The organism is Pseudomonas alkylphenolica, from assembly GCF_004025535.1.
GTDB classification, from domain to species: Bacteria; Pseudomonadota; Gammaproteobacteria; order Pseudomonadales; family Pseudomonadaceae; genus Aquipseudomonas; species Aquipseudomonas alkylphenolica_A.
This window is the reverse complement of the sequence record NZ_QJRG01000044.1, coordinates 1-55,319: the sequence shown is the minus strand read 5'-3', so window position 1 is coordinate 55,319 and position 55,319 is coordinate 1. Positions and strand designations below refer to the sequence as shown.

55 protein-coding genes, 5 tRNA genes and 1 rRNA gene (1 of these 61 running past the window's edge) are annotated in these 55,319 nt (G+C 62.0%); 22 read left to right on the top strand and 39 right to left on the bottom strand.

Translation table 11 applies throughout. The features are described from left to right. The 6 genes from DM813_RS13015 to DM813_RS12990 form a co-directional block, all read left to right on the top strand. Positions 1-867 carry the 3' end of a multidrug efflux RND transporter permease subunit gene (locus DM813_RS13015; protein WP_128323805.1) on the top strand. 2,235 nt of this gene lie to the left of the window's left edge, so 867 of the gene's 3,102 nt are visible here — the last part of the coding sequence; its start codon lies beyond the left edge, outside the window; the stop codon is at positions 865-867. 9 nt (positions 868-876) lie between these two features. Beyond that, complete coding sequence (locus DM813_RS13010; RefSeq protein WP_128323804.1) at positions 877-1,551, top strand: heavy metal response regulator transcription factor; 675 nt, start codon at positions 877-879, stop codon at positions 1,549-1,551. Beyond that, a complete protein-coding gene (locus tag DM813_RS13005) occupies positions 1,526-2,905 on the top strand; it encodes a heavy metal sensor histidine kinase (RefSeq protein WP_128323803.1) in 1,380 nt (459 codons plus the stop codon). The genes DM813_RS13010 and DM813_RS13005 overlap by 26 nt, the downstream gene beginning before the upstream one ends. A gap of 195 nt (positions 2,906-3,100) precedes the next feature. Continuing rightward, entirely contained in the window at positions 3,101-3,325 is a 225-nt protein-coding gene (locus tag DM813_RS13000; RefSeq protein WP_128323802.1) for a hypothetical protein, read from the top strand. 205 nt (positions 3,326-3,530) lie between these two features. Then, positions 3,531-4,865: an OprD family porin gene (locus tag DM813_RS12995; protein WP_128323801.1), complete on the top strand. Its 1,335-nt coding sequence runs from the start codon at positions 3,531-3,533 to the stop codon at positions 4,863-4,865. A 157-nt stretch (positions 4,866-5,022) separates the two neighbouring features. Then, positions 5,023-6,516 carry a GGDEF domain-containing protein gene (locus DM813_RS12990; protein ID WP_128324158.1) on the top strand — a complete coding sequence of 498 codons (1,494 nt, stop codon included), beginning with the start codon at positions 5,023-5,025 and terminating at the stop codon, positions 6,514-6,516. Here DM813_RS12990 and DM813_RS12985 read toward each other — a convergent pair. Further along, positions 6,513-6,989, bottom strand: a complete 477-nt coding sequence (locus tag DM813_RS12985) for a PA2169 family four-helix-bundle protein (RefSeq protein ID WP_128323800.1) — start codon at positions 6,987-6,989, stop codon at positions 6,513-6,515. The two genes, DM813_RS12990 and DM813_RS12985, sit on opposite strands and share 4 nt — an antisense overlap. 206 nt (positions 6,990-7,195) lie before the next feature. Between DM813_RS12985 and DM813_RS12980 the strand changes: the two genes are divergently transcribed. After that, positions 7,196-7,426, top strand: coding sequence for a DUF3820 family protein (locus DM813_RS12980; RefSeq protein WP_128323799.1), 231 nt, complete (start codon positions 7,196-7,198; stop codon positions 7,424-7,426). Here DM813_RS12980 and DM813_RS12975 read toward each other — a convergent pair whose 3' ends face one another. Genes DM813_RS12975 through ptsP form a run of 3 tightly spaced genes read right to left on the bottom strand, consistent with a single transcriptional unit; the run spans position 7,427 to position 12,966 of the window. After that, complete coding sequence (locus DM813_RS12975) at positions 7,427-9,160, bottom strand: PTS fructose transporter subunit EIIBC (RefSeq protein ID WP_128323798.1); 1,734 nt, start codon at positions 9,158-9,160, stop codon at positions 7,427-7,429. Next, positions 9,157-10,107: a 1-phosphofructokinase gene (pfkB, locus tag DM813_RS12970; protein WP_128323797.1), complete on the bottom strand. Its 951-nt coding sequence runs from the start codon at positions 10,105-10,107 to the stop codon at positions 9,157-9,159. The genes DM813_RS12975 and pfkB overlap by 4 nt, the downstream gene beginning before the upstream one ends. Beyond that, positions 10,108-12,966, bottom strand: coding sequence for a phosphoenolpyruvate--protein phosphotransferase (ptsP, locus tag DM813_RS12965; protein ID WP_128323796.1), 2,859 nt, complete (start codon positions 12,964-12,966; stop codon positions 10,108-10,110). A gap of 283 nt (positions 12,967-13,249) precedes the next feature. Here ptsP and cra point away from each other — a divergent pair, with 283 nt between their 5' ends. Next, complete coding sequence (cra, locus tag DM813_RS12960) at positions 13,250-14,245, top strand: catabolite repressor/activator (protein WP_128323795.1); 996 nt, start codon at positions 13,250-13,252, stop codon at positions 14,243-14,245. A 2-nt stretch (positions 14,246-14,247) separates the two neighbouring features. After that, entirely contained in the window at positions 14,248-15,036 is a 789-nt protein-coding gene (locus DM813_RS12955; RefSeq protein WP_128323794.1) for a TatD family hydrolase, read from the top strand. A gap of 140 nt (positions 15,037-15,176) precedes the next feature. On the opposite strand, the gene DM813_RS12950 is transcribed toward DM813_RS12955, so the two are convergent. The 3 genes from DM813_RS12950 to DM813_RS12940 all read right to left on the bottom strand — a co-directional run bounded on the left by DM813_RS12950 (position 15,177) and on the right by DM813_RS12940 (position 17,815). Next, complete coding sequence (locus DM813_RS12950; RefSeq protein ID WP_128323793.1) at positions 15,177-15,818, bottom strand: c-type cytochrome; 642 nt, start codon at positions 15,816-15,818, stop codon at positions 15,177-15,179. Between the two features lie 10 nt (positions 15,819-15,828). Next, complete coding sequence (locus DM813_RS12945) at positions 15,829-17,067, bottom strand: molybdopterin-dependent oxidoreductase (RefSeq protein WP_128323792.1); 1,239 nt, start codon at positions 17,065-17,067, stop codon at positions 15,829-15,831. Positions 17,068-17,212: 145 nt separating this feature from the next. Continuing rightward, a complete protein-coding gene (locus tag DM813_RS12940; RefSeq protein ID WP_128323791.1) occupies positions 17,213-17,815 on the bottom strand; it encodes a hypothetical protein in 603 nt (200 codons plus the stop codon). A gap of 499 nt (positions 17,816-18,314) precedes the next feature. Here DM813_RS12940 and DM813_RS12935 point away from each other — a divergent pair, with 499 nt between their 5' ends. Together DM813_RS12935 and DM813_RS12930 are read left to right on the top strand one after the other, a co-directional pair. After that, a complete protein-coding gene (locus DM813_RS12935) occupies positions 18,315-18,542 on the top strand; it encodes a hypothetical protein (protein WP_128323790.1) in 228 nt (75 codons plus the stop codon). 76 nt (positions 18,543-18,618) lie between these two features. Continuing rightward, positions 18,619-18,927 (top strand): DUF3077 domain-containing protein, encoded by a 309-nt coding sequence (locus DM813_RS12930; RefSeq protein ID WP_164897244.1) that lies wholly within the window; start codon positions 18,619-18,621, stop codon positions 18,925-18,927. A 389-nt stretch (positions 18,928-19,316) separates the two neighbouring features. Here DM813_RS12930 and DM813_RS12925 read toward each other — a convergent pair. Then, positions 19,317-19,392: transfer RNA gene (locus tag DM813_RS12925), tRNA-Thr, on the bottom strand. A 63-nt stretch (positions 19,393-19,455) separates the two neighbouring features. Next, entirely contained in the window at positions 19,456-19,884 is a 429-nt protein-coding gene (locus DM813_RS12920; RefSeq protein WP_128323788.1) for a pilin, read from the bottom strand. A 220-nt stretch (positions 19,885-20,104) separates the two neighbouring features. Between DM813_RS12920 and DM813_RS12915 the strand changes: the two genes are divergently transcribed. The 4 genes from DM813_RS12915 to yacG are packed head-to-tail and all read left to right on the top strand — an operon-like array spanning position 20,105 to position 23,011. Then, on the top strand, positions 20,105-21,313 hold the full coding sequence (locus DM813_RS12915) for a type II secretion system F family protein (protein ID WP_128323787.1): 1,209 nt from the start codon (positions 20,105-20,107) through the stop codon (positions 21,311-21,313). A gap of 2 nt (positions 21,314-21,315) precedes the next feature. Next, entirely contained in the window at positions 21,316-22,185 is an 870-nt protein-coding gene (locus tag DM813_RS12910; protein ID WP_128323786.1) for a prepilin peptidase, read from the top strand. Further along, on the top strand, positions 22,185-22,808 hold the full coding sequence (gene coaE, locus DM813_RS12905) for a dephospho-CoA kinase (RefSeq protein WP_128323785.1): 624 nt from the start codon (positions 22,185-22,187) through the stop codon (positions 22,806-22,808). The genes DM813_RS12910 and coaE overlap by 1 nt, the downstream gene beginning before the upstream one ends. Next, complete coding sequence (yacG, locus tag DM813_RS12900) at positions 22,805-23,011, top strand: DNA gyrase inhibitor YacG (protein ID WP_128323784.1); 207 nt, start codon at positions 22,805-22,807, stop codon at positions 23,009-23,011. The genes coaE and yacG overlap by 4 nt, the downstream gene beginning before the upstream one ends. A 3-nt stretch (positions 23,012-23,014) precedes the next feature. Here yacG and DM813_RS12895 read toward each other — a convergent pair whose 3' ends face one another. From DM813_RS12895 to DM813_RS12860, 8 genes are all read right to left on the bottom strand, one after another. Next, positions 23,015-23,704, bottom strand: coding sequence for an energy-coupling factor ABC transporter permease (locus DM813_RS12895; RefSeq protein WP_128323783.1), 690 nt, complete (start codon positions 23,702-23,704; stop codon positions 23,015-23,017). Between the two features lie 73 nt (positions 23,705-23,777). Beyond that, positions 23,778-24,434 (bottom strand): TetR/AcrR family transcriptional regulator, encoded by a 657-nt coding sequence (locus tag DM813_RS12890; RefSeq protein WP_128323782.1) that lies wholly within the window; start codon positions 24,432-24,434, stop codon positions 23,778-23,780. 88 nt (positions 24,435-24,522) lie between these two features. Further along, positions 24,523-25,713 (bottom strand): OmpP1/FadL family transporter, encoded by a 1,191-nt coding sequence (locus DM813_RS12885; RefSeq protein ID WP_128323781.1) that lies wholly within the window; start codon positions 25,711-25,713, stop codon positions 24,523-24,525. 86 nt (positions 25,714-25,799) lie between these two features. After that, positions 25,800-26,735: a 3-keto-5-aminohexanoate cleavage protein gene (locus DM813_RS12880; protein WP_128323780.1), complete on the bottom strand. Its 936-nt coding sequence runs from the start codon at positions 26,733-26,735 to the stop codon at positions 25,800-25,802. Positions 26,736-26,791: 56 nt separating this feature from the next. Continuing rightward, on the bottom strand, positions 26,792-27,658 hold the full coding sequence (locus tag DM813_RS12875) for a fumarylacetoacetate hydrolase family protein (protein WP_128323779.1): 867 nt from the start codon (positions 27,656-27,658) through the stop codon (positions 26,792-26,794). A gap of 37 nt (positions 27,659-27,695) precedes the next feature. Further along, positions 27,696-28,625: a VOC family protein gene (locus tag DM813_RS12870; RefSeq protein ID WP_128323778.1), complete on the bottom strand. Its 930-nt coding sequence runs from the start codon at positions 28,623-28,625 to the stop codon at positions 27,696-27,698. 104 nt (positions 28,626-28,729) lie between these two features. Next, positions 28,730-29,263 carry a flavin reductase family protein gene (locus tag DM813_RS12865; protein ID WP_241653174.1) on the bottom strand — a complete coding sequence of 178 codons (534 nt, stop codon included), beginning with the start codon at positions 29,261-29,263 and terminating at the stop codon, positions 28,730-28,732. A gap of 15 nt (positions 29,264-29,278) precedes the next feature. Continuing rightward, a complete protein-coding gene (locus tag DM813_RS12860) occupies positions 29,279-30,508 on the bottom strand; it encodes an acyl-CoA dehydrogenase family protein (protein ID WP_128323777.1) in 1,230 nt (409 codons plus the stop codon). Positions 30,509-30,713: 205 nt separating this feature from the next. Between DM813_RS12860 and DM813_RS12855 the strand changes: the two genes are divergently transcribed. The 3 genes from DM813_RS12855 to DM813_RS12845 all read left to right on the top strand — a co-directional run bounded on the left by DM813_RS12855 (position 30,714) and on the right by DM813_RS12845 (position 33,064). Beyond that, entirely contained in the window at positions 30,714-31,343 is a 630-nt protein-coding gene (locus tag DM813_RS12855; protein ID WP_038606917.1) for a DUF1780 domain-containing protein, read from the top strand. 167 nt (positions 31,344-31,510) lie between these two features. Further along, the gene (locus DM813_RS12850) at positions 31,511-31,684 is read left to right on the top strand and encodes a DUF3094 family protein (RefSeq protein ID WP_128323776.1); all 174 of its coding nucleotides are present in this window, start codon (positions 31,511-31,513) and stop codon (positions 31,682-31,684) included. An 84-nt stretch (positions 31,685-31,768) separates the two neighbouring features. Next, complete coding sequence (locus DM813_RS12845) at positions 31,769-33,064, top strand: NAD(P)/FAD-dependent oxidoreductase (protein WP_128323775.1); 1,296 nt, start codon at positions 31,769-31,771, stop codon at positions 33,062-33,064. A 162-nt stretch (positions 33,065-33,226) separates the two neighbouring features. On the opposite strand, the gene DM813_RS12840 is transcribed toward DM813_RS12845, so the two are convergent. The 7 genes from DM813_RS12840 to rluD all read right to left on the bottom strand — a co-directional run bounded on the left by DM813_RS12840 (position 33,227) and on the right by rluD (position 38,332). Next, positions 33,227-33,303, bottom strand: a tRNA-Pro gene (locus DM813_RS12840). A 99-nt stretch (positions 33,304-33,402) separates the two neighbouring features. Beyond that, a tRNA-Lys gene (locus tag DM813_RS12835) sits at positions 33,403-33,478 on the bottom strand. A gap of 6 nt (positions 33,479-33,484) precedes the next feature. Beyond that, positions 33,485-33,561 (bottom strand) — tRNA-Pro (locus tag DM813_RS12830). Positions 33,562-33,571: 10 nt separating this feature from the next. After that, a tRNA-Asn gene (locus DM813_RS12825) sits at positions 33,572-33,647 on the bottom strand. 295 nt (positions 33,648-33,942) lie between these two features. Next, complete coding sequence (gene clpB, locus DM813_RS12820) at positions 33,943-36,507, bottom strand: ATP-dependent chaperone ClpB (RefSeq protein ID WP_128323774.1); 2,565 nt, start codon at positions 36,505-36,507, stop codon at positions 33,943-33,945. A gap of 125 nt (positions 36,508-36,632) precedes the next feature. After that, positions 36,633-37,373, bottom strand: coding sequence for a peptidoglycan editing factor PgeF (pgeF, locus tag DM813_RS12815; RefSeq protein WP_128323773.1), 741 nt, complete (start codon positions 37,371-37,373; stop codon positions 36,633-36,635). Then, the gene (rluD, locus tag DM813_RS12810) at positions 37,370-38,332 is read right to left on the bottom strand and encodes a 23S rRNA pseudouridine(1911/1915/1917) synthase RluD (protein ID WP_038606900.1); all 963 of its coding nucleotides are present in this window, start codon (positions 38,330-38,332) and stop codon (positions 37,370-37,372) included. Before rluD ends, pgeF begins: the two co-directional genes overlap by 4 nt. A 150-nt stretch (positions 38,333-38,482) precedes the next feature. Between rluD and DM813_RS12805 the strand changes: the two genes are divergently transcribed. Continuing rightward, entirely contained in the window at positions 38,483-39,499 is a 1,017-nt protein-coding gene (locus DM813_RS12805; RefSeq protein WP_128323772.1) for an outer membrane protein assembly factor BamD, read from the top strand. A 107-nt stretch (positions 39,500-39,606) separates the two neighbouring features. Continuing rightward, complete coding sequence (locus tag DM813_RS12800) at positions 39,607-39,834, top strand: PP0621 family protein (RefSeq protein WP_128323771.1); 228 nt, start codon at positions 39,607-39,609, stop codon at positions 39,832-39,834. A 15-nt stretch (positions 39,835-39,849) separates the two neighbouring features. Here the strand turns inward: DM813_RS12800 and thiO are convergent, their stop codons facing one another. The 5 genes from thiO to DM813_RS12775 are packed head-to-tail and all read right to left on the bottom strand — an operon-like array spanning position 39,850 to position 42,736. Then, positions 39,850-40,959: a glycine oxidase ThiO gene (gene thiO / locus DM813_RS12795; RefSeq protein WP_128323770.1), complete on the bottom strand. Its 1,110-nt coding sequence runs from the start codon at positions 40,957-40,959 to the stop codon at positions 39,850-39,852. 37 nt (positions 40,960-40,996) lie between these two features. Continuing rightward, positions 40,997-41,404: a type IV pilin protein gene (locus tag DM813_RS12790; protein WP_277750107.1), complete on the bottom strand. Its 408-nt coding sequence runs from the start codon at positions 41,402-41,404 to the stop codon at positions 40,997-40,999. Between the two features lie 11 nt (positions 41,405-41,415). After that, entirely contained in the window at positions 41,416-41,922 is a 507-nt protein-coding gene (locus tag DM813_RS12785; RefSeq protein ID WP_128323769.1) for a pilus assembly PilX family protein, read from the bottom strand. After that, positions 41,919-42,572, bottom strand: coding sequence for a prepilin-type N-terminal cleavage/methylation domain-containing protein (locus tag DM813_RS12780; RefSeq protein ID WP_128323768.1), 654 nt, complete (start codon positions 42,570-42,572; stop codon positions 41,919-41,921). Before DM813_RS12780 ends, DM813_RS12785 begins: the two co-directional genes overlap by 4 nt. Continuing rightward, positions 42,569-42,736: a type IV pilus modification PilV family protein gene (locus DM813_RS12775; protein WP_277750106.1), complete on the bottom strand. Its 168-nt coding sequence runs from the start codon at positions 42,734-42,736 to the stop codon at positions 42,569-42,571. Before DM813_RS12775 ends, DM813_RS12780 begins: the two co-directional genes overlap by 4 nt. Positions 42,737-42,874: 138 nt before the next feature. On the opposite strand from DM813_RS12775, the gene DM813_RS12770 reads away from it, so the two are divergent. After that, on the top strand, positions 42,875-43,357 hold the full coding sequence (locus DM813_RS12770) for a GspH/FimT family protein (protein WP_128323766.1): 483 nt from the start codon (positions 42,875-42,877) through the stop codon (positions 43,355-43,357). On the opposite strand, the gene ispH is transcribed toward DM813_RS12770, so the two are convergent. The 6 genes from ispH to murJ form a co-directional block, all read right to left on the bottom strand. Then, the gene (gene ispH, locus DM813_RS12765; RefSeq protein ID WP_128323765.1) at positions 43,346-44,293 is read right to left on the bottom strand and encodes a 4-hydroxy-3-methylbut-2-enyl diphosphate reductase; all 948 of its coding nucleotides are present in this window, start codon (positions 44,291-44,293) and stop codon (positions 43,346-43,348) included. The genes DM813_RS12770 and ispH overlap by 12 nt on opposite strands. A gap of 14 nt (positions 44,294-44,307) precedes the next feature. Next, positions 44,308-44,745: an FKBP-type peptidyl-prolyl cis-trans isomerase gene (gene fkpB, locus DM813_RS12760; protein ID WP_128323764.1), complete on the bottom strand. Its 438-nt coding sequence runs from the start codon at positions 44,743-44,745 to the stop codon at positions 44,308-44,310. Beyond that, positions 44,738-45,253 (bottom strand): signal peptidase II, encoded by a 516-nt coding sequence (gene lspA / locus DM813_RS12755; protein ID WP_128323763.1) that lies wholly within the window; start codon positions 45,251-45,253, stop codon positions 44,738-44,740. The genes fkpB and lspA overlap by 8 nt, the downstream gene beginning before the upstream one ends. Continuing rightward, positions 45,246-48,077 carry an isoleucine--tRNA ligase gene (gene ileS / locus DM813_RS12750; RefSeq protein WP_128323762.1) on the bottom strand — a complete coding sequence of 944 codons (2,832 nt, stop codon included), beginning with the start codon at positions 48,075-48,077 and terminating at the stop codon, positions 45,246-45,248. Before ileS ends, lspA begins: the two co-directional genes overlap by 8 nt. After that, a complete protein-coding gene (gene ribF / locus DM813_RS12745; protein ID WP_128323761.1) occupies positions 48,074-49,024 on the bottom strand; it encodes a bifunctional riboflavin kinase/FAD synthetase in 951 nt (316 codons plus the stop codon). Before ribF ends, ileS begins: the two co-directional genes overlap by 4 nt. Positions 49,025-49,142: 118 nt before the next feature. After that, on the bottom strand, positions 49,143-50,681 hold the full coding sequence (gene murJ, locus DM813_RS12740; RefSeq protein WP_128323760.1) for a murein biosynthesis integral membrane protein MurJ: 1,539 nt from the start codon (positions 50,679-50,681) through the stop codon (positions 49,143-49,145). A gap of 251 nt (positions 50,682-50,932) precedes the next feature. Between murJ and rpsT the strand changes: the two genes are divergently transcribed. Beyond that, complete coding sequence (rpsT, locus tag DM813_RS12730) at positions 50,933-51,205, top strand: 30S ribosomal protein S20 (RefSeq protein ID WP_128323759.1); 273 nt, start codon at positions 50,933-50,935, stop codon at positions 51,203-51,205. Positions 51,206-51,366: 161 nt separating this feature from the next. Here the strand turns inward: rpsT and DM813_RS12725 are convergent, their stop codons facing one another. From DM813_RS12725 to rrf, 4 genes are all read right to left on the bottom strand, one after another. Further along, on the bottom strand, positions 51,367-53,667 hold the full coding sequence (locus DM813_RS12725) for a PqiB family protein (protein ID WP_128323758.1): 2,301 nt from the start codon (positions 53,665-53,667) through the stop codon (positions 51,367-51,369). Beyond that, positions 53,660-54,283: a paraquat-inducible protein A gene (locus DM813_RS12720; protein WP_128323757.1), complete on the bottom strand. Its 624-nt coding sequence runs from the start codon at positions 54,281-54,283 to the stop codon at positions 53,660-53,662. Before DM813_RS12720 ends, DM813_RS12725 begins: the two co-directional genes overlap by 8 nt. Continuing rightward, positions 54,270-54,929, bottom strand: coding sequence for a paraquat-inducible protein A (locus DM813_RS12715; protein WP_128323756.1), 660 nt, complete (start codon positions 54,927-54,929; stop codon positions 54,270-54,272). Before DM813_RS12715 ends, DM813_RS12720 begins: the two co-directional genes overlap by 14 nt. A gap of 221 nt (positions 54,930-55,150) precedes the next feature. After that, a 5S ribosomal RNA gene (rrf, locus tag DM813_RS12710) occupies positions 55,151-55,266 on the bottom strand. Positions 55,267-55,319: the final 53 nt, after the last annotated feature.

Sequence of the window (55,319 nt, the reverse complement as noted above, 5' to 3'; positions counted from 1 at the left end):
GAGACCAACCAGTACAAGGTGATCCTCGAACTCGACGCCCGCCAGCGTGGCAAGGCCGAAAGCCTCAACTACTTCTACCTGCGCTCACCGCTCAGTGGCGAGATGGTGCCACTGTCGGTGCTGGCCCACGTCGCGCCGCCCAGCACCGGGCCGCTGTCGATCAGCCACGACGGCCTGTTCCCGGCGGCCAACCTGTCGTTCAACCTGGCTTCGGGCGTGGCCCTGGGCGACGCCGTGCAGATCCTCGAGCGCACCCAGCGCGAACTGGGCATGCCCGACTCGATCATCGGCAACTTCCAGGGCGCAGCCCAGGCCTTCCAGAGTTCGCTGTCGAGCCAGCCGTGGCTGATCCTCGCCGCGCTGGTGGCGGTGTACATCATTCTCGGCGTGCTCTACGAGAGCTTCGTCCATCCGCTGACCATCATCTCCACCCTGCCCTCGGCCGGGCTTGGCGCCCTGGCGCTGCTGTGGCTGACCGGCCAGGACTTCAGCATCATGGGCCTGATCGGTATCGTGCTGTTGATCGGTATCGTCAAGAAAAACGGCATCCTGCTCATCGACTTCGCCCTCGATGCCCAGCGCACCCAGGGCATGAGCCCCGAGCAGGCGATCCACCAGGCCTGCCTGACCCGTTTCCGGCCGATCATGATGACCACCCTTGCCGCCCTGCTGGGCGCGGTGCCGCTGATGTTCGGGATGGGCGCCGGCGCCGAACTGCGCCAACCCCTGGGTATTGCCGTGGTCGGCGGCCTGCTGGTCAGCCAGGCGCTGACACTGTTCACCACGCCGATCATATACTTGGCCCTGGAGCGCTTGTTCCATCGGCGCCAGGCATCGCAACGCGTGGCGCAGTCCCCTGCCAGTTGAGAGCCGATCATGCGCGTGCTGATTATCGAAGATGAAGAAAAGACCGCCGACTACCTGCACCGCGGTCTCACCGAACAGGGTTTTACCGTGGACCTCGCCCGCGACGGCATCGACGGCCTGCACCTGGCCCTTGAAGGCGACTATGCGGTGATCGTCCTCGACGTCATGCTCCCGGGCCTGGACGGCTACGGCGTACTGCGCGCCCTGCGTGCGCGCAAGCAGACGCCGGTGATCATGCTCACCGCCCGTGAGCGGGTCGAAGACCGTATTCATGGCCTGCGCGAAGGCGCTGACGACTACCTTGGCAAACCGTTTTCCTTCCTCGAACTGGTGGCCCGCCTGCAGGCCCTGACCCGCCGCAGCGGCAGCCACGAGCCGGTGCAGATCCAGGTTGCCGACCTTTGGGTCGACCTGATCAGCCGCAAGGCCAGCCGCGCCGGGCAACGCCTGGACCTGACCGCCAAGGAGTTCTCGCTGCTCAGCGTACTGGCCCGGCGCCAGGGCGAGATCCTCTCGAAAACGGCCATTGCCGAACTGGTCTGGGACATCAACTTCGACAGCGACGCCAACGTCGTCGAAGTGGCGATAAAGCGCCTGCGGGCCAAGCTCGACGGCCCCTTCGACACCAAGCTGCTGCACACCATCCGAGGCATGGGCTATGTTCTGGAAAACCGTGCCGACTAACTCCATCGCCCTGCGCCTGAGCGCGCTGTTCACCCTGGTGGCGCTGGGCGTGTTCCTGGTGATCGGCAGCGCCCTGTACAAACAGGTCGACCGCAGCCTCGACCTGCTGCCGGCGGCAGAACTGGAAGCGCGTTTCAGCGTGCTGGAGTCATCGCTGACCCGCTACGACACCCTCGAACACTGGGCCAAGATCACCAACAAACTCAACCTGCTCGGCGAAGAAGACCGGCGCATCCGCTTCTGGGTGGTCAGTGGCAACAGCACCTTCGAATATGGTCAGCCGGACGCTGCCATCCGTGCCTTTGCCAATGGCGCGCTGGGTATGCGCGACCTGCGCCTGGCCGACAGCCCTTACCCGTTCAAAGTGCTGGTCAGCGAGCTGCCGGCCATGGGGGCGCGACCACCGTTGCGCTTCTTGATCGCCATCGACACCGAAACCTTCTGGCAAACCCAGCAGACATTGCTGGTGGCGATCATCAGCCTGTCGGTGTTCGGCGTGCTGCTGGCTTCCTTGCTCGGCTACTGGGTGGCGCGGATCGGTTTGCGTCCGTTGGGTTCGCTCTCGGCCGAAGCACAAAAACTGGCGCCGCCGCGCTTGAGCGGGCGCCTGCAGCAATCGGCGCTGGCCCCGGAGCTGGCGCAGTTTGCCAGCGCCTTCAACTCCACCCTGGAGCGGGTCGACCAGGCTTACTCGCGCCTTGAAGCGTTCAACGCCGACGTGGCCCACGAACTGCGCTCACCGCTGACCAACCTGATCGGCCAGACCCAGGTGGCCCTTACCCGCGGGCGCAGTGCCGAGCATTACTTCGAGGTGCTGCAATCGAACCTGGAAGAGCTCGAACGCCTGCGCACCATCATCAACGACATGCTCTTTCTGGCCAGTGCCGACCAGGGCAGCAAGGCCACGGCGCTGACCTGCAGCTCGCTGGCCGAAGAAGTCGCGGCAACCCTGGACTACCTGGACTACATCCTTGAAGACGCCCAGGTGCGTGTCGAGGTCAGTGGTGATGCCCAGGCCCATATCGAAAAGGCCCAGTTGCGTCGGGCGCTGATCAACCTGCTGAACAACGCCGTGCAGCACACCGCTGCCCATTCGGTGATTCAGGTGAGCATCGAGCAGCGCGACGGGCAGATCAGCATCGCCGTGAGCAACCCCGGCCCGGCGATTGACGAAGCGCACCTGCCGATGCTGTTCGAGCGCTTCTACCGCGTCGATGCCGCGCGCACCAGCGGCGGCGGCAACCACGGCCTGGGCCTGGCCATCGTCAAGGCGATTGCCTTGATGCACGGCGGCAGCGTGTTCGTGCGCAGCCAGGCAGGTGCCAATACCTTTGGCATGCTGCTGCCGGCTTAACAGCTTCGCGGGTAAACCCGCTCCCACAATTAGCGGTTCATGGGAGCGGGTTTACCCGCGAAGGGACCCCGCGCCACCACGACTATTACCTTTGACGCAATAGTACTTCTCGAAAAAGTCACTGTTTCTCGCCGGCAATTCCGACTAATTTAATCAAACCTACTTAACACTTGCATCGCAAGAAGGCTGTATCAAATGTCCAACAGTATGGGTGTTGCCAGCGTATTCGTCCTGTCTTCCCTGTTCTTGTCTCCCCTGGCCATGGCCGAGGAATCTCAGGCGTTCGTCGCTCGTAATGCCGAACTGGCCGCTGTCCACGAACAGGCTCGCGACGCCGTTGCCGCGAAGGCTGAGCAATCGTCGAAACCCGCAGAACAGACTGCCGCCAAGGGTTTTTCGAGTGACGCAAGCGACAGCTGATAGCCACACCGCAAAACTTTTCGACTCCCCCGGCGACAGCACAGGTGACTTAAGCGCCTGTGCGGTTGTCTTCCAAAACCGCTGCCTATCAGCGGTTTTTTTTGGCGTGTCGAAAAGTGCCAGTCCGCTGGCCCGTTCAATCATAAAAAGATCGTGTTTCGCACAATAAAAACTGCCCCACCTTTACAGCAAGGAGTCCACCCCGGTGAACACAGCTTTACGTTTCACCCCGCTATTCGTTGCATTGTCTGCAACGATCCCCTTCAACGCCCACGCCGAGGACGAAAAGGCCGAGGGTTTTATCGAAGGGTCCAGCCTGAACGTGCACGCGCGCAACTATTACCTCAACCGCAATCAGCTCGACCGCGGGGTGCGTGACAACAGGGAATGGGGACAGGGCTTTATCGGCAAGTTCGAATCGGGCTACACCCAGGGCACCGTCGGCTTCGGCCTCGACGCCCACGCCATGCTCGGCCTGAAACTCGACGGGGGTGGCGGTACCGCAGGCTCGAGCATCCTGCCGATCAACACCAAGGGCGACGGTGAGCTGGGCAAGGCACCGGATTCGTTTTCGACCGCGGGTGCGGCCGTCAAGCTCAAGGCCTTCGACACCGAACTGAAGGCCGGTGACCTGTTCCTAACCAACCCGGTGATCGCCGGTGGCGAAACACGCATGCTGCCGCAGACCTTCCGCGGCGTCAGCCTGACCAACAACAGCATCGAGGGGCTGATGCTCGAAGGCGGCCAGGCCAGCTTTACCAAGCCTTACAACCAGAGCGGCCATCGCCGCATCGACACCTTCTACGGCGCCCTGCCCGATGACCGCGAAAGCCGTCACCTGAACTGGGCCGGCATGGCCTGGAGCGGCGTACCGAACCTGACCTCGAGCCTGTACGCCTCCGAGCTCAAGGACATCTGGAACCAGTACTACTTCGACCTCGACTACACCTACCAGGTGAACGAGCTGGTCAGCCTCAACCCGGGCCTGCACTACTACCACACCCAGGACACCGGCCAGTCGCTGCTCGGGCACATCGACAACAACACCTACAGCCTGCACTTCACCGTCAACGTCGGCTACAACAGCCTCACTGCGGTGTACCAGCGGGTCAACGGCAACACCCCGTTCGACTACATCAACCAGGGCGACAGCGTGTACCTGGACAACTCGCAGATGTACTCGGACTTCAACGGCCCCAACGAGCGCTCGTGGAAACTCAAGTACGCCTACGACTTCGCCGGCGTCGGCGTGCCGGGCCTGACTTCGGTGGTGTCGTACTCGAGCGGCAAGATGGACCTGACCAAGGTCGACCCGAACAGCGTCGGCTATGGCGAACACTGGTACAACGCCGAAGGCAACGACGCCCGCCACTGGGAGCGCGACTTCGACCTGCAGTACGTGTTCCAGGAAGGCAGCCTGAAAGACCTGTCGGTGCTGTTGCGCTGGGCCAGCCACCGCGGTAACCAGGACTACGCGCAAATCGATGCCGATGTCGACGAGTACCGCGTGATCGTTGACTACCCGCTGAACATCTTCTGATCACAGCGCCCCTGGCAGGGCTGGCGTTCGCGCCAGCCCTGTCCGTCGGCTGACAGCCATTAAGTTCTTGTCCGACAATCAGCTGCCCCCTAGAATACGGCCGCCACGTAACCAGGCCGCGACTTTTGCAGAGTCATCGGCAACAGCGACCATGACTTTGCCCACCCGATCCAAGCGATCCGCCCTGTATAAGTCTCACCCTGAGCTGATCCTTAACCTGGGCAGTTGCCTTGCGGTGCTCGCCATTGTTGCCATCGTCAGCTTCCTGCTGATGCGCGAGCGCACCAGCGTCGAACAGGCGGCAGCGCGTTCCGCCAGCAACATTGTGCAGCTGATCGAAAGCGACATCGTGCGCAACGTCGAACTCTATGACCACTCCCTGCAAGGGCTGATCTGGGCGATCCAGCGTCCGGAGATCCAGGCCATACCTGCACAACTGCGCCAACCGATTCTGTTCAACCAGGCGGTTACCGCCCCCGAGCGCGGCGACATTCTCTGGCTCAATGCCCAGGGCGACATCGTCGCCGACTCCACCAGCGCCATCCCGCGCCAGGCCAACTTCGCCGACCGCGCGGACTTTCAGGCGCACCGCGACAACCCCAACCTTGGCCTGTTGATCGGCCAGCCGTTCAAGGCGCGCCTGGGTGACCTGGACTGGTGCATCAGTTTCAGCCGGCGTATTTCCGGGCCCAACGGCGAGTTCGACGGCGTGGCCGCCGGCGCTTTGCGCCTGTCATATTTCAATGCCCTGTTCGAACGCCTGGATATCGGCAGTGAGAGCAGCATCAACCTGATGAACACCGAAGGCGCCCTGCTGGCCCGACAGCCCGCCGCGCCCGATGAGCCGACAATCGGCACCAACTACAGCGACCGGCCCAACTTCCAGCGCATCCGTTCACAAATCAGCGGCACCTTTGCCGGCAACTCCGGCCGCACCGGCAAGCAGCGGCTGTTCACCTTTGCGCGGGTGGGCGAGTTGCCCCTGATCGTGATCGTCGCCCGCTCGGCTGACGAAGTGTTCGAGTCGTGGCGGCGCACCGCGCTGTTCGTCAGCGCCGCCACCAGCGTGCTGTGCATCGGCATCCTCTGGCTGACGCTGTTGCTGGGCCGCGAACTGCGCCGCCGCCAGGGCGCCGAACAGAGCCTCGCCGCCCTGGCCGCCACCGACAGCCTGACGGGCCTGGCCAACCGTCGGCGCCTGGACCAGGTGCTGCGCCAGGAATGGGCGCGCACGCAACGCACGGCCAGCCCGATGGCGGTACTGATGATCGATGTGGATCACTTCAAGGCGTTCAACGAACGCCACGGCCACGCCGGCGGCGATGAAGCCCTGCGCCAGGTGGCGGCGGCGATTGAATGCAGTATCCGCCGCCCGGCAGACCTGGCGGCGCGCTACGGCGGTGAGGAGTTTTTGGTGGTGTTGCCGGAAACCGACCGTCACGGCGCGCAACTGCTGGCCGAGCGCATTCGCCGCAATGTCGAGGCGCTGCCGCCGTTTGGCGGCGACACGCAACCGGTCACCGTGAGTATCGGCATCGGCTGCCACACGCCAAGCGCCCAGCACGATCTGGCGACCTTGCTGGGCAACGCGGACGAAGCGCTCTACAGTGCCAAGCGCAATGGCCGCAACCGGGTGGAAACGGCGGCTTAAGCCTGGGCCCGGGCCTGATTGCGCAGGGCTTTGACCTGGTCGTGATTGCGTTGCACACCATGGTACTGACGCTCGACCAGGGCAATCACCTCACTGCCCGGTGCGAGGGTCAGCTTGGCGAGTTTCTCCAGCGCATCTTTGTAGGCTTTCAGGGCGTGGTCTTCACCGCGCTCGACTTCATTGAGCACGGCCACCTCATCCTTGCCGGTGAGCATCGACTTGAGGTTGACCCAGCCACGGTGCAGGTCACCGCTGACGCTGGTCGAGGTTTCCGGGTCGCCGCCCAGGGCACGCACCTGATGCTGCAGTTCGGAGACTGCGGTGCTGCACTCGCCGATGCGCTGCATGAAGTAGGTTTTCAGCCCAGGATTCTTCACGTCTTCAGCGGCGGTTTTGAAACCTTTCTCGCCGTCTTTGCTGAATTCGATCAGGTCGTTGAGTACCGAGATTACGTCTTTGTTGGGATTGCTCATGACACGTCTCCTTTGCATGAATAAATAACCATGCAGTACTACCGAGCAGTGTTCGTGCCAGCCCTCAAACTAAAAATATAGATATATTTTTCAAATACTTAAGAAATATTGAACGATCAGGTTTACCGTGTTCTGCATGAACTGTCCTTTGGCCTTCATGCAGTTTGCATGTATGTTCATGCCTTTCCCGCCCAGATCCACGCCTCATGAATCCGGAACTGCTTGTACTGCTGGTCACCCGCGAAATGCCCTTCGGCAAATATCAGGGCCGACTGATCGCCGACCTGCCCGGCCACTACCTGGCCTGGTTCGCCCGCCAGGGCTTTCCCAAGGGCGAGCTCGGCGGCCTGCTGGCGCTGATGCACGAGATTGACCATAACGGCCTCGGCGAACTGCTGGTGCCCCTGCGCAAGAAGCACCCGCGACGCCACCCCTGATCAGGCCTTGACCGGCTGCACCGCCAGCTCCACCGCTTCGCTGCGCTTGAGCACGGCGTAGACCAAGGCGGTCAGCAGGCTGCCGGCAACGATCGCCAGCAGGTACAGCGCGGCATGGTTGATGGCATTGGGGATAAGCATGACGAACAGCCCGCCATGCGGCGCCATCAGCTTGCAGCCGAAATACATCGACAGTGCGCCGGTCAAGGCGCCACCGGCGATGCTTGCCGGAATCACCCGTAGCGGGTCTTTGGCGGCAAACGGAATCGCCCCCTCCGAGATGAAGCACAGCCCCAGCACGAACGCCGCCTTGCCGGCCTCGCGCTCGCTCTGGGCGAACTTGCGCCGGGCGATGAAGCTGGCGATGCCCAGGCCAATCGGCGGCACCATGCCGGCGGCCATGGTCGCCGCCATCGGCGCGTAACTCTGCGACGCCAGCAGGCCCACCGAGAACGCATAAGCGGCCTTGTTGATCGGCCCGCCGAGGTCGACACACATCATCCCGCCGAGCAACACACCGAGCAGAATGGCATTGGTGGTGCCCATGCTGTCGAGAAAATGCGTGAGCCCTTCGAGCATGCCGGCCACCGGTTTGCCGACCACGTAAATCATCACCAGGCCGGTGAACAGACTGGCGAACAGCGGAATGATCAGGATCGGCTTGAGTGCATCCAGGCTGCTGGGCAGGCGCACCCAGCGGCTGATGGCCTTGGCGCTGTAACCGGCGAGAAAGCCTGCGACGATACCGCCGATAAAACCCGCACCCAGGGTACTGGCGAGCAGGCCGCCGATCATCCCCGGCGCCAACCCCGGACGGTCGGCAATCGAGTAGGCGATATAACCCGCCAGCAACGGCACCATCAGTTTGAAGGCTGCCTCACCGCCAATCTGCATCAACGCTGCCGGCAAGGTGCCGGGCTCCTTGAACGCTTCAATGCCGAAGACAAACGACAAGGCAATCATCAAACCGCCGGCCACCACCATCGGCAGCATGAACGACACCCCGGTGAGCAGGTGTTTGTACACACCGGTTTTCTCGCCCGTGGCACTGGTCCCTGCCGCTTGCCCGCTGGCTTCTTCGCGCCCTTCGGCGAGCGCCTTGTTCAGGGTGGCCTGGGCCTGCTTGAGGGCGACGCCGGTGCCGCAGCGATAAATGCGCTTGCCGGCAAAACGCGCGGTCGGTACTTCAATGTCGGCGGCCAGCAACACCACATCGGCCTCGGCAATCGCCGCTGGCGGCAATGGGTTGCGCGCGCCCACCGACCCCTGGGTCTCGACCGTCAGCTGGTAGCCCAGTTGCTGCGCGGCCTGCTGCAACGCTTCGGCGGCCATGAAGGTGTGCGCCACACCGGTCGGGCAGGCGGTAATGGCGACGATCTTCGCGCCCTGCCCGGCAGGTACTGCCGACGTTTGCGCAACAGGCTCATACACCGTCGCCTGCTCGGCGGCCTGGCGCAGGAAGTGCTGGGCATCGGCCAGCGCTTGCGCCGGGGTGCACTGGAACAGACGCTTGCCGGCAAACCGGCGCAGGTCCAGCGGGCCGGTGTTGACCACCAGCACCCAGTCGGCGGCGGCAATCACCGCCTCCGACAACTGCCCGTGCGGCTGCTGCGGGTCATGAATTTCGACACTGGTGCTCCAGCCGAGCCGCTGCGCAGCGGCTGCCAGCAAACGTGCACTGAGCACGCTGGACACCTGGCCATTCGGGCAGGCGGTGACGATGGCAATGTTCATCTGCGACCCTCTTGTTGTTCTTCGCCCACGCGCACGTCGTGCTGCAGTTGCGCCAACTGCGTGCGGTCGTTGATGCCAAAGCCGATCTGGGTGACCGCTTGCGCGGCAATCGCGGTGGCCAGGCGCAAGGTCTGCGCCGGGGCATCGCCGTTGAGCAGGCCATGCACCATGCCGGCCAGCAACGAATCACCCGCCCCTACCGTGCTGGCGACTTTGACCTTGGGCGGCACCGCCGACAGCGCACCATCGCGGCTGAACCAGTTGACCCCGTGCTCGCCCTGCGACACCACCACATGCTCGACACCTTGCGCGATCAGCGCCTGGGCGGCGGTTTGTTGCTCGGCAAAACCGTGCACCACCTTGCCCAGCACATCACCCAGCTCGTCGGTGTTCGGCTTGACCAGCCAGGGGGCGCTGGCGAGCCCCGCACGCAGGGCTTCACCGCTGCTGTCGAGGGCGACTTTCAGCCCCATGGCCTTGAGCGTTGCCAGCAATTGCTGCAGCCAGCTCGCAGTGATTCCCCGCGGCAAACTACCCGCCACCACTACTGCCTCATGACCGGACGCCAGCTGCTCAAGGCGCGCCAGCAGTTGCTCACAGGCCGCGGCATCCACCTGCGGGCCTGGCCCGTTGATGTCAGTGACGCGGCCATCGGCCTCGACCAGCTTGATGTTGCAGCGGGTTTCACCCGGCACGCGGATAAAGCCATCGGTAAAGCCACGCTGGGCGATCAGGCGTTCGAACGGTTGCAGGTTGTCTGCACCCAGAAAGCCCGCGACCGTGACGCTGTGCCCGAGGTCAGCCAGCACCTGGGCGACATTCAGGCCCTTGCCCGCCGCATGGCTGTGCTGCGCCTGGCTACGGTTGACCTGGCCACTGTGCAGGGCGTCGAGGCTGACGGTGAGGTCGAGCGCCGGGTTGAGGGTAAGGGTGAGGATCTTGGCCATTCAGTTGTTCTCCACCAGCGCCCTTACGGCGCTGGCACTGCCCTGCAGCAAGGCTTGCTGAGCAAGCTGCCGGGCGTGTTCAAAGTTCAGTTCGCGCACCTGCGCTTTCACCTCGGCAATGCTGCGCGCCGCAACGCTCAGCTCGTCGACGCCTAGCCCCAGCAGCACCGCCACCGCTTGCGGGTCGGCGGCCAGCTCGCCGCACACGCCCACCCACTTGCCATGGGCATGGGCGGCGCGCACGGTCATGTCGATCAGTTGCAGCACCGCCGGGTGCAGGCCGTCGGCCTGGGCCGAGAGGCTCGGGTGGCCACGGTCGATGGCCAGGGTGTACTGGGTGAGGTCGTTGGTGCCAACGCTGAAGAAATCCACTTCACGCGCCAGTACCGGTGCCAGCAAGGCTGCCGACGGCACCTCGATCATGATCCCCAGTTGCAGGTCGCTGACGTGGATCTCCTCACGCAGGCGCTCGACCATTGCCCGCGCCTGCTGCCATTCCTCCAGCTGGCCGACCATGGGAAACATGATCCGCAGCGGGCGGTCGTCAGCTGCACGCAGCAACGCGCGCAGCTGGCTCTCCATCACTTGCGGGCGCTGCAGGGTCAGGCGAATGCCGCGCACCCCGAGGAACGGGTTTTCTTCCTGTGCAATCGGCCAGTACGGCAGCGGCTTGTCGCCGCCGACATCGAGGGTACGCACCACCAAAGGCCGACCGTTGAGGCCATCGAGCACACGGCGGTACTCGGCCTCTTGCGCGGCTTCGTCCGGGGCTTGCGGATGGGCCATGAACATCAGCTCGGTACGCAACAGCCCGACCCCTTCGGCGCCGTGATCGACCACGGCTTCGATGCCCTTGCTCTCGCCGATGTTGGCGAACACTTCAATCGCATGGCCGTCGAGGGTCACCGCAGGTTCCAGGCGATGCGCCCGGGCCTGCTGCAGGCGTTGCTCGCGACGCTCGCGCTCGGCCAGCGCACGCTGCAGCGCGTCAGCTGGCGGCGCCACCTGCAAACGGCCACGCTGGCCATCCAGCAACAGCGGTGTACCCGACGCGATCAACAGCACTGCATCGCCCGCACCGACCACCGCCGGAATGCCCAGCGCGCGGGCGACAATGGCGCTGTGCGCGGTGGCACCGCCACGGGCCGTGAGAATGCCGGCAACCCGTGCCGGGTCCAGGCGCGCCACATCCGACGGGCCCACTTCTTCCATCACCAGCACATAGGGCTGCTCCGGGGCCGGCACATCGGCCTCGCCACACAGCTGCGCCAGCACCCGGCGACCAATGTCGCGCAAATCGGCCGCACGCTCGGCGAGCAGTGCATCCTGCAGCGCCTCTTGCTGGCGTGCGGCGTTGTCGATCACCGCCATCCACGCCGCCGGTGCGCTTTCGCCCTGGCGCAAGCGCTGGTCCACCTCATCGCCCAGGTCCGGGTCGGCGAGCATTTCCTGATGGGTGACGAAAATTTCGCCAATAGCCTTGGCCTGGCTGCGCTGGATCAGCGCTTCGATTTCGCCGTTGACCGTGGCCAGTGCCTGCTGCAGGCGCTGGCGTTCCACCGGTAGCGACTCGCCGCGCAGCGGGTAGTCAAACTCACGCAGCACCTGCACATGCGCAGGGCCACTGGCGATGCCCGGTGCCGCTGCCACGCCCTGAATTACCGCACCCGCCTCCGGGGCCACCAACTCAGGCTCCGGCAGCAGCTGCACGGCGGATTCAACGCTGGCGGCCAGCGGCTCGACCTCTTCGCCCAAACCGGCTTCGATGGCTGCCAGCAAGGCCGGCAACGCATCGGCGGCCACACTCGGCTCGGCAATGATTTCCAGCACCTGGCCGCGCCGCGCACCGAGGCTCAGCAGTTTGCTCAGGCTTTTCGCCGACACTGCCGGTTGGCCGCTGTCGACCAGACGCACACGGATGTCACCGTCAAATGCCTTGGCCAACTGCGCCAGCGCCTGGGCCGGGCGGGCATGCAGGCCATGGGCATTGGCCAAGGCGATACGGGCGCTGGGCCAGTCGCTGGGCAGCTCGCCACCGAGCACTTCGAGCACCGCGCGGCTGCTGGTGGCGCGGCACAGTTCCTGGCCGCGCCCCTCGATCAACAGAGTGCACAAACGCTCAAGCAAGGCCTGATGGGCGGCGCCCAAGCTGGCCAGGCAGAACACCCCATGCAGTGGCTGGTCGCGGTAACGCAGCGGTTGCTGCGCGGTGACAAACGCCAGGCCAGGCCGGCGCACCGCCTGTTCGCTGTGCAGCCACCACAAACCTTCGCCCAGCGGCAGCGGCTCGACCTGTTGCAGCACACCGGCAAAGCCCGCGCCGACACAATCGGCACGGTGCAACAGGCGCGCGGCGCGCCACACCAGCTCGTCAAAATCTTCGGCCGGCACGCCCAGGCCGATCATCTGTGCATCCAGCGCCAGCTCCTGCGGTGCGCCTTGCAGCAATTTCAGCAGTGCCTCGGCAGAGCTCGCCCGGCGCAAGGCTTCGGCCAGGTCGGTTTCGCCCAGGGCGCGGGTCAGCAGTTGCAGCAGGCGCAGGTGCTCATCGGAACGGGCGGCAATGCCGATGGCCAGGTACACGCGCTGGCCATCGCCCCAGTCCACCCCGTCGGGGAACTGCAACAGGCGCACGCCGGTGGTATGCACCAGCTCACGGGTATCCGGGGTACCATGGGGAATCGCAATACCCTGGCCGAGAAAGGTCGAACCCTGCGCCTCACGCGCTTGCAGGCCGGCCAGGTAGCCCTCGGCAACCAGGCCATCACGGACCAGATGCTCGGCCAGAAGCTGCAGCGCCGCCGACTTATCCACAGCCGACTGGCCCATGGATATCTGCTCTACAGTGAGCTCGAGCATGACCTTCTCCTTTGCAGCACCAAGAGGGTGCTGAGGTATTGTTGTGAATTTTTAAGCATAGGGCCAGTTGCGCAGGGCCCACCGCAGGCGTTGGTTCGGCAGAAAAATCGCCTGCTGAAACGTTTAATCTGGAATTGTGAGCACGTTACTCGATAATCTTCGATCAATGAAGCCCCATCTTGTCGGACAATTGCGACAATGGTCGTCTGCGTCTCGATTGCACGATCGGCGACAATTCCCGGTCAGGCTGCGCAAGCAGCCCCGGTATAACAAGGAAAATGCGGTGAAACTCAGCGATATCGCGCGTCTGGCCGGTGTGTCCGTGACCACTGCCAGCTACGTCATCAATGGCAAGGCCGAACAGCAGCGCATCAGCAGCAGCACGGTCGAACGTGTGCGTGCAGTGGTGGAAGCCCATGGCTTTACCCCCAACCCACAAGCGGCCGGCTTGCGTAGCCGTCACACCAAGACCCTGGGGTTCATTCTCCCGGACCTGGAAAACCCCAGCTACGCACGCATTGCCAAGCAACTGGAACAAGGCGCCCGGGCCAAAGGTTACCAACTGCTGATTGCCAGCAGCGACGACCAGCCCGAGAGCGAGCGCCAGTTGCAGCAACTGTTCCGCGCCCGCCGTTGCGATGCGCTGTTTGTCGCCAGCTGCCTGCCTGCCGGTGACGACAGCTACCGCGAGTTGCAGGCCAAGGGCCTGCCGATCATTGCCATCGACCGCAGCATGGACCCGGCGCACTTCTGCTCGGTGGTCAGTGACGACCGCAACGCCAGCCTGCAACTGACCCGCAGCCTGCTCGCCACCGAGCCTTCGCACATCGCCCTGATCGGTGCCCGCCCCGAGCTCAGCGTCAGCCAGGCGCGCGCCGGTGGTTTCGACGAGGCCCTGCAAGGCTTCAAAGGCAGCATCAGCCGTTACGAGGGCGAAGCCTTCAGCCGTGAATGCGGCCAGCGCCTGATGACCCAGCTGATCGCCGAAATTGGCGGCCTGCCGGATGCTCTGCTGACCACCTCCTACGTGCTGCTGCAAGGCGTGTTCGACGTGCTGCAGGCGCGCCCGGCCGACTCGCGCAGCCTGCAGCTGGGCACCTTTGGTGATAACCAGCTGCTCGACTTCCTGCCGCTGCCGGTCAATGCCATGGCCCAGCAACATGGCGTCATGGCCGAAACCGCATTGAAACTGGCCCTGGCCGCCGTGGAAGAGAAGCACTACGAACCGGGCGTGCATGCCGTGGGTCGAACCTTCAAACAGCGAATCATCAAGGCCTGAACATGCGCCTGATCGACACCCACACCCACCTGGATTTTCCGGACTTCGACCCGGACCGGGCGGCGCTGCTGGCCAACGCCAGGGCGGCGGGTGTCGAGCGCATGGTGGTGCTGGGCGTGTACCAGGATAACTGGCAGCGCGTGTGGGACCTGGTGTGCAGCGATCCACAGCTGTATGCCGCGTTTGGCCTGCACCCGGTGTACCTCGACCAGCACCGCCCCGAGCACCTTCGTGAGCTGGGCGACTGGTTGAACCGCCTGCAGGGCGAGCGCCAGCTGTGTGCCGTGGGTGAATTCGGCCTGGACTACTACCTGCCGGAACTCGACCGCGAGCGCCAGCAGCACTGGTTCGAGGCCCAGCTGCAACTGGCCGTCGACTTCAACCTGCCGGCGCTGCTGCATGTGCGTCGCAGCCATGCTGCGGTGATTGCCACGCTCAAGCGTTACAAGCTTGCGCGTGGCGGTATCATCCATGCGTTTGCCGGCAGTGTTGAAGAGGCCCGTGAGTACCACAAGCTGGGCTTCAAACTGGGCCTCGGCGGTGCCGCCACCTGGCCGCAGGCCCTGCGTTTGCACAAAGTATTGCCGCAGTTGCCGCTGGAAAGCCTGGTGCTGGAAACCGACGCCCCGGACATGGCCCCGGTGATGTATGCCGGGCTGCGCAACAGCCCTGAGCATTTGCCGCAGATTGCCACCGCACTGGCCGAGGTGATCGGGATTGAAGTGGAGCAACTGGCCGAGGTGAGTACGCGCAATGCGTGTGAGCTGTTTGGTTGGGCGCTGGTCGACTGACCGAGCGCCTGTAGGCCGGATCGACGCCAAAGCGGGCCTGCTACGCAGTCCATCGCGGATAAATCCGCTCCTACACCTCCCCCTGTAGGAGCTGGCGCAGCCTGCGATCGAGCGCGCAGCGGTCGCAAATTCGTTCAGCCCTACTGCTGCAATATAAACGCCGCCATCGCCTGCAAATCCTCCTGGCTCAATTGCGTAAACGGCGGCATGGGAATGTTGCCCCATTTACCCGCACCGCCCTGCTGAATGTGCAACGCCACCTTGGCCTGCGCCTGCGCATCGTTGGCATACCGGGCCGCCACATCGCGGTACGCCGGCCCCACCACCTTGTGGTCCAGCGCATGGCACGACAGGCAGGCATTGTTCTGCAGCAACGCCATGGCATCCACCTTCGCCCCCGGTGCAGGCTCGGCCTTCAACGGATACGAAGCCGTCTGCACCTCGGCATCGCTCACCTGTGCACTGCCATAGGTGGCCGCCAGATAAGCACCAATCACAGTCACATCCTGATCGCTGATCGGCGCGCCATATACCTTCTGCATCTTGCCGGCTTCACCCGTCCACTGCGCCAGGCTCATGCCCGGCGGCTGAAAATTGATGTAGTCGGCCGAATGGCAGGTGGAACACTTCTGCTGAGCCAGCGCATAGCCCGGCAACTCACTGGCCTTGAACACCGCCGTTTCTGGCGGTAGGGTAATCGACAACGGCGCCGCCTCAAGCGTGGCCACCGCACACAGCTGAACCGCACACAATAGCGCTAACATCGGTTTCATAGGCTTCATGCCGGGCTCCTCAGGCGACTGTCACATGGGTGGTTTCGACGACGTGACGGCGATAACCGCCGGGGTTCCAGTCGGCTTTCATCGGCTGCGTTTCGCCCGCCGCATTGGTGGCGCGCACCATCAACTGCATAGCGCCTTTGTGGCTGAAGGTGATCGGCAGCGTCCACTCACGAAACGAAAACCGCCCCAGGTCTTCACCCAGCGCAGCGCGATACCAGCGCGCCCCGCCGTCGATCGATACCTCCACCTTGTCCACCCCCGCTCCACCGTCGAAGGCAATGCCCTTGAGCAGCACCCCGCTGTTCAGCGGCAACACCGCACCCGCCTGCACACTGGTGATGAAGCTGCGCACCGGCAGCCGTGAAATCGGCCGGGTTTTCGCCGCCGTGGTACCCGGTGAAATACAGAAACAGTCGTTGTCTGGCACCTGGTACCCCTTGGCCATGAAGAAACCATCGAAGGTGTGATCCAGCACCTCGATCTCGCTCAGGTGCTTGACCCAGTACGTACCGAAATAACCCGGCACCACCAGGCGGATCGGGTAGCCGTTGAGAAACGGCAGGTCGGTGCCATTCATTGACCAGGCGATCATCGGCTCGCCGTTCATGGCGTGGCTGATGTCCAGCGCCTTGATGAAGCTTGGCGTGCTCGGCAGCACCGGCTTGTCGAGGCCACGGAAGGTCACTTGCTGTGCCTGCGCGCCAACCCCGGCCTTTTCCAGCACCGCCTTGAGCGGCACCCCCAGCCAGCGCGCATTGCCCATCGAGCCGTTGCCCAGCTGCGCGCCGAACACCCGTGGCATCGAAAAACCGCGGCTGTTGCCAGAGCACTGGTTGACCGCCACCACCTCGACCGGCTCGGCCAGGGCCTTGAGCTCGTCCAGGGACAACGACAGCGGCGTACCGACTGAACCCTTGACCGTCAGCCGGTAGCTGTCGGGGTCGATGCTGGTGGGAAAGTCGGCCAGGTGGTAACGAACAAAGAACGCGTCATTGGCCGTGATCGGCCCTTCGTTGAACACTGCGAACGGGGTTTCCAGGTGCGGTGGTCGCGTGGTCACCAGGGTCAGCGGACGCTTTTGCGGGTACTGCACCAGCGGGCGTGGCCCGGCGGCAAAGGTCACTTCTTCGGGGTTTGCCTCGGCGGCTTTGGCCAGGCTGGCCAACGGCGAGGCGGCCACCGCCAGGGCGATGGCATCGCGCAGAACCTGCCGGCGGCCAAGGTGGTTGTTCCCGATAAACCTGAACATGCTGCTGCGCTCCCTGTGACGAAAATCCTGAAAGGCAACTGGCTGCATCCCGCCAGTTTTTTGGAGCGTTTCAGTATCGTCACACGCAGTTTTGTTGCTTCGCATTGAGCGTCAGAGGGTTCGCAATTGATGACAGGCCGGCGGATTAAAACCAGCCGGTGTCTTGTTCCAGCTCGGCCCGGCACTGCTTGAGCTGCGCACCGTAGTTCTTCGCCTGCTGCTCAACCTTGCGTGCCACCTGCATCAGCCACGGCTTGCTCAGGTAGGTACCACGGCTGAACCCGCCGCGCCCTTCGTGGTAGGCCAGGTACTGGTTGTAGACGTCCCATTTGGAGATGCCCAGCTGCTTTTGCGTACCGTCGGTGTACCAGCCGATGAACATCACCGCGTCATCGAAGTTGTCGCGCGAACCGCCGTTGCCGGTGCGGTCTTTGTACTCGCCCCAGACCGGGTCCTGGGCCTGGGCGTAGCCATAGGCCGAACTCACCCGGCCCCACGGGATCACCCACAGCAGGTAGTCGCGCGGTGGCAGCGCATCGTGAACGAAGCTGCTTTCCTGCTTCATGATCGCCATTGCCACGTTTTGCGGCGTGCCGAATCTTTGCTGCATCTCCAGCGAGTCTTCGTACCAGTCGGGGTACTCGCGAAAGATATTGCAGAGGTTGTTCTGGTCCCGGGGTGGCGCGGTGGCGCAGCCCGTGAATATCGCCAGGCACAGCATCAGTGCCCAAAAGCGCCCTTGTTTCATCCATCGCCCCAGCAGAAAAATGAGGGCATTGCCTGCCCTTCGTATATGGCGCAGCACCTGAGCGGAGCAGGCGCTGCTGACAACCTGTGATGACGGGGGCCTTGGCAGGGTCACCCGTGCAGTGGGGGCGCATTGTAACTAAGTAATGGTGGGGGCTTGTAACCGCGCGTGTGATTTACAAGTTAAGACAGTGCTTCAGCAGCTCAAAACATCAGAATTTCCCGATTCCGTGTAGTCCATTTCCGAATCATACTTTTGCGGCTTTCAAGCCATTGCAGTGGTCCCGTCAGGCTTCTAGTCTCGGCCCGTCGTTAGCATTTTTAACGACCGGTTGTGACAGGCCGCTAAATACCGGGAACATGTGCAGTCATGGCGATTGTGCGTGGGGCACCTTTGTGTGCGCCGAGTTCCCCCGGTGTTCGGTCTGTCAACCCACGTACAGTTGCCACCCATTTGTTTGACAGCAGATTCGTGGCGGCCCCAATCACCGGGAGGCTACATGCTGAAGATCGTTCCAGATCCACCGCTTCACCCCAACCAATCCATCGAAGACATTCTTGTCCAGGCCTCTGAATACCTGGTCTGTGCCATGACCGTGGCGCAACAGACCGTCCTGCTGCATTCCAACTCCTCATGTCAGGTGCTGACCTTGGCCTGCGTGCACGAAATCGACTACGCCCGGAACCTGGTCGAAGCGGCGTTGAGCAGAGTTCAGATACAGCACTGAAGCATCTACAGGAAAGCGTCAGCACTGCTCAGGCAAGGCTGGCGCTTGAGGCGTGAAACAGGACGGGAGCGCGATGATGAGTAAGGGTTCGATTGAAGGTAGTACTGCAGGGTTAAAAACGACCGGCGTCGGTGTGTTCGGCGAAGGTGCCAGCGGCTTGACGACTGATCGGCTGTTTCGGGTTGAGCCCGGGCATAACGCGGACTTTGTTCTGGATCAGGCCGCGCTGTTGATGGGGTGCGTGAGCAAGCTCAGCCACAACGCGTGGTTTGAGCAGGATGAGGCGATGGTGTGTGCGGCGCACTTTTTGAGCGGGATGGCGAAGGCGCTGGTTGAGGATTTGGCGTTTGGGATGATGGGTGGGGATTTTGGCAAAAGGTGCTGAAGCGAATTGAATTTTGCCGACCACTTAAAGATAAGGACAGCCGAAAGCGGAAGCGCCCTAACGTCTACTTTCGGCCAAAAGCGTTGGCCGGGGATGTCTATCGTACCGGGGTAGTCCAGCTTATGGCCGATTACTGCCATTCACCAATTGCAGCTTTGGGTCGAGGGAGGTCGGCTCTGGACGCCTCTACATCAGGCAAACGGAACAACTACATCCGGGGTGAAGCACATTGATTCTAGATAGCCTTCACTTTCAACCTGCAAGCGCGCCCCAAATGTCCCGCAAAGGCGTAGAACCAATCAGAGATATTCCAGAAACAACAAAGCCCGCACAAGGCGGGCTTTGTTGGATGCTCCACAGACAGCCAAAGCCATCGTGAAACTTGTATCTGGTGCCGGAGACAGGAATCGAACCTGCGACCTTCGCGTTACGAGTGCGCTGCTCTACCGACTGAGCTACACCGGCGTGGCACCAACGCTACCACTGCCGGATGCGTTACGCAAATCACTGTTTAATAACAGCTATTGATCACTGTGCAGCGGCGCTTTCAGTCGAGGTGCAGCCGCTTGGGGCGAGGTCGGCTTCCAGCGTTGTGGTGCAGGCCCAGCCGCTGGTCGAGCGGGTCAGGCTGAGGGTTTTGCCCAAGGCAGTGGCCGGGGCGTCGGCCAGGGTGCAGACGATGCTGCCGGCGCCAGTGGCCGCAGTGCCGGTGGCGGTGATGGCGCAGTTGCTGGTGCTGGCCTGGCCACCCAGGGCGGCGACGTCGGTGACGTCTTTGCCTTCGTTCAGGCGCAGGTCGAACGGGGTTTTCAGGGCAGTGATTTCGACCAGGGCGGCCGTGGCCTTGGTGCGCACCTGGTGGTTGGTGTACATGGGTAAGGCGATGGTCGCCAGGATGCCGATGATCGCCACCACGATCATCAGTTCGATCAAGGTAATGCCGCGTTGCCCTTTCATGGACGTTCTCCCTCGCAAATTCGGTTCTGGTCGGCGGCGCTCAGGCTCGGGCCGCCGACAGGCGCGCCAGTAGGCCCGAATAGACACCTTTTGTCACCCTGCGCCATTCATTCGGTCATGTTCGCTCGACTACTCTAGTGAGCAGCGGGCACTCCTGCTCGCGGCACGGGCCCTTAAGCTGTTTCCGGGTTTGTGCAGGCCTCGCAGCAAGGATGTCGCGATGACCACAAAGACCTACAGCTTCAGTTGGCAAGGCACCACCCTCCAAGGCGCACTGGTCAGCGGCGAAAGCCGCGGGCGCAGCCCTGCCCTGCTGCGTGCCGAATTGCGTAAACGCGGTATTCGCCCGGTACGCGTTACCCGGATACGGGCAGGGTTATGGCGCCGGTCGGGCTCGCTTGGCACCCGCGAGCTGTGCGAGTTAAGCCGACAGTTGGCCAGCCTGATCAGCTCGGGCGTGGCGCTGCTGCAAGCGCTTGAGGCGATTGCGCAAAGCAGCAGCAACCCGGCGCTGGTCAGCCTGCTGGGCACGCTGAAAACCGATATCGGCGCCGGGTGCAATCTGGCGCAGGCGCTGCGCCGCCATCCACGTTATTTCGATGCGCTGTACTGCAACCTGGTGGCTGCCGGCGAGCAATCCGGCAGCCTGGAGACGGTGCTCGATCAGGTCGCCTGCCTGCAGGAGCAGCGCCAGGCCCTGCGCGCCCGCGTGCAGAAGGCGATGCTCTATCCACTGATTGTGATGCTGACCGGGCTGGGCGTGTCGGCGTTGTTACTGCTTGAGGTGGTGCCGCAGTTTCAGCTGATGTTCAGTAGCTTTGGCGCGCAGTTGCCGGCCTTCACCCAACGGGTAATCGGGGTGTCGGAGTGGCTGGGGCAGTATGCGGGCCGGTTGCTGCTGGGCGTGGCTGGAGTTGGCTGGGGGCTGCATCGGGCTTATCAGCGCCAACCGGCTTTTAAAGTGTGGAGCCTGGGCGTAGCGTTGAAGCTGCCAGTGCTTGGGATGTTGTTGAGCAACGCCGCCCTCGCCCGCTTCGCCCGCACGCTGTCGACCTCCTACGCGGCGGGGGTGCCGTTGGTGGAGGCGCTGGCGCCAGTGGCCGCGGCCTGTGGCAATCCGCTGTATGAGCGCGCGGTGCTGGCCCTGCGCAAGGCGTTGGCCAGCGGCCAGTCGTTGAGCCAGGCGATGGCCTGCAGCGGGCTGTTCCCGCCATTGATGCAACGGATGTGCGCTATCGGCGAGACAGGCGGTACGCTGGACGATATGCTCGCCAGAGTCGCCAGCCATTATGAAAGCGTGATCGAACGCTTGCTCGATAACCTGGCCAGCTTGCTTGAACCCCTGATCGTGCTGACGCTCGGGCTGCTGGTGGGCAGCCTGGTGGTCGCCATGTACCTGCCAATCTTTCAGCTGGGTAGTGTGATCTGAACATGGACCTGATGGATACGCTGGCACGCCAGCCGCTGTTTTACCTCGGTTGCGCCCTGCTGCTGGGGTTGATCGTTGGCAGTTTTCTCAATGTGCTGGTGCATCGCCTGCCGATCATGCTGCAACGCCAGTGGCAGGCCGAAGCGCGCGAGGTGCTGGAGCTGCCCGCTACAGACGAAGGCGAACGCTACGACCTGCTCCTGCCCGCCTCGCAGTGCCCGCACTGCGGCCACCGCATCCGTGCCTGGGAAAACATCCCGGTGCTCAGTTACCTGGCATTGCGTGGACGCTGCAGCAGTTGCAGCAGCGCCATCAGCGTGCGCTACCCGCTGGTGGAGCTGGGCTGCGCGGCCTTGACCGGGTTTATTGCCTGGTACCTCGGCCCCACGTCGGCAGCGCTGGCGTTGATGCTGCTCAGCTGGGGGCTGCTGGCCATGAGCCTGATCGACATCGAGCACCGGCTATTACCCGATGCCCTGGTGTTGCCGCTGCTGTGGGCGGGACTGATCGCTAACGCCTTCGAACTGTTCGTGCCGCTGCAGGCGGCGCTGTGGGGGGCGGTGATCGGTTATTTGAGCCTGTGGTCGGTGTTCTGGCTGTTCAAGATCATCACCGGCAAAGAGGGCATGGGCTATGGCGACTTCAAGTTGCTGGCGTTGATCGGCGCCTGGGGCGGCTGGCAAGTATTGCCGCTGACGTTGCTGGTGGCGTCAGTGCTGGGTGTGGTGATCGGCGTGGTGATGATGCGGGTCAAGGGCCTGAAGGCCAGCACGCCGATCCCCTTTGGTCCTTATCTGGCCATCGCGGGCTGGATCGCACTGCTATGGGGTGGTCAAATAACCACTTCTTACATCAACTACCTTGGAATGTGATGACCACCGCTGCTTTCACTCCCTGGATTCTCGGCCTCACTGGCGGCATAGGCAGTGGCAAAAGCGCTGCCGCCCAGCGTTTTGTCGAACTGGGTGTACACCTGGTCGATGCCGATCAGGCCGCGCGCTGGGTGGTTGAGCCCGGCCGCCCGGCGCTGGCGAGCATCGTCGAGCACTTCGGCCCCGGCGTGCTGCAGGAGGACGGGCAACTGGACCGCGCCGCCCTGCGCCAGCTGATTTTCGCCGACCCCGAGCAACGCCGCTGGCTGGAGGCGCTGCTGCACCCGCTGATCGGCCAGGAGATTTTCAGCTACCTGGCCAAGGCCGAGTCGCCGTATGCGGTGTTCGTGTCGCCGTTGATGGTCGAGTCGGGGCAGTACCAGCGCACCCAGCGCCTGCTGGTGATCGATGCCCCGCAAGAACTGCAGGTGCAGCGCACTCTGCTGCGTGACCAGACCAGCCCCGAGCAGGTGCAGGCCATTCTAAAGGCCCAGGCCAGCCGCGAGGAACGCCTGCGCCACGCCCACGATGTGCTGGTCAACGACCGCGATCTTGCCTGGCTGCATTCGGAGGTCGACCGCCTGCACCACTTTTACCTGACTTTGCGAGGAGGCCAAGCATGAGCCAACCGATGACCGTTGAATGCCCGACCTGTGGCGCCCCTGTTGAATGGAATGCGGCCAGCACCTTCCGCCCGTTCTGTTCCGACCGTTGCAAGCTGATCGACCTGGGTGCCTGGGCCGCTGAAGAGCACAAAATCCCGGTGGCACCGGATGCCGAAGACGAGCTGTTTTCCGGCGAGCTCGCCCCGCGCGCCCACCATTAAGGCTCAGCGCCCGGGGTCGTCATCCTTCCAGGGTGCCTGCAGGTAGCGGGTGCGGTTGAAGGTTTCCAGCCACTCCGGGCAAAACACCACCAGTGCGCTGACCACCATGCCGTTGATAAAGGCTTCGGGGAAGATGATCAGCCACAGGTAGCCGATAAAGTCTTCGATCCACTCCGGCATCACGAAGCGCTCGTCCATCCACAGCACGCCGAGCGCCAGCAGCAGACACAGCAGTGCCGACAGGGCTGCGGCAAAAAATCCCGAACAGAAGATGTAAACGAAGAGGTTTTTCGGCTGCGCGCGTTCCACCAGGATCGCGCAGGCCTCGGTGACCAGCACCGGCAGGCCGATGAACAACAGGCCGTTGACACCCATCGCCGCCAGGTCCTGGCGCCCGAGCAGCATCAGGCCGGTTTGCGCAAGCAGCCCGCCGACCAGGGCCAGGGGCCAGTCCAGTAGCAGGGTGACGGCGGTCATGCCGATGAAGTGATAGGACACGCCGGTGTCGAAATCGCGCCGCACCAGCCACAAGGCAAACAGCGCCAGCACCGTGCCGAACAGCAGATGCTGACGGCGGCTGTCGGTGAACAACTCGACCCAGGGCGCACGCCAGATGGCCCAGAGCAGCACCGGAACGTAGCCCAGCCAACCGAGCAACAGGGTCTGTTCAGACAACACTTGAGCGCCAATCACCGTGTTCGACCTCGCTACCTACCTCATTGACATGCTACAGCCAGATCAGTGACAAGACTGTGCCGCCCGCACCTTACACCGGCACAGGGTCATCCAGATTGATGCTGATGATCCGCTCAACCTCTTCCCTCGGAATGCCCAGGCCGAGCAGAACAAAGTGCACCATGCTCTCTACGGAGCTTGCTGGCTGGTTTTTCTCAAGAATCTGGCGCAGCAGGTAGAGCATTCCGCCGACGATGCAATCGACGGTGGAGCTGATGTCTTTGACCTCGAATACGCCGGATTGGTTACCGGTTTCCAGGTCTCGTGCCAGGCGAATGCCCATGGTGACGACCATGTCGTTGATGCTGTAGACCGAGTGGATCAAGAACCAGCCCCACACCGGATCGGTCAGGCCGCGATGGATGGTGCGACGGATGTTCACCCCGACCACTTCGGCAATGCCGGCATCGGGGGATGTGGCGGCATCCAGCAAATCGGCCATCAGCACGGCGTCTTCGTTGAATACGGCGCGGGCGACCTCTTCTTTGCTGGAGAAGTAGTTATAGAAGGAGCCGAACGACAATTGGGCTTCTTCGGTAATGTCGTTGATGGCAGTGGCTTCGATGCCTTTGCTGCCCATGACGGTGCGTGCAGCACGCAGCAGCTTGGTGCGCGTGCGCTGGCGAGCCTTCTCGTTGATTCTCGGCTTGCGCGCAGGTGCTGCGCTTTCTTCGCCTTCGACAGGCATGGCTTTTCCTTACAAGGAGACTGTCTGACACAGGGCAAAGGATACTCGACTCCCCTGCCCCATGACAGCAACCTTCCCGGCAAGGCAATCAGAAGCGCATGCCGATGCCCATCAGCACTTGCGAGTAATGTGCGCCGAGGTTGGTACCGGTGCTGGGGCCGCTGCCCCGTATGGTTTCCGGTAGGTGGTATTCATACCCCAGTGACAGGTCGGTCTGATCCGTGGCATGCCAGGTCAGCCCGGCGCTGAGCGAGTCGTTGAGGATGCCCGGGGCGTAGTAGTTGGCGTTGGTGTGCTCCGAGTCCACAGCCTTCGAGGCCTGCTTGAACCCGGCGCGCAGTGTGAATGCGGGGGTGGCGTTCCAGGCAGCGCCAACCCGGTAAACGTTCTGGCTGTGCAGGCCGTTGCCGTTGGGGTCGTTGAGAAAGCCTACATCCGCCCATTCGATTCGCAGGTAATCCGCCGCAAGCGTCAGGTCCGGTGTCAGGTGCAGCGCCACGCCGGCCCCGTATTGCGCCGGTAAGTCGAGGTGCCCGCCAGCGCTCGCCAGCAGATCTTCCTTGTAGCCGTCTGCATCGGCGAAGCGCATCTTCGGTGACCAGGACGCCCCGACACTGATCCGGCTGTTGAGGTTCCACAGCACGCCGACACGCCCTCCTATGCCCATGTTGGTCGAAACCCCATGGGTGGGCAGCACACCCAGGCTTCCATCCGGCTGTGGCGCGACCATGCCGCGCGCCTGAAGGTGCTGCACGCCAATGATCATCGAGACGCCCAGGCTGAAATCCGGGGTTATCTTGTAGGCCAGCGTCGGCGCGAAGTTGACGAAGACCACTTTGGTCTTGGCCGCCGGAAAACCCAGCCCGGGCACTGCTGCATGCTCGTAGTCCACGCCGGAACCTATTGAATACATCGACATGCCCAGGCTCAGGCGATCCGTCGCGGCCCAATTGAAACCGCCACTGGGAATCGGCACCCGCACCTTGAAGTCATCACGGTTGTCGGCGCTGCCGAAGCTCGACCGAAAGTGCGCCATGAACAGCTGCAGGCCGCCGTCCATGCGATTACCCAGCATCGCCATGCCCGCAGGGTTGTCGCTGGCAATTGCACTCGATTGCGCAAAAGCCATTGAGGCGCCACCCATCTGGGCTGATTCGATGCTGGCGGAGGTGGGGATATTGAAGTTCATGGCCAGCGCTGTGCTGGTGCCCAGCAGGCAGAAACCGCCGCCCAGCAGCACGCTCGCCATGGAGATGGCGTCGGAGATTTTCACAGTCATGTTGATACCCGCGATGATTTTATTTTTATTAGCAACGAGCTTTGCGGCGGCACAGGTAGAGCGTCCCCTACCCGCGCCGGCTTGAATCAGAACGCGACGTTGTTGCGCCCTTTGAGCGCCATGATTGCCCGCGCCTCATCGGGTGTGGCCACCTCGAACCCCAAGCTTTCGATGATCTGTTTGATCGCGCGGACCTGCTGCGCATTGCTTTGCGCCAGCTCTCCCTTGCGGAGCCACAGATTGTCTTCAAGCCCCACGCGCGCATGGCCACCTTGCAATAGCGCCTGCGCAACGATGCGCGGCTGCTGCGCTCCGGCGCCGAGCACCGACCAGTTGTAGGTGTCGCCGAACAGGCGATCGGCCGTGCGTTTCATGTGGATGATGTCTTCGGGATGAGTGCCGATACCGCCGCGGATACCAAACACCGACTGGATGAACAGCGGGTCCTGCAACAGCCCGCGCTGACGAAAATGGGCCGCCGTGTACAGGTGGCCGATGTCGTAGCACTCGATCTCGAAACGGGTGGAATTTTCCCCGCACGCCTGAAGGATGTGGGCGATGTCGCGGAAGGTGTTGCGGAAAATGCGCTCGTCACTGTTGGCCAGGTGTGGGGCTTCCCAGTCGTGCTGGAACGACGTGTAACGATCGAGCAATTCATACAAACCGAAGTTCATCGACCCCATGTTCAGTGAGGCCAGCTCAGGTTTGAAGCGCATTGCCGGCTCCAGGCGCTCTTCGATGGTCATGCTCGGCGCGCCGCCGGTGGTCAGGTTCACCACCACATCGGACTCCTGCTTGATCACCGGCAAAAACTGCTCGAACAGCCTTGGGTCCTGACTTGGGGCGCCGGTTTCCGGGTGTCGGGCATGCAGGTGAACAACGGCGGCACCGGCTTGGGCGGCTTCAATGGCCGATCGCGCGATCTGCTCAGGGGTGATCGGCAGGTAAGGCGACATCGACGGGGTGTGGATAGAACCGGTTATGGCGCAGGTAATGATGACTTTTTTGTTGTGGGCAGCCATGACGCAACTCCTTGTTCAGGACAGTGAAGGCCGGCAGCACCTACCGGCCATTGGGGCTAGCGCGGTTCGTCAACGATGGTGTTTTGCAGATGGCCGATGCCTTCGATGCTCACCCGCACCACGTCGCCCGCCTTGAGAAAGCGCTGCGGTTCCATGGCGATCCCCACGCCAGCCGGCGTACCGGTGATCAGGATGTCGCCGGGCTCCAGGGTCATCACCTCGCTGAGGTAGGCGATCTGCTGCGCAATGCTGTAATTCATCAGCCGCGTGTTGGAGTCCTGGCGGACTTCGCCGTTGACGCTCAGGCGAATTGCCAGGTTCTGTGGGTCAGGGATTTCTTCTGCAGTGACGATCCACGGGCCGATGGGGCCGTGGGTGTCGAACGATTTACCCAAGGTCCAGGTCGGGCTTTTCGCCTGCCAGTCACGGGCGCTGACGTCGTTGGCGACGAAGTAGCCGGCCACATGGTTCAAGGCGTCGGCTTCGCTGATGCGTCGCCCGCCTTTGCCGATCACCACGCCCAACTCGGCTTCATAGTCCAGACGCTCGCAGGCAATGGGGTCGTGCACGTCATCGAAAGGGCCGTTGATACAGCTGATCTGCTTGCTGAACCAGACTTGCGAGGCCGGGATCGGCACGCCCAGGCGCCGTGCTTCGGCTTCGTGGTCTTTGTAGTTCATGCCCAGGCACAGGAATTTACCCGGCCGCAGAATCGGCGCCAGCAAGCGCACCTGATCCAGCGCCAGGCTATTTTCTGCCGTGGCCTGAACTTCAGCAGCGGCGGCAAGGGTGGCGGGTGCCAGCAAGGCGGCCACATCAAGCAGGACGTGCGGCGCAACCAGCGCCGTGAGGTCAATGATGTGATCAGCCTCGACTTTGCCCAGACGGGTGATGCCCTGATAGCTGTAACGAGCGAGTTTCATTGCATGTTCCTCTTCAAGAATTCCGACCAGCCGAGGGTCAGGACAAAAAGTCAGGGGCCAGCGGGGGCGCCCATTGCGCCAACGCCGTGGGGGTCAAGGGGCTATGGCTGACAGGGGTCTGGTCGTTGACCAGGTCGCCATCGGTCCAGTGCTCGACCTTGTTGCCAAAGGGATCGCGCCAGTAGTCAAAGACCTGGCTGCCATGCACGTGCCGGCCAATCCCCCAGGAATGGCGATGGCCACGCTCGGCGAGGTAGTGGTTGCCGTAGGCCAGGTCGTCCCAGTCGAGTACTTCGAAGGCGCTGTGATCGAACGCGGGTTGCGTATCGCCCAGGCCAAGCAATGCCACGGTATGGTGATCGGTGTAGTGCGCACCCAGGCCGCAATGCAGAAATGCCGCAACGGTCTGGTCGGGGGTTTCACCGTGGTAGCTGTCGGAAATGCGAAAGCCCAATACGTCCTGGTAAAAGGCCAGCATGGCGGCGAAGTTGACGGTCTTGAGCACCACATGCCCCAGGCGCATCACCTGCGACGCCTTGGCATTTACGCGGTTGCTGCGCCCGACGCGTCGGCGATTCCCGGCCGAGTTGAGGGTGAGTGCCGGGCGTACCGGCACGGGCTCGATCACGTTGCCGCGAAACAGCAGGTCGATCTGGAAGCCATCGGGGTCCCGCAGGCTGACCACTGAGCCAGCACCCAATTCGTCGTTGAAACGCACCGTAGTGCCATGCTGTTCGGCAATCCGCTGCAGGTCTGCCAGGCGGTCGACGACGAAGCCGACACCCAGCGCCATGGCGGGCCCCTCGCTGGCAAGGTAGGCCGGGTAACCGCCACTGCAGGTCGCCATGGACAGCGCTGTACTCGATTGACGATGCACCCTCAGGCCAAAATCTTCGAGAAAGCGCGCTTGAACAGCGATGTCGGGCACTTGATAGCGCACGTAGGCAATGTCGCGAACGGCAATCATCTTTTGCTCCTTTTCTGGGTCGTTGCCAAACGGGAGGCAAACAGCTCCCGCACGGCTCGAATGCCGCGTGAGTGGAAGGGGTTTATCGGGCGATGAAAATCGGCTTAGCCGACGTCGAACCAGCAGGTGGCGGGGTCAAGTGCATGCAATTGTTTGTAAGCCCCGGAGAAAAACAGCAGGGGTCGCCCCTCTGACTCTTCCAGGCGTTGCACATCCGCGGTGTAGATCAGGTGATCGCCGCCCACGTGAATCGCGTTGGCCCTGACCGCCAGTTGCACCAGGGCGCCCTCCACCACCGGGGCACCGTGCAAGGTCGAGAAACACGGGCCCTGCTCGGGGTTCGGTCGGCCGCCAAAATGACTGCTCAAGGCTTCGTGCTCTTCACGCAGGAAGCTGATGCCGAAGTCATCACCCACCCTCACGCTGCTGGCAAATCGCGACGGGTTGCGCACCGCGATCAGCACCATCGGTGGGTCCACCGACAACGACATGAACGCATTGGCCGTCATGCCGCTGGCCTGGCCTTCATGCTCGAAGGTAACCACCGTGACGCCGGTGGCGAACTTGCCCATTACCCGACGGAATGCCCGGGCATCGATATGTCGAACCTGCATGCGCTTGTCCTCTGTGGTTTTCATGACGTGGCTGCACACTCAAATGAACGGCGTGCCGGGCGTCAGGCCACAGAGAATCCGGCCATAGGTTTCAAAGTTGGTATTGGGGCTGACCACACCGTGCAAGGAGGCAATGCGCGCGTCCTGCCAGATCCGCGTCATGGGGTTGTTCACCGAGGCCAGCGAGCCACCCGAGGCCGATGCGAGCAAATCGACCGCTTCCCAAATCAGTTTTTCGGCGTAACCCACGTCGCGGCGTATCCGGGCGCGATCAAGGAAGTCCATGTACACACCTGAAGCGGCGCTGGCATCCATGGCATCGGCGTGGCGTTCGAGGATGGCACGGGCAGCTTCGATTTTTGCCGAGGCTTCCCCCACCTGCAGATGCGTGATGGGCGCCTCGGATTGTTTGGCGTACCAGGAGTACTGGATGCCACGGCGCGGCAAGGTGTCGAGAAAGGTTTCCAGCGCGGCCACACCCAGGCCCAGTGCCGGGAACACGAGGATGATCGCCAGCATCGGCATGCACGCGGTGCGAAACAGCGGCTCGTCGGCCAGGTGAGTGGAGGCGTAGTCCCCTTCGATGGCGCGGCTCAGGGAGGTGACGCGATCCTCGGGAACGAACACGTTATTCACCGCCACGCTGGAACTGCCGCTGCCGCAGATACCAATCACGTTCCAATCATCAAGAATCTTGAGTTCAGCGGTAGGAATCATCGCCACGCCCTGGTCGATGACCTTGCCGGAGGCGTCGACGATGGGAATGCCGAGCATGTCCCAGGTAGCGTGGTACACACCCGAGTTGAAACCCCACAGCCCCTCTTCGATGAGGTACCCGCCTTCAACTTTGCGCACCACCGCTTTGCGCGGTGACAGCACGCCAGTGACGCGCGCAGGTTTGGCGCCGCGGAATATCGCATCGCCGGTCTTCTCGTTGAACAGTGTGGCAGCGCCCCAGGTGGTGACGTTGGTCAGCGCTACGACCCAGGCCACCGATGCATCAGCACGGCCCAGCTCAGCTACCACATTGAGGAAGGTGCGCACGCTCACCGGTTGGCCGCCATAGCGACGCGGCGTGGTCATGCTGAGCAGGCCACCAGCCTCCAGATCGGCGATGGTTTCTGCCGGAAGTCGTCCCAGTTTCACGGTTTCCGGTGCGCGGGCCTTGAGCGTCGGGATCAACGAGCGGGCATAAGCCAGCAACGTCGCACTGCGGTCCAGGGCTGCATCAACGGCTACGGCAGGTGCTGCGGGATCAATCGCGTTCATCGTGTCGTCCTGTTTTTCTATTGTTTTTGTCGAGGTTCGTACCCAGTGGAGAAGGCCGGATCGAACGTTATTGATATATTCATCATTTTTGATGACTTCATCAATAGTTTTTTTTGGAGGACAGACAAACTCAACTGCGGCGGGCTTTGCCTTTTGCCGCAGACTTTCTTCATAAAGACCAGTTTTGAACGCTAAGCTTGTCCCCATGGATGACTCAGACTACTTGCGCCTGCTCACCATTCAGGCCGAACAAGCCAATGCCTTTCTCTCCAATGCCCGTAAATGGGAACGCGAGCGTTGGGTCTGCCAGCGCCTGCTGCAAGGGCTGAACATTCCTTACCGCAGCGAAGACTTCACCCCCGCCGGCCAGGAGCCGCCCGACGTGCTGTTTCGCGATGCCGCCTTCGAGGTGTTTTTTGTGCTCGACGAAGGGCGTCGGCTCAATGATGAGTGGCGCGAAGAGCTGCAACGCCGGCGCAGCGCCTTTTCCTTGAGCCAGCTGGTACGCCGCGAAGCGCGGCCACGGCGGATCAGCGCCCAGGAGCTGTTGCAGCGCCTGGCGCCGACCTTGCGCAAAAAATCCCATAACTACCAGGAACGCGGGCTGGACCTGAGCGAGCTGGACATCATTGCCTTCGCCAGCCTCAAGCGTGAAGTGCTCGACCTCAACAGCCACTTCCCGCCGCCCACCGAATACCTGCGCCAGGGCTGGCGCTCGCTGTCATTGGTCGGGCCGACGTTTGCCCGGGTGTTGTTCGCCCACCCGGATGCTCCGGATTTCCTGCGCGGCAACCTGGGACGCAGCATTGTCTTCGACGTTGGTATCAGCCTGTGAGCTGGCCCCCTGCCAACGCGTAATGGCATAAATTGCGCGGCGGTGATACAAAGCGCAATCATTCGTCATACACGTCGCGCGTGACTGCGCCATGGGCCCTGAGCAAACAACTACAGTGAACCCTGTAGCTTCCCTTCAGTCACAAGCGTCTACCTGACGAGGCCCTCATGACCAGCCGCCTGAATCCCGAAGACCAACGTCGTGTCGATCAATACCTGCAAGCACCCCAACATCAAGTCGAGCGCAAGCCTTTCCGGCCGTGGCTGCTCCTTTGGCTGGTGGTGCTCGTGACTGTTGGCCTGGGCCTGTTGAGCCGCCTCTTGAGTAACCTGGTGCTATGAGCTGCCTTGCGCTCGCCCGAACCGCCCGCCCTGCGCGGCCGCCCACTCGAGACCCGAATTCCGTAAACCTTATGAGATATCTTAATGACTCACCGTATCGTGATTGTCGGCGGCGGCGCTGGCGGCCTGGAACTGGCGACCCGCCTGGGTAAAACCCTGGGCAAAAAAGGCAGCGCCAGCATTACCCTGGTCGATGCCAACCTGACCCACATCTGGAAGCCCTTGCTGCACGAAGTGGCCGCCGGCTCGCTGAACTCCTCGGAAGACGAACTGAACTACGTGGCGCAAGCCAAGTGGAACCACTTCCAGTTCCAGCTCGGCCGCATGAGTGGCCTTGACCGTGAAGGCAAGCAGATCCAGCTGGCCGCCACCCTTGATGAAGAGGGCCGCGAGCTGCTGCCTGCACGCACCCTGGCGTACGACACGCTGGTGATCGCCGTGGGCAGCAACACCAACGACTTCGGCACCTTGGGGGCGGCCCAGCATTGCCTGTTCCTGGATACCCGCAAGCAGGCCGAGCGCTTTCACCAGCAACTGCTCAACCACTACCTGCGCGCCCATGCCGGCGATCAGGCCAACGAGACCATCAGTGTCGCCATCGTGGGTGCCGGTGCTACCGGGGTGGAACTGGCCGCCGAGCTGCACCACGCGGCGCACGAGCTGGCTGCCTATGGCCTGGACCGTATCCAGCCCAAAGACATGCACATCACCCTGATCGAGGCCGGCCCACGGGTACTGCCAGCGTTGCCGGAGCGCATCAGCGTGCCGGTGCACCAGACCCTGGAAAAGCTCGGCGTGAAAGTGATGACCAATGCTTCGGTCAGCGAAGTGACGGCCACCGAGCTGAAAACCGCCAATGGCGATGTCATCCCGGCCAGCCTCAAGGTTTGGGCAGCGGGCATTCGTGCGCCAGGTTTCCTCAAGGACATCGATGGCCTGGAAACCAACCGCATCAACCAGCTGGTGGTTCGCCCTACCCTGCAAACCACCCTGGACGATGACATCTTTGCCTTTGGCGACTGCGCCGCCTGCCCGCAGCCGGGCAGCGACCGCAACGTGCCACCACGGGCCCAGGCGGCGCACCAGCAGGCTTCAATGCTGGCCAAGTCGCTGAAGGCGCGCCTGGAAGGCAAGCCGTTGCCGACCTACGCCTACCGTGACTACGGCTCGCTGGTGTCGCTGTCGCGCTTCTCGGCGGTGGGTAACCTGATGGGCAACCTGACTGGTAGCGTGATGCTCGAGGGCTGGCTGGCGCGGATGTTCTACGTGTCGCTCTACCGTATGCACCAGATGGCACTGTACGGCACGTTCCGCACGCTGATGCTGATGCTGGGCAGCCGGATTGGTCGTGGCACTGAGCCGCGTCTGAAGCTGCACTGATAACGGATCGCAGGAGATTTTCGCGGGTGAACCCGCTCCCACAGGAGGGGTGCAATGGTTGAGACCAGCACCGGACCTGTGGGAGCGGGTTTACCCGCGAATAAACTAAACAGCAGAAACGAAAAAAGGGCACCTTTTTCAAGGTGCCCTTTTCTCTGAATATGGTCGGGGTAAGGGGATTCGAACTCCTGACATCCTGCTCCCAAAGCAGGCGCGCTACCGGACTGCGCTATACCCCGGTAAAAAAAAGGCACCAATTAAGGCGCCTTTTTTAATGGCTGGCTGCTAATGGCAAACCAACCTTTTAAGATTTGAACCCAGCGTACCGGATTCAAAAATGGTGGGTCGTGTAGGATTCGAACCTACGACCAATTGGTTAAAAGCCAACTGCTCTACCAACTGAGCTAACGACCCAAAAAATGGTCGGGGTAAGGGGATTCGAACTCCTGACATCCTGCTCCCAAAGCAGGCGCGCTACCGGACTGCGCTATACCCCGGTTTGAAATTTGGCTCCGCGACCAGGACTCGAACCTGGGACCCAATGATTAACAGTCATTTGCTCTACCGACTGAGCTATCGCGGAACTATCAATTTCAAGTACTGCAATTTCGAAAACTGTATCTCTACCGCTTCGAACCCTTCGACCTTGTGCATCGCTGCGTTCATGTCTCTGAGGCGCGCTATTCTACAACCTTCAAAACCCTTGTCAACCCCTAATTTGCATTCAACTTACTGATTTGCAACTTTTTTTCAGATTCCCGATTTTGCTGGAAACCTGCGGGGTGACATACAGCGGGGCGCACTTTACAAACACTCGAGACAAAATGCAAATAAAAAAGGCCTCGAATTTCGAGGCCTTAGCGTAACCACCCGAAAAATCAGGCGAAGACGATTTCCTCGCCCTCGACCTTGGCGGTAATTCCGGTGCCTGGCAGGAACTTGCCAGCCAGAATCAGCTGCGCCAACGGGTTTTCGATCCAGCGCTGAATCGCCCGCTTCAGCGGCCGTGCACCGTAGACCGGGTCGTAACCGACGGCGATCAGTTTATCCAGTGCTTCGTCGCTCAGCTCCAGGCTCAGGTCGCGCTCAGCCAGACGGCTGCGCAGACGGCCCAACTGAATCTGGGTGATACCCGCGATCTGCTCGCGACCCAGAGGCTCGAACACCACCACTTCGTCGATACGGTTGATGAACTCAGGGCGGAAATGCGAACCCACGGCGTCCATCACGGCTGCACGTTGCGCTTCACGATCACCGACCAGGTCCTGGATCTGAGCCGAGCCCAGGTTGGAGGTCATCACGATCACGGTATTACGGAAATCCACCGTACGACCGTGGCTGTCAGTCAGGCGCCCGTCTTCCAGCACCTGCAGCAACACGTTGAAGACATCCGGGTGGGCCTTCTCGACCTCATCCAGCAACACAACCGCGTAAGGCTTGCGCCGTACCGCTTCGGTCAGGTAACCGCCCTCTTCGTAACCGACGTAGCCAGGTGGTGCACCGATCAGGCGGGCCACGGAGTGTTTCTCCATGAACTCGGACATGTCGATACGCACCATGGCCTCTTCGGTGTCGAACAGGAACTCGGCCAGCGCCTTGCACAGCTCGGTCTTACCCACCCCGGTCGGGCCGAGGAAGAGGAACGAGCCACTTGGCCGGTTAGGGTCGGACAGACCGGCCCGCGAACGGCGCACGGCGTTGGAAACAGCCACCACGGCTTCTTCCTGACCGATCACGCGCTGGTGCAGCAAGCTTTCCATCTTCAGCAGTTTTTCCCGCTCGCCTTCAAGCATCTTGGCCACGGGGATGCCGGTCCACTTCGAGACGACTTCGGCAATTTCTTCTTCAGTCACCTTGTTACGCAGCAACTGGTTTTCGGCCTTGCCGTGCTGGTCGACCATCTGCAGGCTGCGCTCCAGGTCCGGGATCACCCCGTACTGCAGCTCGGCCATGCGGCTGAGGTCGCCTTTGCGCCGTGCGGTTTCCAGCTCCTGGCGCGACTGCTCGATTTTCTGCTGGATCTGGGCAGAGCCCTGCACTTCGGCTTTTTCCGAGGTCCAGACTTCTTCCAGGTCAGCGTACTCACGCTCCAGCCGGGCAATTTCTTCGGTCAGCTTTTCCAGGCGCTTGAGCGCGGCTTCATCTTCTTCCTTCTTCAGCGCCTGGGATTCAACCTTGAGTTGAATCAGGCGGCGCTCCAGGCGATCGAGCACTTCGGGCTTGGAGTCGATCTCCATACGAATGCGGCTGGCCGCTTCGTCAACCAGGTCGATGGCCTTGTCCGGCAGCTGCCGGTCGGTGATGTAGCGATGGCTGAGCTTGGCCGCGGCGATGATCGCGCCGTCGGTGATCGCCACCTTGTGGTGTACCTCGTAACGCTCTTTGAGGCCACGCAGAATGGCGATGGTGTCTTCTTCGCTCGGCTCTTCTACCAGTACCTTCTGGAAGCGCCGCTCAAGGGCTGCGTCTTTCTCGATGTACTGACGGTACTCGTTGAGGGTGGTAGCACCCACGCAGTGCAGCTCACCACGGGCAAGGGCCGGCTTGAGCATGTTGCCGGCGTCCATCGAGCCTTCGCCTTTACCGGCGCCGACCATGGTGTGCAGTTCGTCGATGAACAGAATGATCTGCCCTTCCTGCTTGGACAGCTCGTTGAGCAGGCCTTTGAGGCGCTCTTCGAACTCACCGCGGAACTTGGCACCGGCAATCAGCGCGCCCATGTCCAGCGACAGCAGACGTTTGCCTTTGAGACCGTCCGGTACTTCGCCGTTGATGATGCGCTGGGCCAGGCCTTCGGCAATGGCGGTTTTACCCACGCCAGGCTCACCGATCAGCACCGGGTTGTTCTTGGTACGGCGTTGCAGCACCTGGATGGTGCGGCGGATTTCGTCGTCACGGCCGATCACCGGGTCAAGCTTGCCGTCTTCAGCACGCTTGGTGAGGTCGACGGTGTACTTGTCCAGGGCCTGACGTGACTCTTCAGCATTGGGGTCATTGACCGCCTCGCCACCGCGCAGGTTGCTGATCGCGTTTTCCAGAGCCTTTTTGGTCACGCCCTGCCCCAGCAACAATTTGCCGAGCTTGCTGTTCTCGTCCATGGCGGCGAGCAGCACCAGCTCACTGGAGATGAACTGGTCGCCCTTCTGCTGGGCCAGGCGGTCGGCCTGGTTGAGCAGGCGCGCCAGGTCCTGCGACATGTTGACGTCGCCGGTCGGGTTCTGGATTTTCGGCAGTTGGTCGAGCTCTTTGCTCAACGCCTTGCGCAGGCTGTTGACGTCAAAGCCCACCTGCATCAGCAACGGCTTGATCGAACCACCTTGCTGGTCGATCAACGCTTGCAACAGGTGCGCAGGCTCGATGGCGGGATGGTCCATACCAACGGCCAGGGATTGGGAATCGGATAACGCCAGCTGTAATTTGCTGGTCAAACGGTCTATTCGCATAAGTTACCTTCCTTTTATGGGCAGGCCGGAGCGATGGACACACCTGATGAAGATAAACCTGCCTGAGATACCCCATTAGATGAGGGTGATTCTGGAGGATTCAAGCTTAGACGGGTTGATTCAGATCAGCGCGGATCAAGCCAGATCAGCGAGGCAAAGCGGCCGCCATGCGGGGTGCGACGATAGGAGTAGAAGCGCGGGTCGCTAACGGTGCACTCACCGCCGCCATACACAGCAGTGACGCCATGTGCAGCCAGGCGAATGCGCGCCAGCTTGTAGATGTCGGCGATGAATTTTCCGGGTTGCGCGCCCGGTACAAACGCCGTGGCAGTTTCCGGATGAACGGTCACGAAGGCTTCACGCACTTCGGCGCCCACTTCAAACGCCTGCGGGCCGATAGCCGGCCCGAGCCAGACCATGACGTCGTTCGGCTCAACGCTCAAACGGTCGACCGTGGCTTCCAGCACACCGTTGGCCAACCCGCGCCAACCGGCATGTGCGGCTGCAACCCGGGTGCCGGCGCGGTCGCAAAACAGCGCGGGCAGGCAATCGGCGGTCATTACCGTGCAGGCGATGCCCGGGGTGGCCGTCCAGCTGGCATCGGCCTCGGCAATTACCGCAGGGTTGGCATCGGCAACGACAACGCCGTGCACTTGCTTGAGCCAGGCCGGCTGGATGCCGAACTCGGCGGTCAGGCGACGACGGTTCTCGGCGACTGCATCCGGCGCATCGCCGACATGGTCACCGAGGTTGAAGCTGTCATAAGGCGGCAGGCTGACGCCGCCCGAACGGGTGGTGACGCACGCACGAACCCCGGCTGGCGCAGGCCAGTCCGGAATCAGCAGGTGGTGCGCCAGCTCACTCATCCAACAAACGCCTCACGGTCTTGCTTGAGCAGCGACAGCAACCAGACGAAGTCGTCTGGCAGCGACGATTCCCAGCCCATGCGCTCGCCGGTCACCGGGTGATCCAGTTCGAGGAAACGCGCATGCAGGGCCTGACGCGGGAAGGTCTTGAGGGCCTCGACCATGGTCTGGCTGGCGGCTGGCGGAATGCGGAAGCGCCCGCCGTAGACCGGATCGCCGACCAGCGGGAAGTTCACATGGGCCATGTGCACGCGAATCTGGTGGGTACGCCCGGTTTCCAGCTTGACCCGCACGTGGGTGTGGGAACGGAAGCGCTCCAGCACGCGGTAGTGACTGACAGCCGGCTTGCCACCTTCGGTCACGGCCATGCGCTGGCGTTGCCCGCCATGACGACCGATCGGGGCGTTGATCTTGCCACCGGCGGTCACCACGCCAATCACGATGCATTCATAGATGCGGCTGACACTGCGGCTTTGCAACTGGGCAACCAGCTGGGTCTGCGCCTGAATGGTCTTGGCCACCACCATCAGACCGGTGGTGTCCTTGTCCAGGCGGTGGACGATGCCGGCCCGCGGGACATTGATGATGTCCGGCACGTGGTGCAGCAGTGCGTTGAGCAGGGTGCCATCGGCGTGGCCCGCAGCCGGGTGGACCACCAGCCCTGCGGGCTTGTTGATCACCAGGATGTGGTCGTCTTCATAGACGATATCCAGCTCGATGTCCTGGGCCACCCACTCGCCCTGGGCTTCCTGCTCGGCCTCAAGGGCCAGCAGCGAGCCGCCATGGACGATATCGCGCGGACGCAGGACGGCGCCATCGACCGTCAGGCGCCCCTCCTTGATCCAGGTGGAAAGGCGCGAGCGCGAGTGCTCAGCGAACAATTGGGCGGCGACTTGGTCGAGGCGTTGCCCGCCCAATTCGGACGGCACCTCTGCGCTAAGTTGAATGATCTCGGACATGCTCGAATCAGCGGGCGGCACAGCCTTTGGTTTCGACTGCGCGCTTGTGGTTAAATACGACGTCTTTTGCCCCGGAGACTACATCGGGGTGCTCATCATAACAGGACGGCCCCGCCCAAGACAGCGGCCGTCATAGGGACGCAAGCCGCTATGCAAGTGAAACACCTGCTGCTGATCGCCATCCTCGGACTGACCGCTGCTTGTTCTTCGAAGGAAGTCGTCGACGAAAACCTGAGCGAAGCCGAGCTGTACCAGCAGGCGCAGGCCGACCTGGACAACCACAGCTACACCAGCGCCACGAGCAAGCTCAAGGCCCTGGAGTCGCGCTATCCTTTCGGTCGCTATGCCGACCAGGCCCAACTCGAGCTGATTTATGCGAACTACAAGAACGCAGAGCCCGAGGCCGCCAAATCGGCTGCCGAGCGTTTCATTCGCTTGCACCCTCAGCACCCGAACGTCGACTACGCCTACTACCTCAAGGGTCTGACTTCTTTCGACCAGGACCGTGGCCTGCTGGCGCGCTTCCTGCCGCTGGACATGACCAAGCGTGACCCGGGTGCTGCCCGTGACTCGTACAACGAGTTCGCCCAGCTCACCAGCCGCTTCCCGAACAGCCGTTACTCGCCAGACGCCAAGCAGCGCATGATCTACCTGCGCAACCTGCTGGCTTCCTACGAGATCCACGTGGCCGACTACTACCTGACCCGTCAGGCCTATGTCGCTGCCGCCAACCGTGGTCGCTATGTGGTCGAGAACTTCCAGGAAACCCCATCGGTCGGCGACGGCCTGGCGGTAATGGTCGAGGCTTACCAGCGCCTGCACCTGGATGAACTGGCTGCCACCAGCCTGGAAACCCTGAAGCTCAACTACCCGGATCACCCGAGCCTGGTCGACGGTCAATTCCAGCCCAAGCAGGAAGAAGCCGACAACCGTTCGTGGCTGTCCAAGGCTACTCTGGGCCTGATCGAGAGCGAAGCGCCGCTGCCGCCGGGTGAAACCCGCGCCAACCAGGACGTGATCAAGCAGTACGAAGACGCCAAAGAAGCAATTCCAGAAGAGCTGCTGCCTGAAAACCGCGACGCTGTCGAAGAAGAGCAGCACGAAGCGGAAGGCAACAACGACGACCGCTCGTGGTTCAGCTATATGACCTTCGGCGTGTTCGACTGAGCAACGTTGTAATAGAACGTTGCAATAGATAAAGGGAGGCCAAGGCCTCCCTTTTTTCTTGCCCGGGCCATAGACTTAAGGCTCTTCACTGATAAAGCTGAACACCCATGGTTCGCCTACTTTTCTGGATTGCCCTGATTGCTGCCGCGTTCTGGCTGTGGCGCAAGTTCAAGGCCAGCAATGCTGCGCCTCACAACAGCCTCGAAGACCCGCTGAAGATGGTACGTTGCGCCCACTGCGGCGTGCACCTGCCCAGTGACCGGGCATTACACCGCGGGGCGCAGTGGTATTGCAGCCAGGCGCACCTGGAACAAGGGCCAGGGGCGCAACGCTAGGCCCGGGTAGTCCGGTCAGGTCTGGATGGCAGCCAGACGCCCGGCGGGTGCATACGGGGTCGGGTCGATCACCGGCTCGCGGCCCAGCAACAGGTCGGCAAACAGCTGGCACGATGCAGGCGCCAGCACCAGGCCGTTGCGGTAGTGCCCGCAGTTCAGCCACAGCCCCTGGTGTTCCGGCACCTGCCCGATATACGGAATCCCTTCAGGGGAGCCAGGCCGCAACCCCGCCCAATGGGCAATCGGGATGGCCCCGGCCAGCGCCGGCAACAACTCCACCGCCGAAGCCTTCAGGCTTTCCAGCGCTTCGTCGGTTGGCGTCTTGTCATAACCGGCGTGCTCCAGGGTGCTGCCCACCAGAATATGCCCGTCACGCCGCGGAATCGCGTAGCGACCTTTGGCCAGCACCATGCTCGGCAGGAAGTCGGCGGCGCACTTGTACAGAATCATCTGGCCTTTGACCGGTTCGACCGGCAGGTCCAGGCCCAAGGTGCTCAACAGATCGCCGCTCCAGGCGCCGGCTGTCAGCACCACGCTATCACCACGAATGACACCTTTAGTGGTCTCCACGCCACAGATTCGCTCACCTTCCTGGCTGAAGCCGGTGATTTCGCAGTACTCGCGAATGCTCACATTGGGCATGGCCTGCAGCGCCGCCTTCAGCGATTTGACCAGGCGCGGGTTGCGCACGTTGGCAACGCCGGCCATATAGACAGCCCGCTGAAAGCCGCTGCCAAGTACCGGCACCGCATCGTAGGCGGCAGTAATGTCGACGGCGCTGAGCGGGCGCCCTTCCCGTGCGGCCCAGGCCAGCGCCTCGTCTTCATCGTCCAGGTCCAGCCAGTACAGGCCGGTGGTATGCACCTCGGGGTCCACACCAGTGCTGGCGAACAGGCGCTGGCCCAGCTGTGGATAAAAATCCTGCGACCAGTGCGCCAGCGCCGTCACGGCCGGGCTGTAGCGCCAGGGGTACAGTGGCGAGACAATGCCGCCGCCGGCCCACGATGATTCCTGCCCAAGCTCACCCCGATCACACAGCACAACGTGCTCGACCTCGCTGGCGAGGTTGAACGCAGTCAGCAGGCCGATCACCCCGCCGCCGACTATCACTACTTGCTTGGTCATCTATCGATCCAATTTCCGAAGTAAACCGTGAAGGGCGTCAGCCACCCCAACACCTACCGCCCGCCTCCCCTGCACTGCCAGGGTTGCCACGCACACCAGCCTGGTCCAGTTCATAGTCACCGCAGTGATCCTCCGTCATCAGGCCAGCCGGCAGCCGCCGGGCCAGGAGCCTGAAGGACTCGATATCGCGCACAGCCTGCAGGCTGTAGTGCGCGGTGCCACTGGCCAGGGACGTCTGCTCCGAGTCACTGTCGCTGTACTGGCCTGCCCGCGCGTAATGACGCTCAAGCTGCAGCGCACTTGCATACAACAGGCTGACAACGTCCGTGCGCGCAGTCGTTCTGACCTGGTCGCGGTAACTGGGGTAGGCAATGCTCGCCAGAATGCCGACCACGGCGATGACAATCAACAGTTCGATCAGGCTCAATCCTTTCTGCTGCATCATTCACCTGTTCCTTAATGGATCTGCCGCCAGAGGATCCGCTGCGCGGGCGACAGAGTTGGGTCAACAGGTTGCGCAATCACACTTTCCAGCACGCTGCGGGCCATGCCTTCGCGGCGCACGGCAGTGACGCGATAGAGGCTGACCTCGAGCCCGCGTGGCATGTGCCTGGCCTGGGTGCTCGCCCCCAGCGACTGGACAAGGTAGAAGCCGCCCGCGCCCGCCTGCCAATCCAGCCCCGAGCTTTCCCCTGGCCCCGCGTACACGCCACCGTGGGTGACGTCACCGGCTTCAGGCGGCGGCAAACAGAATGCACAAGGTGGCCATGCCTGGGCCTGTACCCGGGACTCTGCGTATTGCAGCAACTGATGCGCCTGGTCGAAGACCTGCAAGGATGTGCGCAGGTTTCGCGCCATGCGTTCTTGCTGGAGCGCACTGCCTGCTGACGAGAGCCCGAGCAGGCCCAGCAACAAAACCATCGTCAGGCTGATCAGCAGCACCAGGCCGCGCTGCCCTCTCATGAACTGGCCACCGGATTTTCCAGTGCGATACGCATGCCGTACGCCTGCGACCTGGCACGTTGCTGTGGGTCGAACAGGGTCAGGCTCAGATGCACCGCGTCTTTGTGCAGTTCAAGCTGCAGGTCACTGACTCCGTCAACCAGCACGCCGGTGCTCGACCCGCTACGCAAGTGCAACTGATGGCCCTCCAGACGGTAAACCTGGCGGTGCAGGGCCACGGCAAACTGCCCGGCGCCCGGTACCTGCGGCCCCGCCTGCACACGGGCCTGCGTTCGGCAGTCGGTAAGCAAGGTCCAGTCCGGGCGACCACCGCCCTGGGTAACTTCTGCGCTGATCAGGCTCAGGCGTTGCAGGCGCCCGTCTGCCCCCTGGGTGACGTGCAGGGGTTGGGCAAAGGCTTCGGCGTGCAAGGGGTCGTCAAACTTGATGGCGTCTTGCTGCAGGCAACCGAACATGCCCGCCATGCGGATACTCTGGGCCAGACGTTGCAGGGCCTGGCGTGCATCTTCCTGCATCCGGGCCGCCGCGGCTTGCGCCTGCCACGACTGGCATGCCGCCATAAACAACCGACTGGCACCCAGCAACAGGAGTAAGCCCAGGCTCAGGGCCAGCAGCACTTCCAGCAGGCTGAAGCCCGTCTGCCGCCTCATCGCTCCTGCTCTGCATAAGCCGCCTGGGTAGTGCGTAACGCACTGTCCGTAGCCTGTAACGCCTGCACCTGCAACGCGGCCAGCGCGAGAAAGCCCATCCCCAGCACCACCATCGCCAGCAGTACTTCAATCAACGTCATGCCTGTTTGCCGCCCGCCATCCATGGCTTACCCCCGCAGACTTTTCCACATCCCTTTGCCAAACCGGCCGACTGGACGCCGACAGCAACGGGCTCGACTCTATAGCGAAGCACTTCCAGGGAGGAATGCAGCGTGAGGCAACAGGGCGTAACACTGATACAAATGTTGTTCGCGCTGGGGCTGCTGGGGTTGCTTACCCAGCTGGGTGTCCCGGCCTACAACCGCATAAGTGAAGGGCTACAACGGCAAACGACAGCCAATGACCTGGCCGCAGCATTACGCACCACACGCAGTGAAGCGCTGCTCCGCAACAGCGTGGTACGCCTGCAGGCGATTGATGCGGACTGGAGTAACGGTTGGCGGATGCTGCTTGAACAGGACAACCCATTACTGCTGCATGAGTGGCGCAGCAACGGGCGAACCGTGATTGTGGGGAATCAGCCACTGAAGCGATACATACGCTTCAATGGCTTGGGGGTTCCACTGCTGGAGAGTGGAGGCCTGCAGATCGGGACGCTGTTTATTTGCCAGCGTCCCGAGTTACTGAGTCATTACCAGATAGTGCTGTCACGCAGTGGAAGAGTCAGTTTACGCAATGACCTGACCAAGCAAGCGCTGTGCGCGGCTGCCGGGTCAAATCAGTGAACGAACGCGCAGTTCCTTGGGCATCGAGAAAGTGATGTTCTCTTCGCGCCCATCCAGCTCTTCAGCGCCGACAGCGCCCCATGCCCGAAGCTGCTCGATCACCCCGCGCACCAGCACTTCCGGTGCAGAAGCACCCGCGGTAATGCCAATACGCTCGACACCGTCGAACCAGCTTTGCTGCAGGTCTTCGGCGCCATCGATCAGGTAAGCCGGCGTTGACATACGCTCGGCCAGCTCGCGCAGACGGTTGGAGTTGGAGCTGTTCGGGCTGCCGACAACCAGTACCACATCGCACTCGTCAGCCAGTTGCTTGACCGCATCCTGGCGGTTCTGGGTGGCGTAGCAGATATCGTCCTTGCGCGGGCCGCCGATATTCGGGAAGCGCGCACGCAGGGCATCGATCACCCGGCTGGTGTCATCCATCGACAGGGTCGTCTGGGTAACAAAGGCCAGTTTGTCCGGGTCATTGACCTGCAACTTGGCAACATCAGCTTCGTCTTCGACCAGGTAGATCGCGCCGCCATTGCTGGCGTCGTACTGGCCCATGGTGCCTTCGACTTCCGGATGCCCGGCATGGCCGATCAGGATGCACTCACGGCCGTCACGGCTGTAGCGCGCCACCTCGATGTGCACCTTGGTGACCAGCGGGCAGGTGGCATCGAAAACCTTCAGGCCGCGCCCGGCCGCTTCCTGGCGCACAGCCTGGGAAACACCGTGAGCACTGAAGATGACAATGACATCATCCGGCACCTGGTCCAGTTCTTCGACAAAGATCGCCCCACGGTTGCGCAAGTCTTCGACCACGAACTTGTTGTGCACCACTTCGTGACGCACATAGATCGGCGGGCCAAAGACTTCCAGGGCGCGGTTGACGATTTCGATCGCCCGGTCCACGCCCGCACAGAAGCCGCGAGGGTTGGCGAGTTTGATTTGCATGCTTGGCTCCGGGCTCAAAGCGCCGTGACTTCGAGGATTTCCACCTCAAAGCTCAGGGTCTTGCCGGCCAGTGGGTGATTGAAGTCGATGGTCACCTGGGCGTCATCGAATGCCTTGACCACACCTGGCAGCTCGGCGTTGGCGGCATCGTTGAAGATCACCAGCAGGCCTTCAGACAGTTCCATGTCATTGAATTGCGACCGTGGAATGATCTGCACGTTCTGCGGGTTCGGCTGGCCGAAGGCGTTCTCCGGCTCAACGGTCACGGTGCGCTTGTCACCCGCCTTGAAGCCGAAGATTGCGGCTTCGAAGCCTGGCAGCAGGTTGCCGTCGCCGACCTTGAACACCGCCGGCGATTTGTCGAAGGTGCTGTCGACGGTGTCGCCGTTTTCCAGGTGCAGCGCGAAGTGCAGTTTGACTTCGGTGTTCTGGCCGATTCGGGTTTCAGTCATGGACGGGTTCTCCGGACTTTTTGCTCTTGAACATATCCAGCGCCAGCATCACCGCGCCAACGGTGATGGCGCTGTCGGCCAGGTTGAAGGCCGGGAAGTACCAGCGGTTCTGCCAGTGCACGAGGATGAAGTCGACCACGTGGCCAAGCACGATACGGTCGTACAGGTTGCCCAGCGCACCGCCAAGCACCAGCGCCAGCGCCACGGCCAGCCAGGTTTCGTTGCGCCCCAGGCGCTTGAGCCAGACCACCAGCACGGCGCTGACCACCAGTGCGATCAGTGCGAACAGCCAGCGCTGCCAGCCAGAGCTGTCAGCCAGGAAACTGAAGGCCGCACCGGTGTTGTAGGCCAGGGTCCAGCTGAAGTAGTCGGGGATGACCACGATCTGCTGGTACAGGCTCAGCGCGCCCTCGAAGTAGACCTTGCTGGCCTGGTCAAGGACCAGGACCAGCAAGCTCAGCCAGAGCCAGCCAAGGCGCCCGAAGCGCCCTGCAGCAGGGTTAGGCATAGTGACGCACCTCGCCGTTGCCGCTGATGTTGTCGGCGCAACGGGCGCAGATTTCCGGATGTTCGGGGTTCACGCCAACGTCGGCGCGGAAGTGCCAGCAACGACCGCACTTGGTGTGCGCGGACTTGACCACTTTGAGCTTCAGGCCTGCGACTTCGGTTTCCACCGCATCGGCAGGTGCCTGCACGAACGGGGCGACGGTCGCGGCCGAGGTGATCAGCACGAAACGCAGCTCGTCGCCGAGCTTGTTCAGGTCGGCACTCAGGCCTTCGTCGGCAAACAGGGTGACTTCGGCTTGCAGGTTGCCACCGATGGCCTTGGCCGAACGCTGGTTTTCCAGTTCCTTGTTGACTGCGGTCTTGGCCGCCATCACGCGATCCCAGTACGCACGGCCCAGTTCGAAGCCTTCCGGCAGCTCGGTCAGCCCCTGGTACCAGGTGTTGAGCATGACCGATTCGTTACGCTCGCCCGGCAGGTACTGCCACAGCTCGTCTGCGGTGAACGCCAGGATCGGCGCGATCCAGCGCACCAGCGCCTCGCTGATGTGGTACAGCGCGGTCTGGCAGGAACGACGGGCAACACTGTTGGCGCCAGTGGTGTACTGGCGGTCCTTGATGATGTCCAGGTAGAAGCCACCCAGCTCCTGCACGCAGAAGTTGTGGATCTTCGAGTAGACGTTCCAGAAGCGGTATTCGCCGTAGTGCTCTTCCAGCTCGCGCTGCAGCAGCAGGGTACGGTCGACGGCCCAGCGGTCCAGTGCCAGCATGTCTTCGGCCGGCAGCAGGTCGCGCGCCGGATCGAAGCCCGACAGGTTGGAGAGCAGGAAGCGTGCAGTGTTGCGGATACGACGGTAAGCGTCGGCGCTGCGCTGCAGGATCTGATCGGAAACCGCCATTTCGCCGGAGTAGTCAGTGGCCGAAACCCACAGGCGCATGATGTCGGCACCCAGGGTGTCGTTGACCTTCTGCGGCTCGATGGTGTTGCCCAACGACTTGGACATCTTGCGGCCGTTTTCGTCAACGGTGAAACCGTGGGTCAACAGTTCGCGGTACGGCGCGTGGCCGTCGATGGCACAACCGGTCAGCAACGAGGAATGGAACCAGCCACGGTGCTGGTCGGAACCTTCCAGGTACAGGTCGGCACGCGGGCCGGTTTCGTGACCGATGTTGTGCGAGCCACGCAGTACATGCCAGTGGGTAGTACCGGAGTCGAACCAGACGTCGAGGGTGTCGGCGATCTTGTCGTATTGAGCGGCCTCGTCACCGAGCAGTTCGGCAGCGTCCATCTTGAACCAGGCTTCGATGCCTTCGTTCTCGACACGCTTGGCGACTTCTTCCATCAGCTCGACGGTACGCGGGTGCAGTTCACCGGTCTGTTTGTTGAGGAAGAACGGGATCGGCACACCCCAGTTACGCTGACGCGAGATGCACCAGTCCGGACGGTTGGCGATCATCGAGTGCAGACGCGCCTGGCCCCAGGCCGGGACGAACTTGGTTTCTTCGATGGCTTTGACCGCACGCTTGCGCAGGGTTTCGCCGTTGTCCGGCTGCTTGTCCATGCCCACGAACCACTGCGCGGTAGCGCGGTAGATCAGCGGGGTTTTGTGGCGCCAGCAGTGCATGTAGCTGTGGCTGATGGTTTCGGTGTGCAGCAGCGCACCGACTTCGGTCAGTTTGTCGACGATCGCAGGGTTGGCCTTCCAGATGAACTGGCCACCGAAGAATTCCAGCGACTGCACGTACACACCGTTGCTCTGCACCGGGGTAAGGATGTCGTCGTTGACCATGCCGTAACGCTTGCAGGTGACGAAGTCGTCCTCGCCGTAGGCAGGCGCGGAGTGAACCACACCGGTGCCGGCGCCGAGCTCGACGTAGTCGGCCAGGTAAACTGGCGACAGGCGGTCGTAGAACGGGTGACGGAAGTTGATCAGGTCCAGTGCCGAACCTGGCGCGGTGGCGATGACCGAACCTTCCAGCGCATAACGCTTCAGGCACGACTCGACCAGCTCGGCAGCCAGTACCAGCAGCTTGTCGCCGACGTCGACCAGGGCGTAGTTGAACTCCGGGTGGACGTTCAGCGCCTGGTTGGCCGGGATGGTCCACGGGGTGGTGGTCCAGATGACAATCGACGCCGGCTTGGCCAGCGCAGAAAGACCAAACGCAGCGGCCAGCTTGGCTTCGTCAGCCACCTGGAAGGCCACGTCGATGGTTTGCGATTTCTTGTCGGCGTACTCGACTTCCGCTTCAGCCAGGGCCGAGGCGCAATCGAAGCACCAGTTCACTGGCTTGAGGCCCTTGAACACGAAGCCGTGCTTGACCATCTCGGCCAGGGCGCGGATTTCACCGGCCTCGTTGGCGAAGTTCATGGTCTTGTAAGGGTTGTCCCAGTCACCCAGCACACCCAGGCGGATGAACTCGGTCTTCTGCCCTTCGATCTGCTCGGCGGCATAGGCACGGCACAGCTCACGGGTTTTGTCCGCGGTCAGGTGCTTGCCGTGGGTAACTTCAACCTTGTGCTCGATCGGCAGGCCGTGGCAGTCCCAGCCGGGCACGTACGGGGCGTCGAAACCGGACAGGGTCTTGGAGCGGACAATCATGTCCTTGAGAATCTTGTTCAGCGCATGACCGATGTGGATCTTGCCGTTGGCGTAGGGCGGGCCGTCGTGCAGCACGAACTTCGGACGATCCTTGCCAATTTCGCGCAGCTTCTGGTACAGGCCAATGCTGTCCCAGCGCTGCAGAATCTGCGGTTCGCGCTGTGGCAGGCCGGCCTTCATCGGGAAGGCGGTGTCCGGAAGGTTTAGCGTGGCTTTATAGTCGGTCATTTCAGGCTCTTCGTTAGCGGTTGAGCGTGCCAATGGGCACGTGCGGCGGCGATATCCGCATCGATCGCCGACTTCAGCGCCTCCAGGGAGGCGAAACGCTGCTCGTCGCGCAGCTTGTGGTGGAACTCCACCGTCAGACGCCGGCCATAGAGATCGCCGGCAAAATCCAAGATGTGCACTTCCAGGTGGGCACTGCCATCACCTGAAACGGTTGGCCGTACGCCGATGTTGGCGACGCCTGGCCACGCCTTGCCATCGAGTTCGACACTGACCAGGTAGACACCGGTCAGCGGTACGCGATGACGCTTGAGTTGTATGTTGGCGGTCGGGGTACCAAGCTGGCGCGCCAGCTTTTGTCCGTGCAAGACGCGACCGCTGATACGGTACGGGCGCCCGAGCAGACGTTCGGCCAAGGCAAAATCGGCTTTGGCCAACGCCTGGCGCACCTGCGTGCTGCTGACCCGCAGGCCCTCCAGCTCGACAGTTTGCGCAGCTTCTACAGTAAAGCCCTGACTCAACCCGGCTTGCTGAAGAAACTCGAAGTCGCCGACGCGGTCGCAGCCAAAGCGGAAATCATCACCGACTTCCAGGTGTTTTACACCCAGACCATCGACCAGAATCGTGTCGACGAACTCGGCGGCACTGAGTTTGCTCAGGCGCTGGTTGAACGCCAGGCACAGCACGCGGTCAACACCTTCGGCGGTCAGCAACGCGACTTTGTCACGCAGGCGTGCCAAACGCGCCGGGGCGGTCTCGGGAGAGAAGTATTCACGCGGCTGTGGCTCGAAAATCACCACGCAGCTGGGCACGCCCAGCGCGACCGCTCGCTCACGCAAACGCGCCAGGATTGCCTGGTGGCCACGGTGAACACCGTCGAAGTTGCCAATAGTGGCGACACAGCCCCGGTGCTGGGGGCGCAGGTTGTGAAGGCCTCGAACCAGCTGCATAACGCGCTTCTTGCTCATAAAGTGGTCGATTATAACCACACCCGGGCGCTGACGACAGGCAGCAGCGCAACCCCGAGGCATGGAATGGATAAAACCGACGTCTGGCCGTGCTCGCGGCTCAATGCAGCGCCTTGCGCGCAAAGTCGCGCAGGCGGAAACCGAACACGAACAGACTGCCGAAATACGTCACAACACCCGCCAGAATCAGCGCCCCCAAACGCAGGAAGCGTTCAAGCATCTGCCCTTCTGCCCAGGCTGGCATGTAATGCATGCCTACCAGCAATACCGCCGACATCAACAGCACCGCCACAATCAGCTTGGCGAGGAACTTCGCCCAGCCCGGTTGCGGCTGGAACAACTGCTGCTGACGCAGCTTCCAGTACAGCAAGCCGGCATTCAGGCAGGCGCCGAGGCTGATGGCCAGGGCCAGGCCCGCGTGCTGCAGGTGGCTGATGAACGCCAGGTTGAACAACTGGGTACAGACCAGCGTAAACAAGGCGATTTTAACCGGAGTACGGATGTTCTGCTGGGCATAGAACCCCGGCGCCAGCACTTTGACCAAAATGATGGCCAGCAGCCCCACCGAATAGGCGATCAGGGCGCGCTGGGTCATCGCGGCGTCGAACGCCGAAAACTTGCCGTACTGGAACAGCGCGACGGTCAACGGTTCGGCCAGGATCGCCATGGCCAGGGTGCACGGCAGCACCAGCAGGAAGCACAGGCGCAGGCCCCAGTCGAGAATACGCGAGTACTCGTGACGGTCGCGATTGGCATAGGTTTTGGCCAGGGTTGGCAGCAAGATGGTGCCCAGGGCCACGCCCAGGACGCCGGAAGGCAATTCCATCAGGCGATCGGCGTAATACATCCACGACACGGAGCCGGCGACCAGGAACGACGCAAAGATCGTGTTGATGATCAGCGAAATCTGGCTGACCGACACCCCGAGGATGGCCGGCAGCATCTGTTTGAGCACCCGCCAGACGCCGCTGTCACGCAGGTTCAGGCGCGGCAGCACAAGCATGCCGATCTTCTTCAGGTGGGGCAGCTGATACAGCAACTGCGCCAACCCACCGGCCAGTACGCCCCAGGCGAGCGCCATGATCGGCGGGTCGAAATACGGTGTCAGGAACAGGGTAAAGGCGATCATCGCCACATTGAGCAGCGTGGGCACGAACGCCGGCACCGAAAAGCGGTTCCAGGTGTTGAGGATGGCCCCGGCCAGCGACGACAGCGAGATGAGCAATATATAAGGGAACGTGACCCGCAGCAGGTCGGTGGTCAGCTGGTACTTCTCGGCGCTGTCGACAAACCCCGGGGCGGTAACCCATACCACCCAGGGCGCAGCCAGAATGCCCAGGGCCGTGACCAGTGCCAGTACCAGGGTCAGCAAACCGCTGACATAGGCAACGAAGGTGCGGGTCGCTTCCTCACCCTGCTGGGTCTTGTACTCCGCCAGAATCGGCACGAACGCCTGGGAAAACGCGCCCTCCGCGAAGATCCGGCGCAACAGGTTGGGCAGCTTGAAGGCAATGAAGAAGGCATCGGTGGCGACACCAGCGCCGAATACCCGCGCAAGGATCGTGTCGCGGACAAAGCCCAGCACCCGGGAAATCATGGTGATGGAGCTGACGGCGGCCAGGGATTTCAGAAGGTTCATCGAAAGTTTTTCACGCCTTAAGATAAAGGGCTGTGCCGGAACGCGCCCAGTTGTGCGATACTCCGCGCCGCAACGCAAGCAGAGCAAAAACTCCCGAGTTTACAGGTCATACCGCAGAAGGGAATCACTCCCTTGTAAGGAACGACCACTCAGCGGAACCATGCAAGTGCCCTTGACAACCGATTAACTCATCGGCATGATTCGCGGCCTATTTTGTTTGCTATTTACCAAGTCTTTCGAGGAGCTCGACGGTGGCCAACTCACCTTCCGCCAAAAAACGTGCAAAACAGGCTGAGAAGCGTCGCAGCCACAACGCCAGCCTGCGTTCCATGGTTCGTACCTACATCAAGAATGTGGTTAAAGCCATCGACGCAAAAGACGCCGAAAAAGCGCAAGCTGCTTACATCCTGGCTGTGCCAGTTATCGACCGCATGGCCGATAAAGGCATCATCCACAAGAACAAGGCTGCTCGCCATAAAGGCCGTCTGAATGGCCACATCAAGGCGCTGAAACTGGCTGCCTAAGCGACACGCTTGTTAAAAAACCGACCCTAGGGTCGGTTTTTTATTGCCTGCGATTTAGTGTTTCACCTCTTAAGTTTCAGAGGGTACCGCTCATTCTGTAGGAGCTGGCGTAGCCTGCGATCGATCGCGCAGCGATCGCAGGCCACAACCCGATACCACAGTTACTTGCCGATCTGAATCTTCGGAGCCCACTGCAGCCATTCGTCTTCCGCCTTGTCGAACAAGGCAAAGGTCTGCTGTGGTCGCGCCGGGTTACCCATCTGCTCGCCATCTGGCGTGGCAAAGGCAATGCCACCTTCGATCATGGTTTCCAGCGACTCTGTACGCACCGTAGCCCCTTTGAACAAGCCGAAATCGAAGCCGAAGCCACTGCTGTTCCAGAACCGGCTGCCTCCTCGTACCAGGGCGGCATAACGTGGCTCGATGAGGATATGGATCAGCACGCGGTCAGCCGTTTGCCCCAGCTCGAACCCTGTCACCTTGCCAACCGGGATTTCGCGGTAGGTCACCGGCACACCAGGCTTGATCGACCCCCTTCGCGGCGCACTGAGCACTAACGCGAGCCCCGCTTCACGCTCGGAGAAATCAGGTGCTTCGGCCAGCGCGTTGAATGTACGCTGCGGCCCCAGGTTCTTCACCGCCGGCTGCACCTCCAGGTACTGCCCGGTGACCAGGGTTTCCAGGTTTGCGGTCTTGACGATCCCCAGTGCCGGCTTGACCACCCAGAACTGCGTCCCTTCGCGCGCTATGCGCTCCGGCACCTCGGTAATGCGCGCCTTGAGCAGCACCGCCTGCAGGTCCTTGGTCAGGTCCACCTGCTCCACCTTGCCGACATCCAGGCCCTTGAAGCGAATCGGCGTGCCGACCTTCAGGCCGTCAGCGCGCTCTACCCGAATTGTAACGGTGGTGCCGCTGCGATTGGCTGCTTCCTGGTCCGTATGCAGGCGGAAGGTAGGAATACGGCGCTTGAGCGCTACATTGGGGGTCGGTGTGTCGAACGCGATGCCACCGGCCATCAGGCTTTGCAGCGACTCGCTCTTGATCTGGATGCCCGACAAACCGCCGGTGAGGGTGATGCCGCTGGCATTCCAGAACCGCGTCGAACCGTTGACCAGGTTGGCGTACTCCTTCTCGATGTGCACACCAATCAGCAGGCGGCCGCTCTTTTTCGAGAACTGATAGCTCTGCACGGTACCCACTTTCACCTGACGGTAAAGAATCGGGCTCCCGACCTCCAGCGAACCGAGGTTGTCACTGAACAGCACCAGATGCAGGCCCGGCGCCTTCAGGTCGAGCGGAGGCGCCTTGGGCCGCGCTTCGAACTCACGCTGCGGAGAAGCACCCTTGTCACCCGGGCGGATCGCAATGTAGTTACCCTTTACCAGAGCTTCCAGACCGGTGATGCCGGCCAGGGAGATCGATGGCTTGACCACCCAGAACTGGGTGCCGTCTACCAGGTAGTCCTCGGCCAGTGGGTCCAGGGTCAGCTCGGCGGTTGCACTGGTAAGGTCGCTATCGACTTTCAGGGCCTTGAGCGAACCGACCTGGATACCTTTGTACATGACCGGCGTACGCCCGGCCTGCAGGCCCTCAAAGTCGCTCAGCTTGACCTTGACGCGGATACCCGCCTGGGCAGCATCGAAGTCTTCGTACAGGCGGAACGGCAGGTTAGGATCGGTGGGCGGGCTGTCCTTGCGGTGCTCGGGTGTCGCAAAGGCAATGCCGCCGGCAACGATACTGGCAAGTGACTCGCTGCGTACTTTTACCCCGGACAGATTGGCATCGATACTGATGCCGCTGGCGTTCCAGAAACGCGTGTGTTTGCGCACCAGCTTGGCGTAGGCCGGCTCGATGAACACCTTGACCTCCACCGTGCCTTGGTCCTCGGCCAGACGATAGCTTTTCACCCGGCCAACCTGGATCTGCTTATAGAACACCGGGCTGTCACGGTTGAGCGAACCCAATCGGTCGGCCTTCAGGGTCAAATGCAGGCCCGGTTCGCTATCCGAAAGGGGCGGTGCTTCGTCCAGCGCCTTGAAGCGCTTGGTCGGCTCACCCTCCCCCGGGCTGACGGCGATATAGTTGCCGGAAACCAGGGTCTCCAGGCCGGTAATACCGGCCAGGGTGACACTCGGCTTGACCAGCCAGAAGCGCGTCCCGGTGTTCAGGTGCGGTTCGGCCTCCTTGTTCATCTCGATGGTAGCGATCACGCCGGTGTTGCTGCCCGTGGCATCCAGCACCAGTTCCTTGACCTTACCGACCGACATGCCCTTGAAGACCACCTCGGTCTTGTTGGCGACGATGCCTTCCCCACTTTCGAAACGAACCTGGATATTCACCCCCGATTCGCTGTAAGCCTGCCACCCCAACCATCCACCAATGACCAGTGCGATGAGGGGCAATATCCAGATAGCCGACCAGTTCGAGGCTGGGCGGGTTTTAGCCGTAGGCAAATCACTCATTGTCGTCATCCGACTCCGTGTTATCCCAAATCAGTCGGGGATCAAAAGTTACTGCAGCGAGCATCGTCAGGATCACCACACTGGCGAAGGCGACCGCACCAAGGTTGGCTTCAACACTGGCGATACGACCGAAATTCACCACCGCCACCAAAATGGCGATCACGAAGATATCCAACATCGACCAGCGCCCGATAAATTCGATGAAGCGGTACATCAAAATGCGCTGGCGCGCAGACAAGGGTTGGTGGCGCTGTACCGAATACAGCAGCAAGGCAATGCCCACCAGCTTGAATGTCGGCACCAGGATGCTGGCGATGAACACCACCGCAGCGATCGGAAACATGCCGTGTTTCATCAGGGTGACAACACCCGACATGATGGTATCCGGGCTCCCCTGCCCCAGGGCACTGACGGTCATGATCGGCAGCACATTGGCCGGAATGTAGAGAATCGCTGCTGTGATCAGCAAGGCCCAGGTTCGCACCAGGCTGTTCGGCCGCCGCGCATGGACAATCGCACCGCACCGATTGCAGGTTTGTGAAGTGCTCTCCGGATCCTGACGATTGAGTTCGTGGCATTCACCACAGATCAGAATCCCGGCATCAATCGCACGCATGCAGATCTTCCCCCGATAACGCTGTCCAGACCTGGTGAGGTGACATGACCACCTCCAGCCAGACCTGAACCAGCAACAAACTGACAAAACAGGCCAGCCCCAGGCCAAGACTCAGCTCGGCCAGATCGACCAACTTGACCATTGCGACCAGCACGCCCATGAAATAGACCTCGAGCATGCCCCAGTCACGCAGGTGGTGATAAATCCGGTACAGCAACAGACCGTAACTGCGCCCGATGTTCAGCCGAATGCTCAATAGCACGATCAGCTGACACAGCAACTTGAGTAACGGGATGGCCATGCTGCACAAAAACACGACCACCGCCACGCCGCGCATGCCGGTGTTGTACAGCCCGACCACACCACTCCAGACCGTATCGTCAGAGCTCTGCCCCAACAGGTGAAGTTGCATGATGGGCAGGAAGTTTGCGGGTATATAAAGCAGCAAGGCAGCCAGGACCAGAGCCAGGCTGCGTGGCACGACGTTGTGACGGTGGGCATAAAGCTCGTAGCCACAACGCGGGCAATGCGCCTTCTCATCCAGCTTGAGTACCGGCTTGCGCATCAACAGGTCACATTCGTGACACGCCACCAGCTGATCCAAAGGCAGGTCAGAGAGCGGACGGGATTCGACGGAGTCGGACATAGTGAACTTCTGAGTTTACATAAGGGCGGTATTCTAACCGATACACGGCAGATGGAACCGATGCGGGTCAACGGCTGGCCGTGAACCGCGCAGCGGCTTTTCGCGGCGGTCCGGCGCCCCGGTAAACCCGCTCCCACAGGATCGAGGGAGAGCTGTACTGGCGGCAGCCGGAAAAGACAAAACCCCTACCTGCGTGTGCAGATAGGGGTTTCGGAATTTAATCTTGACGATGACCTACTCTCACATGGGGAAACCCCACACTACCATCGGCGATGCATCGTTTCACTGCTGAGTTCGGGATGGGATCAGGTGGTTCCAATGCTCTATGGTCGTCAAGAAATTCTGTTGCCAGAAGGTCTTGTTAGACACTCCAGCGAATCGGGTATGTGA

What these genes read in the sequence shown, in the direction of transcription:
- DM813_RS12805 (WP_128323772.1), top strand. Translation starts at nt 38,483, where the DNA reads ATGCAAGTGAAACACCTGCTGCTGATCGCCATCCTCGGACTGACCGCT.
- DM813_RS12770 (WP_128323766.1), top strand. Translation starts at nt 42,875, where the DNA reads ATGTTGTTCGCGCTGGGGCTGCTGGGGTTGCTTACCCAGCTGGGTGTC.
- pfkB (WP_128323797.1), bottom strand. Translation starts at nt 10,107, where the DNA reads ATGGCCAAGATCCTCACCCTTACCCTCAACCCGGCGCTCGACCTCACC.
- thiO (WP_128323770.1), bottom strand. Translation starts at nt 40,959, where the DNA reads ATGACCAAGCAAGTAGTGATAGTCGGCGGCGGGGTGATCGGCCTGCTG.
- ispH (WP_128323765.1), bottom strand. Translation starts at nt 44,293, where the DNA reads ATGCAAATCAAACTCGCCAACCCTCGCGGCTTCTGTGCGGGCGTGGAC.
- DM813_RS12870 (WP_128323778.1), bottom strand. Translation starts at nt 28,625, where the DNA reads ATGATTGCCGTTCGCGACATTGCCTACGTGCGCTATCAAGTGCCCGAC.
- DM813_RS12935 (WP_128323790.1), top strand. Translation starts at nt 18,315, where the DNA reads ATGCTGAAGATCGTTCCAGATCCACCGCTTCACCCCAACCAATCCATC.
- DM813_RS12845 (WP_128323775.1), top strand. Translation starts at nt 31,769, where the DNA reads ATGACTCACCGTATCGTGATTGTCGGCGGCGGCGCTGGCGGCCTGGAA.
- DM813_RS12975 (WP_128323798.1), bottom strand. Translation starts at nt 9,160, where the DNA reads ATGAACATTGCCATCGTCACCGCCTGCCCGAATGGCCAGGTGTCCAGC.
- DM813_RS12910 (WP_128323786.1), top strand. Translation starts at nt 21,316, where the DNA reads ATGGACCTGATGGATACGCTGGCACGCCAGCCGCTGTTTTACCTCGGT.
- DM813_RS12950 (WP_128323793.1), bottom strand. Translation starts at nt 15,818, where the DNA reads ATGAAGCCTATGAAACCGATGTTAGCGCTATTGTGTGCGGTTCAGCTG.
- DM813_RS12860 (WP_128323777.1), bottom strand. Translation starts at nt 30,508, where the DNA reads ATGAACGCGATTGATCCCGCAGCACCTGCCGTAGCCGTTGATGCAGCC.
- DM813_RS12915 (WP_128323787.1), top strand. Translation starts at nt 20,105, where the DNA reads ATGACCACAAAGACCTACAGCTTCAGTTGGCAAGGCACCACCCTCCAA.
- DM813_RS12850 (WP_128323776.1), top strand. Translation starts at nt 31,511, where the DNA reads ATGACCAGCCGCCTGAATCCCGAAGACCAACGTCGTGTCGATCAATAC.
- murJ (WP_128323760.1), bottom strand. Translation starts at nt 50,681, where the DNA reads ATGAACCTTCTGAAATCCCTGGCCGCCGTCAGCTCCATCACCATGATT.
- DM813_RS12880 (WP_128323780.1), bottom strand. Translation starts at nt 26,735, where the DNA reads ATGGCTGCCCACAACAAAAAAGTCATCATTACCTGCGCCATAACCGGT.
- DM813_RS12885 (WP_128323781.1), bottom strand. Translation starts at nt 25,713, where the DNA reads ATGACTGTGAAAATCTCCGACGCCATCTCCATGGCGAGCGTGCTGCTG.
- lspA (WP_128323763.1), bottom strand. Translation starts at nt 45,253, where the DNA reads ATGCCTAACCCTGCTGCAGGGCGCTTCGGGCGCCTTGGCTGGCTCTGG.
- DM813_RS12785 (WP_128323769.1), bottom strand. Translation starts at nt 41,922, where the DNA reads ATGAGAGGGCAGCGCGGCCTGGTGCTGCTGATCAGCCTGACGATGGTT.
- DM813_RS12775 (WP_277750106.1), bottom strand. Translation starts at nt 42,736, where the DNA reads ATGGATGGCGGGCGGCAAACAGGCATGACGTTGATTGAAGTACTGCTG.
- DM813_RS13000 (WP_128323802.1), top strand. Translation starts at nt 3,101, where the DNA reads ATGTCCAACAGTATGGGTGTTGCCAGCGTATTCGTCCTGTCTTCCCTG.
- DM813_RS12920 (WP_128323788.1), bottom strand. Translation starts at nt 19,884, where the DNA reads ATGAAAGGGCAACGCGGCATTACCTTGATCGAACTGATGATCGTGGTG.
- DM813_RS12980 (WP_128323799.1), top strand. Translation starts at nt 7,196, where the DNA reads ATGAATCCGGAACTGCTTGTACTGCTGGTCACCCGCGAAATGCCCTTC.
- coaE (WP_128323785.1), top strand. Translation starts at nt 22,185, where the DNA reads ATGACCACCGCTGCTTTCACTCCCTGGATTCTCGGCCTCACTGGCGGC.
- DM813_RS12865 (WP_241653174.1), bottom strand. Translation starts at nt 29,263, where the DNA reads ATGAAAACCACAGAGGACAAGCGCATGCAGGTTCGACATATCGATGCC.
- DM813_RS12985 (WP_128323800.1), bottom strand. Translation starts at nt 6,989, where the DNA reads ATGAGCAATCCCAACAAAGACGTAATCTCGGTACTCAACGACCTGATC.
- DM813_RS12875 (WP_128323779.1), bottom strand. Translation starts at nt 27,658, where the DNA reads ATGAAACTCGCTCGTTACAGCTATCAGGGCATCACCCGTCTGGGCAAA.
- DM813_RS12725 (WP_128323758.1), bottom strand. Translation starts at nt 53,667, where the DNA reads ATGAGTGATTTGCCTACGGCTAAAACCCGCCCAGCCTCGAACTGGTCG.
- pgeF (WP_128323773.1), bottom strand. Translation starts at nt 37,373, where the DNA reads ATGAGTGAGCTGGCGCACCACCTGCTGATTCCGGACTGGCCTGCGCCA.
- ptsP (WP_128323796.1), bottom strand. Translation starts at nt 12,966, where the DNA reads ATGCTCGAGCTCACTGTAGAGCAGATATCCATGGGCCAGTCGGCTGTG.
- DM813_RS13005 (WP_128323803.1), top strand. Translation starts at nt 1,526, where the DNA reads ATGTTCTGGAAAACCGTGCCGACTAACTCCATCGCCCTGCGCCTGAGC.
- DM813_RS13010 (WP_128323804.1), top strand. Translation starts at nt 877, where the DNA reads ATGCGCGTGCTGATTATCGAAGATGAAGAAAAGACCGCCGACTACCTG.
- DM813_RS12790 (WP_277750107.1), bottom strand. Translation starts at nt 41,404, where the DNA reads ATGATGCAGCAGAAAGGATTGAGCCTGATCGAACTGTTGATTGTCATC.
- DM813_RS12890 (WP_128323782.1), bottom strand. Translation starts at nt 24,434, where the DNA reads ATGCCTGTCGAAGGCGAAGAAAGCGCAGCACCTGCGCGCAAGCCGAGA.
- DM813_RS12800 (WP_128323771.1), top strand. Translation starts at nt 39,607, where the DNA reads ATGGTTCGCCTACTTTTCTGGATTGCCCTGATTGCTGCCGCGTTCTGG.
- rluD (WP_038606900.1), bottom strand. Translation starts at nt 38,332, where the DNA reads ATGTCCGAGATCATTCAACTTAGCGCAGAGGTGCCGTCCGAATTGGGC.
- fkpB (WP_128323764.1), bottom strand. Translation starts at nt 44,745, where the DNA reads ATGACTGAAACCCGAATCGGCCAGAACACCGAAGTCAAACTGCACTTC.
- DM813_RS12940 (WP_128323791.1), bottom strand. Translation starts at nt 17,815, where the DNA reads ATGAAACAAGGGCGCTTTTGGGCACTGATGCTGTGCCTGGCGATATTC.
- DM813_RS12780 (WP_128323768.1), bottom strand. Translation starts at nt 42,572, where the DNA reads ATGAGGCGGCAGACGGGCTTCAGCCTGCTGGAAGTGCTGCTGGCCCTG.
- DM813_RS12720 (WP_128323757.1), bottom strand. Translation starts at nt 54,283, where the DNA reads ATGCGTGCGATTGATGCCGGGATTCTGATCTGTGGTGAATGCCACGAA.
- DM813_RS12715 (WP_128323756.1), bottom strand. Translation starts at nt 54,929, where the DNA reads ATGTCCGACTCCGTCGAATCCCGTCCGCTCTCTGACCTGCCTTTGGAT.
- DM813_RS12945 (WP_128323792.1), bottom strand. Translation starts at nt 17,067, where the DNA reads ATGTTCAGGTTTATCGGGAACAACCACCTTGGCCGCCGGCAGGTTCTG.
- clpB (WP_128323774.1), bottom strand. Translation starts at nt 36,507, where the DNA reads ATGCGAATAGACCGTTTGACCAGCAAATTACAGCTGGCGTTATCCGAT.
- DM813_RS12955 (WP_128323794.1), top strand. Translation starts at nt 14,248, where the DNA reads ATGCGCCTGATCGACACCCACACCCACCTGGATTTTCCGGACTTCGAC.
- DM813_RS12930 (WP_164897244.1), top strand. Translation starts at nt 18,619, where the DNA reads ATGAGTAAGGGTTCGATTGAAGGTAGTACTGCAGGGTTAAAAACGACC.
- DM813_RS12855 (WP_038606917.1), top strand. Translation starts at nt 30,714, where the DNA reads ATGGATGACTCAGACTACTTGCGCCTGCTCACCATTCAGGCCGAACAA.
- ribF (WP_128323761.1), bottom strand. Translation starts at nt 49,024, where the DNA reads ATGCAGCTGGTTCGAGGCCTTCACAACCTGCGCCCCCAGCACCGGGGC.
- ileS (WP_128323762.1), bottom strand. Translation starts at nt 48,077, where the DNA reads ATGACCGACTATAAAGCCACGCTAAACCTTCCGGACACCGCCTTCCCG.
- yacG (WP_128323784.1), top strand. Translation starts at nt 22,805, where the DNA reads ATGAGCCAACCGATGACCGTTGAATGCCCGACCTGTGGCGCCCCTGTT.